Genomic DNA, 54,709 nt, shown 5'->3' with positions numbered 1-54,709 from the left:
TGGTGATGTTCATCGTGCTGGCGCTGGCGCAGGCCTTCGTGCCTGACGTCACCTGGCTCATCGTGATCCGCTTCCTGCTCGGCATCCCGCTCGGCTCGGACATCTCGACCGGCTACACCTACATCATGGAATCCATGGCCAAGGGCGAGCGCGAGGTCATGGGCAATCGCTGGCAATTCATGTTCGCGGTCGGCGAGGTCCTGACCATCGGCGTCATCGTGATCTTCCTCTTGATCGACATGCAGCACGAGATGCTGTGGCGCGTCACGCTCGGCCTAGGCGCGGTGCCGGCGCTGATCATCCTTCTGATGCGCCACGATGTGCCGGAGACGGCGGTGTGGCTGGTGCAGAAGGGCCGTTACCGCGAGGCCAAGCAGGTCGCGCGCGAGATGTTCAACGACAATCTCGACATGCTGCCGAATCATGACGTGGTGGTTCCCAAAACCAGCACCCGTGCGTTCCTCGCCGACCTCAAGAAGGACCCGATTCGCTGGCGCGCCACGCTGTATGGCTGGATCGCCTGTTTCACCCAGGCGAGCGAGTTCTCGACCTTCGCGTTCTATTTGCCGGTGCTGTTCGTGATGGTCGGCGTGTCGAGCGTGCTCGGCATCAACCTGGTGACGATGGCGCTGTTCTCCTTCGCCGCTTTGTCGGGCTGGGTCGGGCCGCTGCTGACGCCGAAGATCGGCCACCGCGGCATCGCGATCGCCGGCTTCTCGATCGTGCTGGCCTCGCTATTGGTCGCGGCCTTCGCGCTCTACACCGATAACAAGATCCTGCTGCCGTTCGCAGCCGCCGCGATGCTGTGGGGCCATTACTGGGACGCGTCGAACTGCATGACGATCCCGACCATGGTCGCCAAGCCGAAATATCGCGGCACCGCCAGCGGCTTCGCCTACATGTTCGTGAAGCTGCCGTCGTTCCTGGCGATTTTCCTGTTCCCGACGGTGTTCGCCGCGATCGGGCAGGCGAATGCCACGCTGATGGTCGCGATCTTCCCGCTGATCGGATTGCTCGCCGCGATCTTCATCCTGCCGGAAGTCTACGGCTACGAGAACGACTGACGATGCGCCACCCGGTCGCGGCGTCGTCGCCGCGATCGGGACTGATTTCGGAACGCTGGGGCCGGCGACTACGGGCTCAGGAAGACCGGATCGATGCCCATTCCATGGCCGAGCAGGCCGAGCGCCTGAAGCTGGGCGGAGTGGAGGTCGACCTCCACGATGACAAACAGTGTGAACAACGCCACTGCGGAGAAGACCAGCAGGGGATGGGCCGTCTCGACACCGCTCTCGCTCGCTGCGGTGAGGCTGCGGATCGCGCGACGCAGAAAGGAGCTCTGCGGCAACGCTTTCGATTGGATCTGCATGATGGTCCTTCCTTGCCGCGCACTATCGATCTGATTTGCGCGACAATGGAATTCTAGCCGCAGCGTCGCTGCCGGCATTGACGCACCGCAAATAGCTTGCGCTTAATTTCGAAGGTCGGAGCCTGCGTTACCTGATGGCCGCCGCCAGTGCCGCGATCAAGGCGGGCGGCGTCACCAGCAGGCCGAGCTTGAGGAACGGCCAGGCGCCGACCTCGATCTTCTCCCGCCGGAGCGCGACCAGCCAGAGAATGGTGGCGAGCGAGCCCGTCACCGACAGATTGGGGCCGAGGTCGACGCCGATCAGGATGGCGCTGACGACCGGCGCGGGCAGATGGTCGCTGGCGGCGACCGAGCCAGCGACGAGGCCCACGGGCAAATTGTTGGCGATGTTGGTCGCGATTGCGGTCGCGATGCCGACGCTCCAGGCGGCTTGCGGGACGGATTGCGCGACTGCTTCATGCAGTAGCGCGCTGAGTCGTCCGATCACGCCGGTCTTCACCAGCGCCTCCACCATGACGAAGAGCCCGCCGACCAGCGGCAGCACGCTCCAGGACACGCCGCGCAGCACGGGCAAGGGCGATTGTCGGCTGAGCAGCAGCACGATCGCGGCTGTCACGCCGCCGCAGATGAAGGTCGGCAGGCCCAGCTGCTTGTCCAGCGCAGACGCCGTGATCAGCACGGCGCCGATCGCGACGATGCCGATCGCCGTCAGCTTGCCGCCTTGGCCGAGCTTGGGATGCGGCACGCGGCGCGCAATCGTCTCCTCCTTCAGGGCCCGGTGCTGGGTCAGGCGCAGCACGATGTAGGTCAGCAGGATCGACGCCACCGAGGGCAGGGCGAACATACGCAGCCATTCCGTCAGGTGCGGCATACGCGCACCGAACACGACGAGATTGGCGGGGTTGGAGATCGGCAGCACGAAGCTCGCGGCATTCGCGATGAAGGCGCAGACGAAGAGATAGGGCAGTGGCTTGGCGCCGGCTGCGCGCGTCGCGGCATAGACGGCGGGCGTCAGCACGATCGCGGTGGCATCGTTGGAGAGCAGCACCGTCACGAGCGTGCCGACGAGATAGATCAGCAGGAACAGCCGCTGCGGCGAGCCGGCCGCGTATTCGACCGCGAGCGCGGCGAGATAGTCGAACAGGCCCTCGAGGCGCGCGAGCTCGGCGATCAGCATCATGCCGATCAGGAAGAGATAGACGTCGAGGCCTTTTTCGATGCCGGCAAGCGCGTCTTGCCACGGCAGCAAGCCTGATAGCACCAGGGCGCTCGCGCCGATCACCGCCCAGACCGCCTCGGGCAGGCGAAAGGGGCGGATGATGACGCCTGCTGTCGCGACTACGATGATGCTCCAGGCCCAGATGGCGTCAGACGGCACGGTCGGCAAGTTGATCTCCGGAAAACCGCTCCTGACTACCGTGCCCCGGATCGATCCGCCAGCCTCAAATCTCGGCTCGCGTCACCGCGCCACCGATAGCTTCTCCGTGATCGCCTTGCGCAGGATGCGTGACAGCGATTCCACCGAATACGGCTTCTGGATCAATTCGAAACCGCGATGGGCGTTTTCGGCGAGCACGTTGCTGTAGCCGGAGGTGAGCACCACGGGCAGGCCCGGATAGCGCTCGCGGATGATGCCGGCGAGCTCGACGCCGTTCATGCCGGGCATGATGACGTCGGAGAACACGAGGTCGACGGCAAATTCGTTCTCGCCGAGGATCGCCAGCGCGGCGTTGGCGTTGGCGACGCGGCGAACGACGTAGCCGAGATCTTCCAGCAGCTCGGTGGAGAAGCGGCCGACCTCGTCGTCGTCCTCGACCACGAGCACGCGATAGCCGCGCCCGGTGGCCGCCGCCTCATGCGTCAGTGCCGCGGCCTCCTTGTCGGTCGCGGGGCTTTGTGCCTGCGGCAGATAGATGGTGAAGGTCGCGCCTTTGCCCTGGGTGCTCGTCACCGCGACGTCGCCCTCGGACTGCTTGGCGAAACCAAAAGCCTGGCTGAGGCCGAGGCCGGTGCCCTTGCCGACCTCCTTGGTGGTGAAAAACGGCTCGAAGATCGAGTCGAGATGTTCCGGCGCGATGCCGCTGCCGGTGTCAGTGACGGAGATCGCGACGTAGTCGCCGCCGCGCGCCGATTGCGCCCGCAGGCTGGGAATCCCGGAGACCTTGCGCACGGCGATGATCAGGCGGCCTTCGCCGTTCATGGCATCTCGGGCGTTGATGGCGAGGTTGATCAGCGCGGCCTCGAACTGGGCGATGTCGGCGACGGTGAAGCAGTCGGCATCGTGAATCTCCACCGCGATGTCGATACGGCCGCCGACCAGCGGCCGGACCAGCTGCGCCACGCCCTCGACCTGGCTGCCGACGTTAAAGATCTGCGGCTTCAGCGGCTGCCGGCGCGCGAACGCCAGAAGCTGAGCGGTCAGTTTGGAGGCGCGCTCGACGGTCTCGGAGATGGCATCGACATAGCGGCGGCGGCGCTCCTCCGGCAGCTCGCGGCGGCGCAGGAAATCGGTGGCCGAGCGGATGATGGTGAGGAGATTGTTGAAGTCGTGGGCGACACCGCCGGTGAGCTGGCCGATCGCCTCCATCTTCTGCGACTGCCGCAGCGCTTCCTCGCCGCGCCGGCGTTCGGTAATGTCGACGGCTTCAGGGACGGCGCCGGTAATGTTGCCGTGACGGTCCAGCACGGGGCGCATGCCGAAGTCGAAATCGCGCTCGCCGATGGGAAGGCGCAGCCGCATCTCCAGCCGCACGGCTTCGCCCTTGAGCACGGTGTGGAAGGCTTCGCGCACCAGCGCGCTCATGCCCTCCGTCGCGCTGAACCAGGGCGTCTCCCACAACGGCTTTCCGATCACATCCGACGAGCTCGCCCCGATGCCGTCGAGTGCGGTGTTGTTGGCGTAAAGCAGCTCGCCCCTGAGATTGACCAGGCCTTGATACTGGTTGCTGGTCTCCAGGATCGCGCGCAGTCGCGCCTCGTTGGATTCGAGCTGGGCGGTGCGCTCGGCGATGCGCTCTTCCAGCGTCTCGTTGAGCCGCCTGAGCTCGATCTCGGCCTGCTTGGCGACGGTGATATCGTGGGCGACGCCGATGAAGCCGATATGCTTGCCGGTCGGGTCCCAGCGCGGCTGCGATTCCGAGCGTAGCCAGCGCCATTCGCCGCTGGCATTCTTGTAGCGCGCTTCCAGCACGAAGGGCTTGAGTGACGCTTCACCCTGGACCGATTGCTGCAGCACGTGCGGCAGGTCGTCGGGGTGCAGCACCTTGCGCCAGTCGAAGTCGATGGCCTGATCGTAGGGCAGGCCGACGAAATCGACATAGGCCTGGTTGGCGAAGGAGCGCTTGCGATCGAGCTTGGTCACCCAGATCGGCACCGGCGCGCTGTCGGCGATCAGCCGAAAGCGCTCCTCGCTCTCGCGCAGCGTCTCGCGCGCGAGCGCCTGGTCGGTCATGTCGATATGGGCGCCGACGAGGCGGATGGCGCGGCCGTCCTTGTCGCGCTCGATCTTGGCGACGACCCGGATCCAGCGGGTTTCGCCGTCATTGGGGCGGACGATGCGGTACTCGGCGCTGTAGTCTTCGCTCGTACCGGCGAGAGCCTCGATGAAGTGCTTGACGGTGGCGTCGCGGTCGTCGGGATGGATGCGATTGACCCAATCCTCGTGCGATTCCTCCGCAGCCTCCGGCGGCAGGCCGTGGATCATGAGGTATTCGGGCGAGCGGCGGTTCTTGAAGCCTTCGCGAAAATCGACCTCGACGCCGCCGACCTTGCCGATGCGCTGGATGCGCGCCAGCTCGGCCTCGCGCTCCTGGAGCGCGCGATAGGCGTTGTCGCGCTCGCGCGCGACGTCTTCGAGGTGTTGGCGCAGCCTTTCGGCAGCGATGGTCTCGGGCAAGGGATCGTTCAAGGCATCGGCCGTTGTCATGCGGGAGCGCACGTGCCGGACCGATATTCACACAGACGGAGCGTGATGGCCATTGTTTAGAGGGATTGGGCTTGGAAAGGCGCCATGAAACGGAGGGCGGTACGTATGAACGAACGCTGGGTCTGGCAATTTGTTCCGGAGACTGGAACGATCGGCCGGCGGAGGCGTCTTCGCGAGGCGTCACGAACGTCTTTGATAAGGCTCTCTTTCCGAAGAGGATAAATCTTGAAGCTCTTTGTCTGCCAGGCCTGCGGCAACATTCTCTATTTCGAGAACCGTGCCTGCGAACGCTGCGGCCATCGGGTCGCCTTCCTGCCGGAGAAGGAGACAATGTCGGCGATCGAGCCCGACGGAGAGGCTTGGCGAATCCTGGCCGACAAGGGCGAAAGCCGGATGCTGTGCCGGAATGCCGAGTACGATGCCTGCAACTGGCTGACGGATACGGGCGAGGGCAACGGCTATTGCCGCGCATGCCGCCACAACGGCATCGTGCCGGATTTGTCCGACCCCGCCCAGCTTGCCGGCTGGCGCGAGCTGGAGGTGGCGAAACACCGTCTGTTCTATTCCCTGATCCGCTGGAAGCTGCCGCTCCAGGCCCGGCAAGACGATCCCGAGCATGGTCTAATCTTCAATTTCCTTGCCGACGATCCGAACAGCGCAGAGAAGGTCATGACCGGCCACGACAACGGCCTGATCACGATCGCGCTCACCGAGACCGACGACATCGAGCGCGAGCGGCGCAGGCTCGAGATGGGAGAACCCTATCGGACGCTGCTCGGGCATTTCCGGCATGAGGTCGGGCACTATTTCTGGGATGTGCTGGTCCGCGATGGCGGCAAGCTCGAGGAATGCCGCGCGGTATTCGGTGACGATTCCACCGATTACGGCCAGGCCCTGCAGCGTCACTATGCCGAAGGCGCGCCGCCGGACTGGCAGCAGAACTACGTCTCGGCCTATGCCACGATGCACCCCTGGGAAGATTTCGCCGAGACCTGGGCGCATTATCTTCACATCGTCGACACCCTGGAGATGGCCGCCGAGTTCGGCATGGAGGTGCGTCCCAAGGTCGACCGCGACGGGGAGTTGACGGCGCGCATCCGTTTCAACCCCTATGAGGCCAGGGACGTCGAGGCGCTGGTCAACGCATGGCTGCCCTTCACCTTCGCCATGAACAGCGTCAACCGCGCCATGGGCCTGCGCGACCTCTATCCCTTCATCCTGTCGCCCGCCGTGGTCGGCAAGCTGGGCTTCATTCATGGCCTGGTCCGGGACGTCGCCAAGTCTGGGAAGGCGCAGGGCGCCGCAGGGCGTCCCTAGGGCTCGCCGAGCCCCTTTCGGTCTTGCGCTGGTACGCCAGATGGCCCGGATTTAGACCGTTGCCTCCGGCCCATTTTGATGTACCACGGGAGCCACACGGCCCGTCCCATAGGCCCCAACGGCCAGGGAAGGGTCCCGCCCAAGGTCGAGACTCAAGAAAAGCATGTTCAAACGCATTCTGATCGCCAATCGCGGCGAAATCGCCTGCCGGGTCATCAAGACTGCCCGCAAGATGGGAATCGAGACGGTCGCCGTCTATTCCGAAGCCGACCGCGACGCCCTTCATGTCGAGATGGCGGACGAGGCCGTGCTGATCGGCCCGCCGGCGGCAGCCGAGAGCTATCTGGTGATCGAGAAGATCGTCGAGGCCTGCCGCAAGACGGGCGCGCAAGCCGTGCATCCCGGTTACGGCTTCCTGTCCGAGCGTGAGGCGTTTCCGCGCGCGCTGGAGGCCGCAGGCATCGTCTTCATCGGCCCGAACCCGGGCGCGATCGCGGCGATGGGCGACAAGATCGAGTCAAAGAAGGCGGCGGCCAAGGCCAAGGTCTCGACCGTGCCGGGCCACCTCGGCGTCATCGAGGATGACAAGCACGCGGTCCGTATCGCCGACGAGATCGGCTACCCCGTGATGATCAAGGCCTCCGCCGGCGGCGGCGGCAAGGGCATGCGCATCGCCCATTCCAAGGCCGAGGTCGCCGAAGGTTTCAACCTCGCCAAGGCCGAGGCCAAGGCCTCGTTCGGCGACGACCGCGTCTTCGTCGAAAAATTCATCGTCGATCCCCGCCACATCGAGATCCAGGTGCTGGGCGACAAGCACGGCAACGTCATCTATCTCGGCGAGCGCGAGTGCTCGATCCAGCGCCGCAACCAGAAGGTCATCGAGGAGGCGCCGTCGCCGCTGCTCGACGAGGCCACCCGCCGCAAGATGGGCGAGCAGGCCGTCGCGCTGGCCAAGGCGGTGAATTACGACTCCGCCGGCACCGTCGAGTTCGTCGCGGGGCAGGACAAGAGCTTCTACTTCCTGGAGATGAACACGCGCCTCCAGGTCGAGCATCCCGTCACCGAGCTCGTCACCGGCATCGACCTCGTCGAGCAGATGATCCGCGTTGCCGCCGGCGAGAAGCTCGCCATCGCGCAGAAGGACGTCACGCTGACGGGCTGGGCGGTGGAATCGCGCCTCTACGCCGAAGACCCGTTCCGCAACTTCCTGCCCTCGATCGGGCGGCTCGTGAAGTATCGTCCGCCGGCGGAAGTGAGCCACGACGGCATCACCATCCGCAACGACACCGGCGTGCAGGAGGGCGGCGAGATCTCGATCCATTACGATCCGATGATCGCAAAACTCGTCACGCATGCGCCCTCGCGCGCGGCCGCGATCGAGGCGCAGGCGACCGCGCTGGATTCGTTCTATGTCGACGGCATCAGGCACAACATCCCGTTCCTGTCGGCGCTGATGCATCATCCGCGCTGGCGCGAGGGACGGCTCTCGACCGGCTTCATCGCCGAGGAATTTCCCAAGGGCTTTGCCGTGCGCGTGCCGGAAGGCGAGGTCGCCCGGCGCATCGCCGCGGTCGGCACCGCCATTGATCACGTGCTCGGCGAACGCAAGCGGCAGATCTCCGGTCAGTTGGGCGGCCGCGTCGTGCAGCGCGAGCGCCGTCGCGCGGTCTGGCTCGACCGCCAGGAGATCCAGCTCGAGGTCGCGCGCGAAGGTGATGCGATCGCGATCCGCTTCGTCGATGCCGAGGGCAAGGCCGGCAATGCGCATCTGTTGCAGTCGCCGTGGAAGCCGGGCGATCCGGTCTGGCAGGGTACCATCGACGGCCACTTCGTCGCGGTGCAGGCGCGGCCTATTCCGAACGGCATTCGCCTCGCGCATCAGGGCGTCGAGGTCCCCGTCTATGTCTGGACCGAAGCGGAAGCGACCTCGGCGCGGCTGATGCCGGTGACGACGGCCTCCGACACCGGCAAGAAGCTGCTGTGCCCGATGCCCGGGCTCGTGGTCTCGATCGCGGTGACCGAAGGGCAGGAGGTCAAGGCCGGCGAGACGCTCGCGGTGGTCGAAGCCATGAAGATGCAGAATGTACTGCGCGCCGAGCAGGACGGCACCGTGAAGAAGGTTCACGCCAGCGCGGGCGCGACGCTGGCGGTGGACGCGCTGATTCTGGAGTTTGCGTAAGGCGCTCCGGAGCACGACAGTCGACCCTCACCCTGAGGAGCCGCGCTTTTGCGCGGCGTCTCGAAGGGCGAGGCCACAGCCGGGCCTGCATCCTTCGAGACGCGCGCAAGAGCGCGCTCCTCAGGATGAGGATTTTGGAGTGAGGCACCATGGCCTTTCGTTCCCGCCGCGAGAAACTGCGCCTCATCCTGTCGGGCTCGGCCTGCATCCATCCGGGCTCGGTCTATGACGCGATCTCGATCCGCATCGCCGAAGACCTCGGCTTTCCGCTCGGCATGTTCGGCGGCTCGGTCGCATCGCTCGCCGTGCTCGGCGACCCCGACGTCACGCTGATCACGCTCACCGAGCTTGCCGAGCAGATGCGGCGGATGTCGCGCGCCGCAGTGCTGCCGGTGCTGGTCGATGCCGATCACGGCTACGGCAATGCGCTCAATGTTCGTCGCACGGTGCAGGAGCTGGAGGCGGCCGGCGCCGCCGGCCTTACCATCGAGGACACGCTGCTGCCGGCCGCCTTCGGTGAGGCGAGGACGCAGCTGATCTCGCTCGAGGAAGGCGTCGGCAAGATGAAGGCCGCGCTCGATGGCCGCAGCGATGCCTCGCTGGTCATCATGGGCCGCACGGGAGCTGCCTCGATCACCTCGATCGAGGACGCGATCCGCCGCGCGCAGGCGTATGAGGCGACCGGGGTCGATGCGCTGTTCTTTACCGGCATCAAGTCGCGCGCGGAGCTCGAGGCCGTCGCGGCCGCCACGCGCCTGCCGATCGTGCTCGGTGGTGCGCCGGAGGAGCTGAGCGCGCCCGACTATCTCGCTAGCCAGCGCGTGCGGATCGCGCTTCAGGGCCACGCGCCGATCGCCGCTGCGACGCAAGCCGTGTATGAAACGCAGAAAGCGCTGCGCGAGGGCGCGGCGCCGAAGGCGCTGAGAGGTCTGGCATCATCGGACCTGACCAACCGCGTCATGCGCGAGGCCGACGCCAAGGCGCGCAGCGCCGACTTTCTCGGGCTGAAAAAATGAGCCGGGCGATCCTTCAGGTGATGATCCGCGGCCGCGTCCAGGGCGTCGGCTACCGGGCCTGGGTCGAGTACCAGGCGACTGCGAGCGGCCTCGAAGGTTGGGTCCGCAACCGCCGCGACGGCTGCGTCGAAGCGCTCTTCGCGGGCGCGCCAAAGCACGTCGCCGACATGGTCGCGCTATGCCGCCATGGCCCGCCGTCCTCGCGCGTCGACAGCGTGACGAGTGAGACGGCCAGCGCGGATGAGCTGAACCTGCGCAGGGCAGGGGAAGCGTTCTCGGTGTTGCCGACAGTGTAGGGCGGTCTCGCCGCGCAGATGATGCGCTCCCTCGCCCCGTTCTTACGGGGAGAGGTGAAGACGAAGCCTCACCTTGGCAGCTTGGCGATTGCTTCGCTCAGCTCGTGGATTTCGTAGGGCTTGCGAAGGATCGGGAAATCGCCGCGCACGCCGGCGGCGACGTCGCTGTAGCCGGTGGCGAGCAGGATCGGCAGGCCAGGGCGGATCTGACGGAGGCGATGGGCGAGGCTGAGCCCGTCCATCTTGCCGGGCATGACGATGTCCGAGAACACGAAGTCGACGCCGTTTTTCTCGATCTCGCGCAAGGCGGCTTCGGCGTCGGCGACCCGGCGGACATGGTAGCCCAGCTGCTCCAGAAGACCGATGCTGACCAGCGCAACGTCGGGATTGTCCTCGACCAGCAGCACCGTGCCGCTGCCTTGGAAGGATGGTCCCCCAGCCATCTCTCGCGACGGCGTGTCTTCTCCGCGCGGCAACAGGATGGTGAACGTCGTGCCCTTGCCGAGCTCGCTTGCGACCTTCACCGTGCCGCCGGCCTGATGGGCGAAGCCGTGCACCTGGGACAGGCCGAGGCCGGTGCCCTTTCCGATCGGCTTGGTGGTGAAGAACGGCTCGAAGATCTTGTCGAGAACGTCGGAGGGAATGCCGAGCCCGGTATCGGTGACGTCGATTGCGACGAAGTCGCCGGCGAGGGGCACCTCGTCCAGCACGACATTGTGCGCGCCGATCGTCACCGTGCCGCCGTCGGGCATCGCGTCGCGGGCATTGATGACGAGGTTGAGCATCGCGGTCTCGAGCTCGGAGGCGTCGGTCTTGACCGGCCAGACATCGTGGCCGATGTCGAAGGCCAGGCGTACGGAACTGCCGACGCCGGCATCGAGCACCTCGCGGATCTCCGCGATGCGTTCGGCGAAATCGATCGCCTGCGGATTGACGCTCTGCCGCCGCGCGAAGGTGAGGAGCTGGTTGGTCAGCGCCGCGCCGCGCTTGGTGGCGGTCTCGATCGCCGAGATCGCGCGCTGAACCTTGGCCGCGTCGTCGGGACCCCGCTTCAGCATGTGCAGGCTGCCGCTGATGATCATCAGGAGGTTGTTGAAGTCGTGGGCGACCCCGCCGGTGAGCTGTCCCAGCGCATCGAACTTCTGGGACTCGGCGAGCTGCCTCTGCATCGCCTCGAGCTTGAGCTGCGTATTGCGTCGTTCTGTGATGTCGCGTGTGATCTTGGCGAAGCCGACCAGCTCGCCGTCCTCGTAGATCGGGTCGATCACGACGCTTGCCCAGAAGAAGGTGCCGTCCTTGCGGACGCGCCAGCCTTCCTCCTCATAGCGGCCCTTTTCCCGCGCGATGCCGAGCGCGCGGGCCGGCTTGCCGTTGGCACGGTCGGTCTCGGTGTAGAAGCGGGAGAAATGCTGGCCGAGGATCTCCCCGGGCGAATAGCCCTTGATGCGCTCGCCGCCGATATTCCAGCTGGTGATGATCCCCCTGGGATCGAGCATGTAGAGCGCGTAGTCCGCAACTCCCTCAACCAACAGCCGGAAACTGCGCTCGCTCTCGAACAAGTCTCGCTGTTGACTGAACTTTCCGATCATTCCGGGACCCTGCCTCGACGGGAGCAAACGCCACAGAAAGCGGATGGTTCCCTGAAGTTGGGACATTTTTAGGCAGATATCCCGCACCCGTATACGGGACGAAGCCCGCTTGACAAGGGGACGTTATCGTCAGATATTTCTGTAATGACAGAAATAACCGGAAAGAAGAAACTCCCAGCCGCCGTCGAGCGCTTCATCCTGCATTGGGGCGACATGGGGGACGAGTGGGGCGTCAATCGCTCGGTCAGCCAGATTCACGGGCTGCTCTATCTCGCCGAGGCGCCGATGACCGCCGAGGACATCGCCGACACGCTTGGCATGGCCCGCTCGAACGTCTCCAACTCGCTCAGGGAGCTGCTCGCCTGGAACCTGATCCGGCGGGTGCCGATCCTCGGTGACCGCCGAGACCATTACGAAGCCGAGACCGACATCTGGGAGGTCGCCGCCAGAATTGCGGCGCGGCGCAAGGAGCGGGAGCTCGATCCGGCGATCGCGGCGCTCAGGGCCTGCGTGTCCGATGCCGCCGGCGATCCCACCATCAATCCGGTCGCAGCCAAGCGGCTGAAGGAGATGCTCGCCTTCACCGAGCTCGCCGACCACTGGTTCATGCAGATGCTGAAGGTGCCGCGGCCGCGGCTGGTCGCCTTGATGCGGCTTGGCGAGAAGATCGTCAGCCTGCTGCCGCTGGGCAAGGCCAAATAGCCGAGGAGGGTGCGATGACGTCGGCTCGATTATCAGGCTCCAACGCATCTCCCTCCGCTCACACCAAACTGCTCGACGACCGCCGCTTCCGCGCGCTGCTGTCGGACGAGGATTGGGGCCGCCTGCCGCTCGCGACCTGGCGGCGTTTCTCCAAACGCGTCGCGGACGGCGAGAGCGTCGTCTATGTCGGCGTGGTCGACGAGGTCTCCTTCAGCGAGATAGGCTGGTGGTTCGCCCAAGCTGCGCGCCTGATTGGTGGCCCGCTGCCGACCGGCCGCGACACCGGTGTGCCGATGATCGTCACGGTCACCGAGGATGCGGCAACGGGCGGCCAGACCTGGACCCGCATCTGCGCGCGCAAGCGCGGCTTTCCGCACGTGATCCATTCCGCCAAGCGTTTTGCCGGTCCGACCGGGCTCGAGGAATATGTCGGCTTCGGCGTCTCGATGGCGCTCCGCACCGCGGTCGAGGACCAGACGCTGACCTTCCGCAGCGCCGGTTATGGGCTCCAGCTCGGACGCCTGTGGATCCCCTTGCCGCGCTGGCTCACGCCGGGCGCTCTCACGGTGACGCACCGCGATCTCGGCGAGGGCGCATTCCGCTTCACCCTCGATGTCATTCATCCACGTTACGGCGCGCTGATCCACCAGTCCGCCACCTTCAGGGAGGCCGTATCATGACGCCGCTGTTGTGGACGCTCATCGCCATCCAGATCGTGATGGGCGTGTTCGACACCTTCTATCACCACGAATTCACCGAGCGCCTGGCCTGGCGGGTGTCGCAGCGCTTCGAACTCAAGCTGCATGGCATCCGCAACATGCTCTATGCGCTCTTATTCCTGCTGCTCGGCTGGCTCGAGGTCTATGGCGTGCTCGCAATGCTGGTCGTCGCGATCCTGGTCGCCGAGATCGTCATCACGCTGATGGATTTCGTCGAGGAGGATCTGAGCCGGAAACTGCCGCCGAGCGAGCGCATCAACCACACGCTGCTCGCGATCAATTACGGCGCTATTCTGGTGCTGCTGCTGCCCGTGCTGATCGACTGGGCAATGCAGCCCTTTGGCGTGATCGTCGTCTATCAGGGTCTGCTCAGCATCGCCGCGACCGCCTGCGCGGTTGGTGCCGCGCTCTGCGGCCTCAGGGATTTTGCCGCAATGCGCCGACTCGGCCGCATGCGCAGCGTTCCCGCCGAGGGACTCGTCGAGAAGCTGCCGGGCCGCAAGACCGTGCTGATCACGGGCGCCACCGGCTTCATCGGCAGTCGCCTCGCGGCGAGCCTCAGCGCCGCAGGGCATCACGTCATCGCGCTGATCCGGAACCCCGCCAAGGCCGAGATGCTGCCGCCGCCGGTCACGCTGATCACCAGCCTCGATCAGCTCGCTTCGGACACGCCGATCGATGCCATCGTCAATCTCGCCGGCGAGCCGATCGGCAACGGTCTGTGGACCGAGGCGAAGCGCGCGAAGATTCTTGGCTCACGCATCGACATGACCGGTGAGGTCGTCAAACTGATCGCACGGCTCGATCGCAAGCCCGAGGTGCTGGTCAGCGGCTCCGCGATCGGCTGGTACGGATTGTGGGCCGACCAGGTACTGACGGAGTCCGCCAAGTCGCACGCCTGTTTCAGCCACGAGCTCTGCGCGGCGTGGGAGAAGGCGGCGCGGCCGGCGGAGGAGCTTGGTGTCCGCGTCGTCTGCTTGCGCATCGGCCTCGTGCTCGGCACCGAAGGCGGCTTCGTCACGCGCATGCTGACGCCGTTCGAGTTCGGCCTCGGTGGTCCCATCGGCACCGGGCGGCAGTGGATGTCCTGGATCGAGCGCGACGATCTGATCCGGCTGATCGCCTATGTGATGGCAACGCCCGATCTGTCGGGCCCCGTCAACGCCACCGCGCCGATCCCCGTCACCAACGCAAAGTTCACCGAGGAGCTCGGCCGCCGCCTGCATCGGCCCGCGATCTTCCGCATTCCCGGCGGCTTGTTGCGCCGGATCGGCGGCGGCTTCGCCGACGAGCTGCTGCTTGGCGGTCAGCGCGTGCTGCCGAACAAGGCGCTGAGCCGGGGCTTTGTGTTCCGGCACGAGACGCTGCGTAGCGCGTTCGAGGCGATCCTGTGAGGCATCAGGTCGCCGCCGCACTCCGGAACGTCGCCGCCACCGCGCGTAGCGCCGCGAGCTTGGCGGGATCGCTGACCTTCGAATGCAGCATCACCTTCGAGCTGCCGAGTTTGGGCAGTTTGTGCGCGGGCCCGATGTCGACCAGCCCGGGAGGTGCGATCCGCCGCGCGAGCGGCGCGATCGCAAGCCCGGCAATCGCCGCCGCGACCACCGCGGTGACGCCGCCGCCGACGAAGCGCTCGCGCCAGGCGAGGCCGGCCTTGTCGAGCGCGCGCACGGCGACGGCGCGGACGCCGCAGGGCGGGGCGAGGGTCGCAAGCGGCAGCGCTTCGCCCTTCGGCAGGGTGAAGCGTCGTGCGGCGAACCAGCCGAACCCGTCCTCCGTCAGCTTCTCGCCGCCGCGGCGGCTGCCTTCCTGGCGCACGATCACAGCATCCAGTTCGCCGGCGTCATAGGCATCCTGCATCTCGCGCGAGAAGCCGATGGTGACGGCGAGGGTGAGATTTGACGACATCGCGTGCAGACGTTCCAGCAGCGGCACCAGTTCGGGGCCTGCCGCGTGATCGGAGATGCCGAGCGAGAGCGACTGTGCGGCCGGGGCCTCGCCGGACAGCGCGCGGTCATGCGCCGCCATCAGCGCGCGGGCGCGATCGAGGAATCTGGCGCCTTCGGCCGTGAGCCGGACCGCGCGCGGCGAGCGCTCGACGAGGCGTTTTGCCAGCAATGTTTCCAGCCGCTGCAGTTTGAGACTGACCGCCGCCTGGGTCGTGCCTAGCGCCTCCGCGGCGCGGGTGAAGCTCTGGAGGTCGGCGACCAGCAGGAAGGCCTTGATCGTGGCGATGTCGAGGGTGGCTGTCATTATGGGTCATTATCACTGGTATCAATAGAGATAAGATATCAAAATGACGAGGGAAGGTCTAGCTTCTCACCAACGCCGCGCAAATCCCGCGCTGCATCTTGAGGAGAGCCACCATGCCGCTGATCACCGTGTCCTACACCTCGTCCCGCCAGTCGCCCTCGCTGAGGGCCGAGATCGCCAACGCAGTGTCCGAGCTCACCGCAAAGATCCTGCACAAGGATCCCAAGGTGACTGCCATCATCGTGAAGTCGGTCGAGGCCAGCGACTGGTTCGCCGGCGGCAAGTCGCTCGCCGAGCAGAAGCTCGCCAGCTACTGGCTCGATATCCACGTCACCGAAGGCACCAACACCAAGGACGAAAAGGCGGCCTATCTCGCCGCCATGTTCAAGCGCATGGCCGAGATTTTGGGCCCGCTGCATCCTGAGACCTATGCGCATGTCGACGAGGTCAAGGGCGATGCCTACGGTTTCGGCGGCCTCACCCAGGAGCGCCGCTACATCGCCGGCAAGCTCGAGCTGAAGACAGCGTGAGGCCACAGGCCGCGGGTGAGCCATTTCACCCGCGGCCCGATCGTCAGCTTGCTGCCCGGAACTGAACTTCGGAATTGTTCAGGAAGCAATGCTAGGCGGCCGCTTCCGGCACCAACGCTTTGGTTGGTCCGAACAGCTCCTCGAACGCCTGCCGAAGCGCGATGTCGACGTCGGCCATGGTCACGAGCTGGCCGAGATCGACCAGAGAGGTGACGCCGTAGCGGGGATCGACCACGCCGCACGGTACGATGCCGGCGAAATGCGACAGGTCCGGCTCGACATTGATGGCGATGCCGTGGAACGAGACCCAGCGCTTCAGCCGTACGCCGATCGCCGCGATCTTGTCCTCGTAACCTTCGCCCTTGTCGGGCCGCCTGACCCAGACGCCGACCCGGTCCTCGCGCCGCTCGCCGCGGACATTGAAGGCGGCGAGCGTGCGCAGAATCAGCTCCTCCAGGCTCGCGACATAGGCCCGGACGTCCGGCCGACGGCGCTTGAGGTCGAGCATGACATAGGCAACCCGCTGGCCCGGCCCGTGATAGGTGAGCTGCCCGCCGCGCCCGGTGGCGAAGATCGGGAATCGGGGATCGCGCAGGTCGCTGTCCTTGCCCGAGGTGCCGGAGGTGTAGAGCGGGGGGTGTTCGAGCAGCCAGACCAGCTCCGGGGCCTCGCCCGCGCCAATGGCCGCGACCCGGGCTTCCATGGCGGCTACCGCCTCCGGATAGGACACCGGCGCGTCCGAGATTCGCCACTCCACGGGCTGGCCCCGGGACGCCGAAAACGACGTCAAATCCAGCTCTTGGCGCGGGTTTTGGGGCAAATTAACCATTGGCTAACCATAACGTGGTGATCATTGCAGGCGCAAATGCCAAGGTCTTGTTCTAAGTCCTTGGTCCTTAGTCCCTGGTTGCGGCGGTCCTGACAGTGCCCACTCTCGATAAAGTCACCGTGGATCTCATGGTCGTCCTCGGGACGACCACGATGCCGATCCATCAAGTATTACGTCTTTCCCGCGGCGCCATCATCGAGCTGGACGCAACCGAGGCCGATGAGGTCAAGGTTTTGGCCAATAATCTGCCGGTCGCCTCCGGCGTCGTGCTGGTCGACCGCAACCGGATCGCGGTCGAGGTCAAGCAGATGCTGCCGCGCACGCCGGGGACCCGATAGGGCCCGGTGCACGCGGTCGCGGCCCGGGCATGCGGTAGGGGCACTGGACCTGCGGTAAGGGCCGATTCGGGGGAAGGCCAGGAACTTTCCTGCAAAGCTGTGGAATTCAGGGCCTTTGCAGGCTTGTACCCCTCTGATGGATTTGTTAGATCGGCGCCGTTGATCCGGCCGGCCTTCAAGCCTCAAGCCGGCATCCCCAAAGCGCTCGTGGCGGAACTGGTAGACGCGCTGCCTTGAGGTGGCAGTGAGTAAAATCGTGGGGGTTCGAGTCCCTCCGAGCGCACCACCTTCATCCCTTGTTATTATTTGGGCTGGATTTCGGCGGCGGCTTCGTGCGCCGCCCATTGATCTGACGGATCATGCGCGCAACCGCCGGCGGGGACGTCCGGCGGGAAGATGCTGTCGTAGATCGCACGCGCCTCGCGGATGAGGCGCTGCCGCTCGAGTTCGGATTTAGAGACGAAGCGGACGACGTTGCTCATTCGCCTTCCACGATTTCGTTCGCGCGCCGCCAGACCGGAAACGGGTCTGCGAGCTTCGCCCATTCCGTGACGTTCATGGCCGGCTTGCCCGGCACAAGGCAGGCATCCAGGCGTGCGCGGAGCGCGCGCTCGTCCATGCCCGCGCCGATGAACACGATTTCCTGGCGACGATCGCCATAGACGTCGTTCCAGTTCGCGCGCAACCGCTTGCGCCAGAACGGGTCGTCCGGCCAGCGTTCCGCAGGCACGCTCGCCCACCAGAATCCAAGGGCCTCCGTGCGCGTGATCGCGCCGGCCTGGCTGATCTCGCCCAGCCATTGCGGCCGCGTTGCCAGCCAGAAATGTCCCTTGGCGCGAATGACGCCGGGCCAGGGCTCTCGCACGAACTTGTCGAACTTTTCGGGATCGAACGGCCGGCGCGCGCGATAGACGAAGCTGCTCGCGCCGTATTCCTCCGTCTCCGGCACGTGATCGGCAAAGCCGTAGAGTTCCTTGAACCAGAGCGGATGCGCTTGCGCCTTTTCGAAGTCGAACCGGCCGGTGTCGAGAATGCGATCGAAGGCGACCCGGCTGTGGTTGGCTTCGATCAGCTCCGCTTCCGGATTGAGCGCGCGGATGATCTTTCGCGCTGCTTCGCGTTGTGCCGGCGAGGCGTCATCGACCTTGTTGAGCACGATCACGTCGGCAAATTCGATCTGCTCGACGAGGAGATCGACCAGCGTGCGCTTGTCGTTCGCCAGCGCTTCGCCGCGCAGCTCCAGGAAATCCGTCGATGAATAATCCCTCAGCAGATTCACCGCGTCGACCACGGTGACCATGGTGTCGAGGCGTGCCACGTCGGAGAGGCTTTCGCCGTCCTCGGCACGGAAGTCGAAGGTCGCTGCAACCGGCAGCGGCTCGGAGATGCCGGTGGATTCGATCAGCAGATAATCGAACCGGTCGTTTTCGGCGAGGGCGCGCACCTCCTTCAGGAGGTCGTCGCGCAGCGTGCAGCAGATGCACCCATTGGTCATCTCGACGAGCTTCTCGTCAGTCCTGGACAGGTTCGCACCGCCACCACGGACCAAATCCGCATCGATGTTCACCTCGCTCATGTCGTTGACGATCACCGCCACTTTCAGGCCGTGCCGGTTGTTCAGGACGTGGTTCAGCAAAGTGGTCTTTCCAGCCCCGAGGAAGCCGGACAAGACGGTGACGGGGAGTTTTCGCATGGAGATCGAACAGTCTTTTCAAGGGGATAGGGTGACGGTTGGGCATCGGGACCGGATATGTAATGTTATAACATTACATTCACTGCTGGGGTCGTCGTCAAGCCGTTTTGCGGCTCAGCTGGAGTTACGAACGTTCAAGTGATTGTTCTTTGCCCTGCACGGAGCGGTCGGGGCAGGCAGAATGCCGGACGGCTCGAAAGACGAGCGGCGGCCCGTTCAGAGGTTGCTCACGACTGCGGCAAGAACACCAGCAGCCAGGCGCCCGCGGCCACACATGCAATCCCTGCAGCGCGCGCGATCCATCGTCCGACCGGCGTAACTTTCTCCAGGAGGACAAGCAGCGCTAAAACCGCGATCCAGAGCACGTTCATCACGCCGCCTACGAACAACAGCGCCATCAAGACCCAGCAGCAACCGACACAATAGCCTCCGTGCCGAAGTCCCAGCAGCAGGCAGCCGCGCAGGTCGCTGCGAAAGCCGCCATGGCGCATCAGGAACAGAAACGGCGACTGGCATTGAGCGAGACAGACGTTCTTCAACGGCGTCCATTGATAGACACCCGCCGCGACCAGCACGATGGCGCCGAGCAGGTTGCTTGCGAGCGCCATCCGGGAATCCAGCAAGGTGGCCCGCTCGACCGCCCATTGGAGAAAGGTGGCTGCCAGCGAAAAGCCGCACCAGGCGAGGAGATAACCGGCGGCAAACCAGCCGGTCGCGGCGAACGGCTTGCCCTGTGCTTTGCCCTGTCGGCCTACGCGGGCGTACATCAGGATCATGGGCGCAGCGGAGGGGGCCATCATTCCGATCATCATCACCGCCCACATCAGGAGCACGTAGGCGAACTCGAACGTTCGCCACGGCTCGCTCGTCGGCAGCATGATTCCGATCCCGGCCGGGATCATGCGGAATCCGGTCATGTCCATGCCGCCCATGTCCATGTCGTTGGCGAGCCAGAGCACATAGCTCCATGCCAGCGCGACAATGAGGCCGATCGCGCCGCCGACGACCCAGCGATCGCGACGCAGCACGGTTTCAAGTGGGCTGTCCTTCATTTGCGATCGAAATTGGCGGCCCTGACGCAGGCCGGTATCGGAAGTTTACATCACGCCTGGTTCGACCAGCGGATCGGCGCATAGAGGCCGTTCCTGCCGGAATTATCCCAGCGCATGCCCTGATCGCTGAAGGTATTGCCGGGCGCGCCGACGGCCATCACCATGGCATCGGGGCTGACCGGATGGCCGATGTTCGCCCACATCTCCCCGCTCGGATGCATGGTTGGCAGGGGATCGACGGACATGTGCAGGATGCCGGGGATTTCCGCCGACCGCGTCTTGCCGTCGGTCCGGAACGTGATCGGGACCTTGCGCACGCCCAGGTTCTTGCTGATCAGCGGTGTGAACGCAGCCATCGGACCGCCGGCACCGCCGGTGAAGATCGCAGCCAGGGCCTCGGTCTGCTCATCGCTGGCGCGCTGGTCTATATAGGCGGCCACCGACCAATCGCCGTCTGCCATGACCCCAGGTGCGTGAAGGATCACAAGGACATTGAGTCCATCAAGCTCGATCTCACCGTAGTGGCCGCTCTCGATGTGGAAGATCAGCGGTACGTTGCAGAAACCTTCGGTCGGTCGCGCGGTCAACGGCGGCGCCGCCGACACCAGACAGGGACACACGATGCTGCAACTGCTATTCTCGAAATAGTCACCGGAAAGGTGCCATGGGACATCCGCCATTGCTCGCTCCCGCTAGGCCGAACCCGATAGGTGCTTTCGAATGAGCTACGTAGAGTTGAAAATTACGCCTCGCGACGAAGTCCCGCAATGGGGCTTGGCCGACCTACGGAAAAGTGCACCGATCAGCTGGAACTGCACCTGAACTCTCAACGCGGCCGCCACTCGAGTGCCCCAAAGTCAATATTCCCTTTGAAATCTCGGATATTTCTGCACTTGATCAGAACGTGGCGCGAACCTACTGCGGTTCGATTCCGGCCGCTTTGATGATTCGTCCCCATTTGCCGATCTCGGCTTTCAGGAAAGCTTCGAGGGCTTCCGGCGTCGCGCGCTCGGGCTCGACCGGCGCCATGCTGAGCTCGGCAAAGCGGCTGATCAGCGCGGGATCCTTCAGCGCCGTCTGCAGTGCGCCCACGAGATGATCGACGACGGGCTTGGGCGTGCCGCGCGGTGCGTAGAGGCCGTACCAGGTCGTGACATTGAACTCGGGAACGCCGGCCTCAGTCGAGGTCGGCACATCAGGCAGCGTCGCGACACGCGTCTTGCTGGTGATGGCATAGCCTTTGATCGTCTTCGACTGGATGTACGGCGTCGGCCCTGTCGCGGGATCGCAATAGACGTCGATATGGCCGGCGATGACGTCGTTCAGCGCGGGTCCGCCGCCCTTGTAGTAGATCGGGGTGAGCTTGGTATCCGTGGCGCTCATGAACATCAGGCCGCAGAGCTGCGAGGCCGAGCCGAGACCGACGTTGCCGAAAGTGACCTTGTCACCGGCATTGCGGATGTGCGTGACCAGCTCGCTGAGATCCTTGGCCGGAAAGTTCGGCCGCGCCACCAGGATCATCGGGACGTCGGTGACCAGCCCGATCGGGGCGAAGTCGCCGACCGGGTCGAACGGCAGCTTGGCATAGAGGGCAGGGGCGGTGGCCTGGCCGACATGCATCAGCAGCAGCGTGTAGCCATCCGCGGCCGCCTTGGCGACGCGGTTGGTGCCGAGCGTGCCGCCGGCGCCGACGACATTCTCGATGACGATGGACTGCTTCAGTGTCGCGCTCATGGCGCTGCCGAGGATACGCGCGATGACGTCGCCGGGACCGCCGGCGGAGAACGGCACGATGACCGTGACCGGGCGGGCGGGGTAATCGTCCGCGATCGCCGCATCGCGAGGGCAGAGCAGGAGGAGCAGGATCAGCGATCGTACGAGAAACTTCATCGAACACTCCCTGGCGGCATTGTTCTAGTCGTCGGAAGGCGCCGCCTCCTTGGCTGCCGACGATTTTTCGATCATGTCGAGCGCGGCCACCGCGGCCGCATTGATGTGGTCGACGCAGCAACGCTCGGCGAGATCCGGATCGCCGTTCTGGATCGCGCGCCAGATCGCGGTGACCTCGCGAAGGCTCTTGTTGATCCGCTTCGGCTGCGACATCGAGGTGATCCGCAGCAGCTGGATGCGATCGTGCAGCGGCTTGAGCATGCGCTCGATGAAGGCATTGCGGCAGCCGCCGATCAGCGCCGCGTAGAAATCGGTCTTGGCTTCGAGGCTGCCGACGAGGTCCTGCTTGGCGGCGGCGGCCTTCAGCCGTGTCAGGGCGTCGCCGATCCGGCGCGCGACCTCGGGGTCGTGAAGCCTGGCGCATTCGCGGCCGGCGAAGCCCTCGAGCACCGCCCGTGCCGCGTAGAGCTGCCGGGCCTCTTCGAGGCTGATCGTGGACACCACGGGGCCGCGGTGCGGAACCGTATTGACCAGCCCGTCGGCTTCGAGCGCACGCAGCGCTTCGCGGATCGAGGGGCGGCTGACGCCCATCATCTCGCAAAGCTCGCGCTCGACCAGGCGCTGGCCCGGCTTCAACGTTCCCGACATGATCGCCTCACGCAGCTTCTGCGCCACCATCGCCCGGACGGTCGGGACGTCCTCGATGCGGAGTGTCGACTGCAATTCGCGGCGTCTTTCCATGTCCGGGTCCTGTTCGGGAAAACTCAGTACCGGTTTACAGGCAGAATCATCATTTCGGCAATTTGAACGTGGGCGGGCTGGTCGAGCGCGAAGACAATGGAGCGGGCGATATCGGCCGGATCGAGCGCCATCCTGAACTGGTCGAAATAGTCCTTTTCCTTCTGCGTATCGCCGCGGTAGCGGGTCAGGATGATATTGGTCCGGGTCAGGCCGGGCTGCAGCTCGGTGACCCGGATCGCGGTTTCCGCCAGCTCGCCCCGGAGGGTCTCGGTGAACATGTGCACGCCCGCCTTGCTGGTGCTGTACGCCGCCATGTCGGGCACGATCCGCACCGCGTTGATGGAGCTGATGTTGACGACATGGCCGGCGTTGCGCTGGACCATGCCGGGAAGGATCGCGCGCGTGACGCGCATCAGGCCGATCAGATTGGTCTGGATGATGTTGGACCAGTCGTCCGCAGAACCGACGTCGAACCGCGTCCGGCCGCCGATGTCGTGGCCGGCATTGTTGATGAGAATTTCGACCGGCTTGAACTGCGCGGGGATGGCGTTCGGCAGGGCATCCACAGCCTTGGCGTCGCTGATGTCGAGTTGGATCGGAAATACCGCGTCGCCGCACGTTGCCGCGAATTCCTGCAGCGCCTTGGCGTCGCGATCGACCAGCACGACGCGGCGGCCGCTGTCGAGCAGCGCCTTAGTGATGGCCCGTCCCATACCGCCGGCGGCACCGGTCAGCACGACGGTTTGTCCCGATTGTTCAGTCATCGCAGCACTCCCATTCCAGTTCTCATGCAACCGACCAACCGCCGTCGATCGGCAGGCTGGCGCCGGTGATGTCGTTTGCGGCCGGACCGCAGAGGAAGACGACCATGGCGGCGACCGCATCCATTTCGATGAAGCGCTGCGTCGGCTGGCGCTCGCCGAGATAGTCGCGGGTGACGTCGTCGACCGGACGATTGCTGCTCGAAGCCATCGTCGCGATCTTGTTGAGGATGGCCGGCGTCGGCAGCGTGCCGGGGCAGAGCGTGTTGCAGGTGATGCCGCTGCGCGCCGTCTCGATGGCCACCGCGCGGGTCATGCCTGCGATCGCTGTCTTGGTGGTGACGTAGTCGATGCGGTCCTCGACCGCGCGGCTTGAATAGATCGAGCCGATATTGATGATCCGGCCCCAGCCGCGCTGCTTCATCGCCGGCAGCGCCAGGCGGATGAGGTGAAACGGCGCCGACAAATTGACGGCGAGGGCCTGGTCCCAGCGCTCGGGCGGAAACTGGTCGATGGCAGAGAAATGCCGCACGACGGCGTTGTTGACGAGGATGTCGATGGCGCCGCAGCGATCGAGCAGGTCCGCCATCATGGGCTCGATCGCCTCGCGCCGGGACAGATCGGCGCCGGCTGCGATGACCTCGACGCCGAAGCGGGCGCGCAGATCATCTGCGACCTGTTTCGGCTGAGCGAGATCGTGCAGGACAATATTGGCGCCCGCGCCGGCAAGGCCCTCCGCGACGGCGAAGCCGAGGCCCGCGGTCGCACCGGTCACGAGTGCCCATTTGCCCTTCATCGCAGCTACGCTCCGCTATGTCTTGTCGAGGTCGGCGAAGACTTCCTTCGCGTTCCGGAACGCATCGACGCCAGCCGGCACGCCGCAATAGATCGCGACCTGCATGAAGACCTCACGGATCTCCTCCTTGGTCGCGCCATTGGCGAGCGCGCCACGGACATGGGTCTTCAGCTCGTGCGGGCGATTGAGCGCGCAGAGCATTGCGAGGTTGAGGAAGCTGCGTGTCTTGCGGGTGAGGCCCTCGCGGCCCCAGACGTAACCCCAGCAATATTCCGTGGTCAGATCCTGCATCGGCCGGTTGAACTCATCGGCGGATGCGATCGCCTTGTCGACGAATTCGTTGCCGAGCACGCTCTTGCGGATTTCGAGGCCGCGGTCGTAGGTCGCCTTGTCCATTGTGGTCTCTCCGTTTCTTGGTTTGGCGTTGTCAGCTCTTAGGTCAGCTCTTGGGCCAGAACGGTTTTGCCAGGGCGAGTTCGGGCGGGAACACCGTGACTGGAATGCCGGCTTGCCACTGCACGATGGTCATGCCCGCGCCAACGCGGCGGCCTTTCTCGTCGAACTTGATCTCGCCCAGCGGGTAATATTTCGAGGGGCCGCCATCCATGGTGCGCAGCGCTTCGCCGACGGCGACGCGATCGGCCTTGCCGGCCTTCTCCAGCGCGTCCTTGATCACCCACATGTCGCCATAGGTGGAGATCGCGTTCTGTGTCATCCACGGCTCCTTGTAGCGGGTCTTCAACTCGGCGATCAGCGCCTCATGGCCCTTGGCGCCCCAGCTGGCAACGCAGGTCAACACGCCCTGGAGCAGCTCGGGGCTAACGGTCTGCAGCATGTCGGGCTCGGCGATCGCGATGCCGAAGGAGATCGTCGGAATCTTGCCCTGGCCGAGGCCGAACTCGTTCATCTTCTCGAGCAGCAGCTTTGCGTCCGAGATCACGGTCGGCAGGAAGAACAACAGATCGGGCTTGGCCGAACGTATCTTCTGCACCAGCGATGTCGCATCCGCCAGCGGCGGGGTGAAGGTCTCGTCGACGATCAGCTGCAACTGGTTCTCCGCCAGCAGGCCGTCGCGCATCGCCTTGGCGGAGGCGATCGAGGCCCCCGTGTTATCGGTGAGGATCGCGACCGTCTTCGGCCGCTTGCCCGAGGCGGTCTCCGCCAGCTTGATGATCTGGGGCAGCGCCTGCCGTGCCTGCGATCCCGCGGTGGCTGCGGTCTGGAACACGTACTTGAATCCGCGCTCGGTGATGAGATCGGAGTAGGAGAGGGTGAGCATCGGCAGGTTGGCGCGCTCGGTCACCTCGGTCACCGCGAGCGTGAACGAGGACAGATAAGCGCCGCTGGCCGCGACCAGATCGGTCTCCTGCGCCACCATGCGCTGCGCTGCGTTCTTGGCCTTCTCAGTGGTGTCGCCGGAATCGAGCACCACGAGCTTCAGCTTGGCGCCGCCGAGCGCCTTGACGCCCCCTTGCGCGTTGATGTGGTCGATCGCCATCTCGGCGCCTTCGCGCATCACCGTTCCCGGACGGGCATAGAGCCCCGAGATCGGCACCAGCAGGCCGACCTTCACTTCAGACGGTTGCTGCGCCCAGCCGGCGCGGGACGCGATCAGCGTGCCGGAGGCGCCGGCCAGCAGCGTTCGCCGCGATATCGTGATCTTGCTCTTGGCAGTCATGACAATTCTCCTCCCTGAAAAATTGCGCGACGTTGTCAGGATTTCTTCGGCCAGAACGGCTGCGCCTGCGCGAGCTCGGGCGGATAAACGGTGACAGGCACGCCCGATTGCCATTGCACGATGACGACGCCGGCGCCGACCCTGCGGCCCTTCTCGTCGAATTTGAGCTGACCGCCCGGATAATATTTCGACGGACCGGCATCCATGGTGCGGAAGGCCTGCGCGACCGCGTTGCGGTCGGCCTTGCCGGCCTTCTCCAGGGCTTCCTTCATCAGCCACATGTCGCCATAGGTCGAGATGACGTTCTGCGTCATCCAGGGCTCCTTGTATTTGGTCTTGAGCTCGGCGATCAGCGCCTCGTGGCCCTTCGAGCCCCAATTGGCGACGATGGTCATGATGCCTTGCACCGTCTCCGGGCTCACGCTCTGCAGCATGTCGGGCTCGGCGATGGTGATGCTGAAGGACACGGTCGGGATCTTGCCCTGGCCGAGGCCGAACTCGCTGATCTTCTCGAGGCCCAGCTTGGCGTCCGACACCGCATTTGGCATGAACAGCAGCAGGTCGGGCTTTGCCGAACGAACCTTCTGGATCAGCGGCGTCGCATCCGACAGCGGCGGGGTCCAGACTTCCTCGACGACGAGCTGGAGGCCCTCCTGCGCGAACAGCCGCTCCTTGAGAGCCTTGGCGGTGGCCACCGACGTCGCGGTGTTGTCCATCAACATCGCCACGGTCTTCGGCTTCTTGCCCGAGGCGTTCTCGGCGAGCTTCATCAGCGTCGGCAGGCCGAGCTCGGACTGGCGGCTCGCGGTCGCGGCGGTCTGGAAGATGTATTTGAAGCCGCGGTCAGTCAGCAGGTCCGAATAGGACAGCGTCAGCACCGGCAGTTCGGCGCGCTCGGTCACCTCGGTGACGGCCAACGTGAAGGAGGACAGATAGGAGCCGGTGGCGGCGACCAGATCGGGCTCCTGCGCCACCATGCGCTGCGCCGCGTTCTTGGCCTTCTCGGTGGTGTCGCCGCAGTCGATCACGACCAGCTTCAGCTTGGCGCCGCCGAGCGCCTTGATGCCGCCCTGCGCGTTGATGTGCTCGATGCCCATCTCGGCGCCCATCTTCATCACCTGGCCGGGGCGGGTGTAGATGCCCGACAGCGGCACGATCAGTCCGACCTTGATCTCTGCCGGCGCCTGCGCGCGCGCTACACCGGCGAGGCCGACGGCCGCGGCGCCGGAGAGCACGGTGCGGCGCGTGAGGCCCGTCGATATTTTACTCTTCGATGTCTTGTCCATTTTGTTTGCTCCCTGGTCCCTGTTTTTTATCGTCGTCACATGCCGAGATAGGCCTTCCGCACGCGGTCGTCGGCGCGCAGCGTGGCGTTGTTGCCTTCGAGCACGACGTGTCCGGCTTCGAGGACATAGCCGTGGTCGGCGGATTCCAGCGCTTCCGCGACGCGCTGCTCGACCAGCAGCATGGTCAGCCCGGACTGGCGCCGGATCTCGATCAGCCGCTCGAAGATGAAGTCCGCGGTCGAAGGCGCCAGCCCCATCGAGGGCTCGTCCAGCATCAGAAGCTTCGGGGAGGAGGCGAGGCCACGGCCGATCGCGAGCATCTGCTGCTGGCCGCCGGACATCGTGCCCGCGAATTGATCGCGGCGCTCCTTCAGCACCGGCAGCCATTCGAAGATGCGCTCGATGTTGGCTTGCCAGTCCCGCCGGCCGCTTTCGGTCATCGCTCCCATTTCCAGATTCTCCATCACGGTCAGTGACGGGAAGACCTGGCGTCCCTCCGGGACGTGGGCGATGCCGAGATGGGCGCGTTGAGGCGGCGGCACTGCGAGCAGGTCGACGCCGTCGAACGTGATCGCGCCGCCGCTCGGCTTGACGATGCCGGAGATCGTCTTGAACAGCGTGGTCTTGCCGGCGCCGTTGGGTCCGACGATCGCGACGAACTGGCCCGCGCCGACATTGATCGAGACGTCGTTCAGGACGGGCTTGGCCGAATAGCCCGCGCTCAATCGCTCAATTCGCAGCATGGCCCACCCATTTCTTGCCGAGATAGGCCTCGATCACGCGGTTGTCGCGCGTCACGACTTCCGGCAGGCCTTCGGTGATGACGGCGCCGTGGTCGAGCACGAGGAAACGATCGACGAGGCGCACCATCGCCTGCATGGTGTGCTCGATGATCGCGATGGTCATGCCGTCGCGCGCGAGCTGCTGGATCACGGCGACGACCTCGTCGGCCTCGCCGTGGCCGAGGCCCGCGAGTGTCTCGTCGAGCAGCAGGATGCGCGGCTGGCCGGCGATCGCGCGGGCCAGCTCCATCAGCCGCAGCTCTTTGGTCGAGAGCTCGCCGGCGACGCGGTCGGCGACCGCAGAGAGTCCGACGCGGGCGACCGCGTCGGCGGCAAGCTTGCGGGCTTCATCGTCGGAGCGGGCGCGCACATAGGCGCCGACCACGACATTGTCGAGGATCGACATGCGCAGGAACGGCCGCATCACCTGGAAGGTGCGGCCGATACCGGCCTCGCAGATCACGTGCGGCCGCTGGCCCGACATGTTGCGGCCGTCGATCAGCACCTCGCCCTGGCTCGGCTTGAGGAAGCCGTTGAGGAGGTTGAACAGCGTGGTCTTGCCGGCGCCGTTGGGGCCGATGATGCCGAGAATCTCGTTCTTGTGCAGCTTGAAGCTGACGTCCTGCACGGCCTTGAGGCCGCCGAAGGACCGCGAGAGGTTCTTCACTTCGAGCACGACCTCGCCGGTGGCGGCGCGCTGTCGCGCAGCCGGCTTCAGGGTCGTCACGTTGGCAGCTGCTGCTTCCGGGGCATCACTGACCGTCGCCTTGGATGCGGTGCGCTTGCGCAGGAGGTCGCGCAGCTTCCAGAACAGCCCCTCCGGCGCGAGCAGGATGACGCAGACGATGGCGATGCCGAAGATGACGCCCTGAATGCCGGGGATGCGCGCGCCGGCTTCGGCGTGCAGGATCTCGGCGAGCGGGATCAGGATCACCGAGCCGATCACCGGGCCCCAGACCGTGCCGACGCCGCCGAACATCGCGACCGTCAGCGCCTGCGCGGACACCAGCATGCCGAACACCGATGCCGGGGTCACGACCAGCAGCACCTGCGCGTAGAACCCGCCGATGGCGGCGGCAATCGCCCCGCTGAGCGTGATCGCGCGCAACTTCCAGGCCAGCGTGTTGATGCCGGCCGCTTCGGCCGCGGCCTCGTTCTGCTTGATCGCGAGCAGCGCCATGCCGAAGCGCGATCGCTCGATCACCTGCGTCAGAACGATGGTGGCGAGCATGAGCGCCAGCCCAAGCAGCGTGTAGAGGTGCGGATCGGCGAACTGCATGTAGGCGATCGGCGCCTCGCGCTTGATCGGAAGCGTCACCTCCTGGAAGCCGAGCCATTCGAACACGTAGAGAATGGCGAGCGGGTAGGCGAGCATCGCCAGCGCGAAGTAGTGGCCCTGCAGGCGGAAGGTCGGAAAACCGATCAGGAGCCCGGCGATGCCGCCGAGCATGGCGGCGACCGGGATCAGCAGCCAGGGCGAGATGTCGAAATAGATCTGGCCGAGCGCGGTCGCGTAAGCGCCGATCCCGAAGAAGGCGGCATGGCCGAACGAGATCAGGCCGGTGTAGCCGCTGAGCAGGTTCCACGACAGTCCGAACACCGCCCACACCGGGACCAGCGTCAGGATGAGCTGATAGTAGGAGTTGGTGACGCCGAGCGACACGACCGCATAGGCGAGCGTGAAGAGCAGGGGAGGCAGAAAGGAGCGCATCCGCAGCATGGTCACGTCCTCTCGACCATGCGCCCGAAGAAGCCCTGCGGACGGAAGAAGATGATGAGGAGGAAGACGGCGAAGATCGCGGCGTTCTGCAACTGCGTCGGCAGGATCAGCGTCGACATCTGCTGCACGAGGCCGATCGTCATGCCGCCCCAGAACGCGCCGATGATGCTGCCCATGCCGCCGAGCACGACGCCGGCATACATGACGATGACGTACTCAAGACCGACGAAGGGGTGGAACGGGTAGTTGGTGGCGAGCAGGCCGCCGGCGATCGCGGTGATGCCGCAGCCGAGCGCGAAGGCGGTGCGATGCGCGCGATCGACGTCGATGCCCATATAGGTCGCAGCCGTCGGATTGTCCGCGGCGGCGCGGAGCGACTTGCCGATCCGCGTGCGCGTGATCAGCAGCGAGAGCAGGATCATGATCGCCAGCGAGACGATCATATCGATGCTGCGAGCCTTGTTGAGGAAGATGCTCATGTCGAAGAAGGGCCCGAGCTCCCAGGCCGAGCTCGACAGCGGCGTGCGGATCGAGGCCAGCACGGAGCCGAACACGATGAGGCCGCCATTCTGCAGGATCAGCGCGATGCCGAGCGTGAGGATGAGCTGGGCGTAATGGCCTTCGCCTTCGAGCGAGGCGGTGCGCGTCCCCGACACGTGCGAGATCAGCGCCCGATGCACGAAATAGCCGAACAGTGCGAGCACCGGTCCGGCCAGCAGGATGGCGACGAACGGCCCTACGGCATTGCCGAACAGTGTCTGGATGCCGGCGGCCGTGAAGAGATAGAAGGCGGTGTACATTCCGAGCATCATGAAATCGCCATGCGCGAAGTTGATGACGCGCATGACGCCGAAGATCAGGCCGAGCCCGACGCACATCAGGCCGTAGACGGCGCCGATCAAAAGCCCCGCGGCGAGCGCTTGCAGGAATCCTTCCATCAGCCCCGCCTCCGCGCCGCTGACAATTCCAAGCTGGTCTCGAGATCGACCATGTTTCCCCCGTACTCTCCGGCACTTCTCATGATGCCGATCGTAAAGCCCGTTCCGTTGCGTTCAGGCGGCACTGCGCGGCGATGTCGCCTGCATTGCCGAGCTGCTCGCAATCGTCGATGAGTTGCTCGAGCCGATGCGCGCGGTCCTCACCGAGGACTCCCGCTGCCGAGCTGCGAAAGCGTGCGCGAATATCCGCAGGTGTCGCGGCAATGACGTCGGGCAGAGCGTGCCGGATGGTCCGGCCGTCGCGCAGCTGCACGGACACTTCCGCACCCTGCTTGCCGGGGAAGGCGGCGGTGAAGCCGGCGTCAGCCTTGAGCTCGGTCACCGAGATCAGGCGGATGACGTCGGCATCGTCGAGCTCGGCGTAATTGTCTTCCTCGATCTCGCCCCGCGCCAGCGTCGCCGCGACGCTGAAGGGAATGCTCATCTTGGCCTGAAGCGCATTGCGGTAGGGACCTATGGAGTCGCAGCCGGGGTAGCGAACGGCGGCATCCGGCGCGCGAATGACGACCCGGTCGATCTCCTCCGCGCTGGCGAGTTCGTGCGAAACGCGTAGCGCCGCTTGCGCGGCGGTCTGCGCGAAATTGCAGGCCGGCACCGGCTTGTTGTAGACGGCCATGATCTCGCACTCGCCATTGGGGAAGAGCGCGATGCTGTCCGGCGCGGCCTGGCGGCGATAAGCGGCGAACAGGCCGGCTTCACCCTCCAGTATGGTTTCCGAGCCGAAGGCGCCGGCTGCGGCCAGGCCAATTGCCTTGATCGCATTGCTGGCTGCAAAGCCCGGATGGAAATACATGTCGGAGCCACCGGCATGCGGCCACTCGTTGAGCCCGCTGGAGGTATTGGCCGCGATCGCGATCGCGCTGGTGGCCTGGTCCTCGGAAAGGCCGCGTGCAAAACTTCCCGCGAGCGCGGCGCCCAAGGGGGCCACGAGGCCGGTCGGGCGATAGAGGCGTGCGAGGTCCGAGGTCAGCAGCGCGCGGCCGATCCTTGCGCCGGTCTCATAGCCGATGATGGCGGCCGTCAGCAGTCTGGCGCCGTGCAGCGGCGCCTGTTCGGACAGCGCGAGAAGGGCCGGCCACATCACCACGCCGTGGTGCGCGATGCTGGCCGCATGCATGTCTTCGCGCACGAGACCGTGCCCCATCACCGCATTGGCGAAAGCTGCATCGGCCGGCGAGGAGAGTTGCGACGTCCCGATGATCGTTGCGCTGTCGCCGGCTTGCGCGATCGCAATCGCCTGGCGGCTCCAGGGATGATGGCCCGCCTCGAAGGCGCAGGACAGGAAGTCGAGCAGGCAGAGTTTTGCCTTGGCGATGATTTCCGGCCCGAAATCTCCGAGATCCCGCGCGAGCACGCTCCGCGCCATCTGGCGCGCGAGCGGCATCTTGCCTGATCTTGACGGGCCCGTCGTCATCGCCGGTCGTTCTCCCCTGGCTTGTGCGATCAGCCGCGCATCTCGACCCCGGCCCACTCTTCGAGCACCTTGGCGATCGAGGTGAAGTCGGATGAGGCGCCGTATTTGGCATTGGTGATCGCCAGCATCTGCCGCACCACCGCGCCGCAGACCATCGGCACGCCCATCGCCTCGGCCTCGTCCACGCAAAGACGGACGTCCTTGTAGGAAAGGCCGGTGGCGAAGCCGAAATCGAAGGTGCCGGGCAGCACCGCGCGGGGGAATTTGTCTTCGGAGGCGCTGTTGCGGCCGCTGCTGGCGTTGATGATGTCGATCAGCACTTTTGCGTTGACGCCGCCCTTGACGCCCATCGCGACGGCTTCCGAGGTGATGACGAGCGCGGCTGCTGCCATCAGATTGTTGGCGAGCTTGGCGGTCTGCGCCACGCCCGGCTTGTCGCCGGTGTAGAACAGCTTGCCGAAGTTCTTCAGGATCGGCTGCACGGTGTCGTAAGTCGCCTGCGGGCATGAGACCATCACTGCGAGCGTGCCGTTGACGGCGCCCTTGATGCCGCCGCTCACGGGCGCATCGACGAGCGTCATCCCCTTGGCCTTCAGGCCTTCGGCAACGAACTTCGCTGCGCCGGGCCCAGACGTCGAGAGATCGATGACGATCTTCGCACGGTTGCCGCTGCTGATGCCGTCCTGGCCGAGCGCAACGGCCTTGACGATGTCGGGCGTCGGCAGGCTGGCGAGCACGATGTCGGATCGTGAGGCGACGTCGGCCGGCGAACTGGCGAGCAGTGCGCCGCGCTTGACCAGCGGCTGAGTCGCCTCGGCCTGTGTGTCATAGACGACGAGCGAATAACCCGCGTCCATCAATCGTCCCGCCATCGGGCCGCCCATGCGGCCCGTGCCGATTACGCCGAGAATCTCTCCCGCCATCGTCTACTCCCTGTCGCGCGATCCCGTGACGGGCGCGCCTTCTTCATCTCGTTGGTCGAACGCGTTCGCCGGCCGGCCGTCTCGGCCGCCGTCGTCGTGGCAGCGGGGATCCCGCGCCAACGGGCCAGATTGTTATGATTGTCAGACAAGCTGTCAAGCATAACATTTAGGGTCGACAGTTTGCCGCGGATCGGCATAAGGTTCGGGAAAACGAGGAAGACGCTCCGCGTGCCGCAAGTCCCAATTCCGAGTGTGAGCAAGACGCTCGCCGATTTCGTCGCTGCTTCGTCCTGGGCGGAGGTGGAGGCGCAGAGCCTTGAGGCGCGTCGATCGATTCTCAATTTCTTCGCGACGGCGCTCGGCTCCGCGCGCGATCCCGTGGTCATCTCGGCGATGCGCACGCTATCGCCGTTCAGCGGGGCCGCGACATCGACGGTCATAGGTCACTCGCAGCCGATGGATGCGTTGTGTGCGTCATTTCTCAATGCCATCTCGGCCAATTTGCTCGACTTCGACGACACCCATCCCGAGACGATCATTCATCCCGCCGCGCCAGTTGCTGCGCCGATATTGGCGCTTTCGGAGATGCGCAAACTGTCGGGCCGGGAGGTGTTGACCGCATTCATTCTCGGCGTGGATGTGGAATGCCGCATCGGCAATTCAGTCTCGCCGCGCCACTACGCGCGCGGCTGGCACATCACCTCGACCTGTGGGATTTTTGGCGCGGCGGCGGCTTGCGCGAAACTACTGGGCTTGCCCGCGGAGGGGATTGCGAATGCAATCGGGCTCGCGGCGAGCCAGTCGGCGGGGAATGTCGAGAACCTGCCCAGTGCAGCCAAGAATGTCAGCGTCGGCAACGCGGCGCGGAACGGATTGTTTGCAGCACTGCTTGCGCAGCAGGGCTATGAAGCGGCGCCCCGCGCCATCGAAGGCCCGCTCGGCTGGGCGCGCACCATGGGAGACGAGCCCGATATTGCTTGCCTGCTCGATGGTCTCGGCAAGACCTGGGAGATCGCGAAGAACACCTACAAGCCTTATCCCGCCGGCATCGTCTTTCACGCGGTGATCGACGCCTGCCTCTCATTGCGCGAGCGCATCGGCGGGCGGGTCGACCAGATCGAGCTGGTGACGGTGCAAGGCTCGGCGCTGCTGCTTGCCCGCGGCGATCGCCCGGTCAACAACGAGCGCGATGCGCGCGTCAGCATCCATCATTGCGTGGCATGCGGATTATTGCTCGGCACGGCCGGGGTCGCCGAGTTCGCGCATGAGGCTGTGGTCCGGCCCGATATCGTGCAGCTGCGGCAGAAGGTGAGGGCGGAGCTGGACGGCGAGATGGGCGATGGCGCCGCGCGCGTGACGTTGCGACTGTCGTCCGGTGAGGTCCTCACCGAGACCGTGATCGCACCGCGTGGCAGTCTCGCCGCACCGCTCACAGATCGCGACATCGAGGCCAAGCTGCGCGATGGCGTGCGGACCGGTCGAAGCGATTGGGATGCGGACCGTGTCATCGACGCCATCTGGCGGCTCGACGCGGTGGATGACGTCGCCACTCTCCTGCAATCGCTGCGACCGGCATCGCGCTAATCAACTTCCAACCAAACTCTCTCAAGACCTGAAAGGGACGATCATGAGCAAGACCGAACTGTTCGAAAAGGGCCTCAAGGTTCGCAAGGAGGTGCTCGGCGAGGACTACGTCAACAAGTCGATTGCCGGCGCCGACGAGTTCACGCGCACCATGGCGGAATGGTCGACCGAATTCTGCTGGGGTGCGCTGTGGACGCGGCCCGGCGTCGACCGTCGCACGCGCTCGATCGTTAATCTGGCGATGCTCGGCGCGCTGAACCGGCCGCATGAGCTGAAGCTGCACGTCAAGGGCGCCCTGAAGAACGGGCTGACCAAGGAGGAGATCAAGGAGATCCTGCTCCAGGTCGCGGTCTATTGCGGCGTTCCCGCCGGCATCGACGCCTTCCGCAATGCGCGCGAGGCCTTCAATGAGGTCGACGCGGCCGGTTCCTGAGCTACTCCCATGGCTGACCCGGACTACGAGCTCTTCGCCATCCGCTACGCAACGCGAGATGCGCAGCGGAGCGAGCACTTCATCGGCGGCGACCCGCATGACGGGCCGATGCCGATGGACTATTTCATGTGGCTGGTGCGGGGAGGCGGGCGCAGCTTCGTCATCGACACCGGCTTCAACGCGGAAGTGGCCAGGCAGCGCAGGCGGAATTTCCTGCGCTGCCCGGTCGAGACGCTTGCCGCGTTCGATATCGACCCTGCCGACGTCGGGGATGTGATCCTCACGCATCTGCACTACGACCATGTCGGTAATTTCGACCGGTTTCCGAACGCGCGATTTCATCTGCAGGAGCGCGAGCTCGCCTACGCCACCGGGCGCTATATGCAATATCCGCGGCTATCGCATTCGTTCGAGGTCGAGGATGTCTGCGGGATCGTGCGGCTGAATTACGCACGCCGGGTGCTGTTCTACGACGGCGATGCCGAGATTGCGCCCGGGCTGACGGTGCATGCGGCCGGCGGCCATTCCGCCGGCCTTCAATTCGTCCGCGTCAACACACGCCGCGGCCATGTCGTGCTCGCCTCCGACGTCAGTCATTTCTACGAGAACATGACCAGCGAGCGTCCGTTCACGACGGCGTTTCATGTCGGCGACATGCTTGTCGGCTTCGACAAGCTGCGCGCCGCGGCACCTGATTCGGACCACATCGTTCCCGGTCATGATCCGCTCGTCATGAAGCTCTACCCGGCGCCAAGCCCGGAGCTGGATGGGATTGCGGTTCGCCTCGACGTGGCGCCGACCGCAACGCCGGCGTAACCGCGCGTAGTGGGTTCCAGGTCTGCCTCTGCACCGCGGCGGTTCGGAACCAAAGCCTTCGCCTTCGCATTCGCAATGGATCGCCGAATGCGCTTGATGGTGGAGGACGATGAGGGACAGCACGTCGGAAGTGGCCGAGGTCAGGGAGGCCGTTCATCTCTGCATCGACATGCAGAACATTTTCGCCCCCGGAGGTCTGTGGGCGACGCCGTGGATGGAGCGGGTCCTGCCGGCGATCGTCTCGATCGTCGCGCGCCACCAGGCCAGAACCGTCTTCACGCGCTTCATCACGCCGCAGGATCCGGAAGATCGTCCCGGCCAGTGGCAGAGCTATTTTCATCGCTGGAGCCAGGCAACGCGCAAGCATCTGCCGCCATCCGCGCTCGAGCTGGTGCCCGCGCTGAGCAAGTTTGTTCCGCCGGCTGCCATGATCGACAAGCCGGCCTATTCGGCGTTCAGCAATCCCGCCCTCGCGGGCCGGCTGATCGACAAGAATGTCGGCACGGTCGTGATCTCGGGCGCTGAGACGGATGTCTGCGTGCTCTCGACGGTCCTGAGCGCGGTCGATCTCGGCTTCAGGGTCGTCATCGTCGAGGACGCCTTGTGCAGCTCGTCCGACGTCGGGCATGACGCGCTCATGACGATGTATCGCACCCGCTTTCACGGCCAGGTTGACCTGGTGACGACGGAAGAACTGGCCGAGTTCTGGCGGGAGTAGGGGGCGATCCGCTCAATTGACGTTGTCGGCGAGCATGTTGCGGACGGCCGTGGCGACCGCCGAAATGCCGCTCGCATCGTGCATCAGCGCGATCTCGCCCTGCTGGGCGTGGCGAATGGCATGCGCCATGATGCGGAGGCGCGGGTCTCCGCTACTCCGCCACATCCGGTCGGCCATCCTGACCGCGCCCATGTGATGCCTGCTCATGGTCTCGACGAACACCGCGTCGAACCGGTCCGCCGGCGCGGCCTTGACCTGTCGCATCTCGGCCTGAGTCAGGAAGCCCGGCATGGCGGCACGCTCTTCGGTGCTGCAGTCGGGCATCTCCGTGTCGAACCAGCTCAGCCACCAGTTCTCGAAGATCCGGCTCTCGCCGGCCTGGCTCGCGACCATCAGCATCGCGAGCTTGCGCAGATGCGGGTCCTGGGCGCGCTCCACGGCGATCCGGGCCAGCTCGATGCCCTGGGCATGATGCGCCGTCATGTGACGGATATAGGTCTGGTCCGCATCCCTGTCGCGGCCTATCCACGGCGGCTCGTAGCCGTGGCTGCCGAATAGCGCGATCACGCCGAGCAGGGCCATCACAGCCAGCGCACCGGTGATCCAGGCATTGGTGAAACGGATATCGCGCTCCGCTGCAGCGCCGCGTTTCCAGCGCAACCGGGCGAACAGGGGATACATCAGGGCCGAGGTGCCATGAACGAGCAGGCCGATCCAATAGGGCTGCTGCAGCGTGAACAGCGGCTGCCAGAACGGAAACAGCGGCACCAGCACGAACCATTCCGTGGCCGACGAGAATGCGGCCCAGGGCAGCGCGAGCAGCAGGATGGTCGCCGGCCGCAAATCGGCGGTCCAGCGTCCGAGCACACCGAAGAACACCAGCGCCCAGGAAAAATCCGCCCATTGATGAAAGGCGATCCCGGTCAGGACCGCACTCCATGACGGCTCCGCGCTGATCGCCCAGTCGCGCGCGGGAATGGCGGCGACCGTCATCCAGTCGACCGCGGCATCGCGGCCGATCCGCGCGGCGAACAGTTGGCTGACGATGGTCGAGAAGGTGCTGCTGATCAGGCCGAGCTCGGCGGCGGCAATCCAGCGCGAACGTCGTCGTCTCCCCGTGACCCGCGACGAGCCTTTGTCAGTGCGCCGCGCTGCATTGGCGAGTGCTGGTCGCGGCTCTGCGTTCACGTCAGCTGCTTGAGCTTCTTCAGCGGGTTGAGCTCACTCGGCTTGTCCCGTTCGTCGCGGCCGCGCTCGGCCTCGGCCTTGCCGTCATCGTGCAGATCCTGGTCGCCGATGATCTCGCCGACGGCTTGCCTGGTCTTGCCGACGATGCGTTGCTGAAGTCCCTTTGTCTTGCCCATGGCTGTCTCCCAAGGTGACCTGCCTCCCAGACCCACGCCGCTAACCCCGGCGCCTGAAGGGGCGGTGAGCGCCGGGGTTGCGGTTTCGTGCTGTCTGCCTCCGGCAGGGGGGGACGTCGGAGGCGTTGATCAGACTCTCTGACGCGCGGATGGTTCCTCGCGGCCTTCAGCGCGGATCGAGCGCGATGATCACGCCTTCATTGCCCCGGAGCAGGATGGCGGCATCCGGCAGCGGCTCCGGCGGCCGGTCCAGATGCGTCGACATCAGCAGGCGGCCGCGGCCCAGCCAGTGCCATTTGCGCGGCTCGGCGGCGATGTTGAGCGCGACTAGAAATTCGTTGCGGCCGTCGGTCCGCTTGTAGGCGAGAACGTCGTTCTGCGCGCGCAGCGGCTCGTGTCCGCCGTGATGCAGGCCCGCATGCTCGCGCCGCAGCGTGATCAGCGCGCGAAACAGCGCCAGGATCGAATGCTCGTCGCGCCGCTGCCCGGCAACATTGGCCGCGCCGTCGGAAGGCTCCAGCGGCAGCCACGGACGGCCCGTGGTGAAGCCGCCGTCGGGGCTGTCGTCCCATCGCATCGGTGCGCGCTCGGGATCGCGGCAGAGGCCATATCCCGGCACCAGCCTCTCGAAAGGATCATGGACGCGGTCGGGTGGAATGGGCACGCGCTTGCGGCCGATCTCGTCGCCCATGAAGAGGAACGGCGTTCCCCGCAGCGTCATCAGCAGCATCGCCAGCACGCGCATTTGCGCTTCGCCGATCCTGCTGGCGACCCGCTGCTTGTCGTGGCCGCCGATCACCCAGACCGGCCAGGCATGCGCGGGCAGGGCGTTGAAATAGGCGTCGATCGCCGCTTGCAGCGACAGCGCGCTCCACGGCGTATCCAGCAGCGCGAAATTGAGCGGAAGATGCAGGCGCGGCTTGTCGTTGCCGTAGAAGTGGCCGACGCGATCGGTCTTGCCCTGGACTTCGCCGCAGAGCATGCGCCCCCGATAGCCGTCGATCACCTCGCGGATGAATTCGATGCAATCCATCGTCTCCGGCCGGTCGTCGGTGAAGACGGGCGTCTGGCGCTGCGGCGGCGGCTTGCTCCCGGCCGCCGGATTGGGCGGGTTGTCGCGCAGCAATTCGTCCTTGATCAGGACCGCGCTGGCATCGACGCGAAAGCCGTCGACGCCGCGGTCGAGCCAGAAACGCATCACGCCCGCGATCGCGCCGCGCACCTGCGGATTGCGCCAGTTGAGGTCGGGCTGCTCCACCAGGAAGGAATGATAATAGTATTGCCGCCGCGCCTCGCACCATTCCCAGCCGCTGCCGCCGAAGCGGCTACGCCAGTTGTTGGGCGGCCCGCCGTTCTCGGCCGCATCGGCCCAGATGTACCAGTCGGCCTTGGCGCTGGCGGGCGAGCTGGAGCTCTCGACGAACCATTCGTGATCATCGGCGGTGTGATTGGGAACGAGGTCGAGGATGAGTCGGATGCCTTGGGCGTGCAGAGCTTCGCGCAGCCGGTCGAAATCCTCGAGGCTGCCGAAGGCAGGATCGATCGCGCAATAGTCGGAGATGTCGTAGCCGAGGTCGCGGAACGGGCTTTTGTAGATCGGCGTCAGCCAGACTGCGTCGACGCCGAGCCATTTCAGGTAGTCGATGCGCGACAGCAAGCCGGCGAGATCGCCCTTGCCGTCGCCGTTGGAGTCCTGGAAGGAGATCGGTGCGATCTCGTAGATGACGGCGGATTCCCACCACGCAGCTTTATCACGGGACTCGACGCTCATCGCCTTGCTTCACCTCATTATCGGCGGGCGCTGCGATCTGCCTGGCCGCCGTTCTGACGCTCTCGATGCCCTTGGGGAAGCCGCTGCGGTTCGGATACAGCTTGCGCCGTGCCTCGCGCGGCGGCCGCCTCGGCCTGGTGTCCTGCGCGGCGCGGTAGTCGAGCATGGCGATGCCGCCGACCATCAAGAGCGCCAGCGCGATGTTGCCCTTCTTGGGATTGTCGGCTGTCAGCCCCGACAGCAGCGCGGCGGCATCGAGACCGTCGCCGCCGACGCGGGCCCACAGGCCGGCGTTCTTGTCGACCGACAGCGACATGATCCCGGCCAGGATCTCGCGCACGCCGAAGGCGCGGACCATGGTCTCATGGCCTTCCATGCCCAGCGTTTCCGTGACGCGTCTCGGCGCGAAGAATTCGACGACGCCAAGGCCGATGCTGAACCAGCCGAGCGCGCGGGCGAGCTGATCTTCAGGCCGCTTCAGGCTCGGCCCGCCCTCGACGATTTTCGGATCGCCCTTGGTGCGGACGATGTTGGAGAAATGAAACATGGCTTGCTCCTTCAGGGCCTCAGCACGACCTTGACGCAGGAATCGCGCTTGTCGCGAAACACCTGGTACATCTCCGGTCCTTGTTCGAGCGGGACGGTGTGGGTGATGACGAAGGAGGGATCGATCTCGCCCTCCTCGATGCGGCGGAGCAGGTCGTCGGTCCAGCGGTTGACGTGGGTCTGGCCGGTCCGCATCGTCAGGCCCTTGTTCATGAACGCGCCCATCGGCAGCATGTCGGACAGGCCGCTGTACACGCCCGGCACCGAGATGATGCCGCCGGGTCGGCAGACATAGATCATCTCGCGCAGCACGTGGGGCCGGTCGCTTTCCGCCATCACCATCTGCTTGGCGCGGTCGAGCAGCGTGTCGGGCAGGGAGGCCATCACATGCGATTCCATGCCGACGCAGTCGATGCACTTTTCCGGTCCCCTGCCGTCGGTGAGCTCGTTCAGCCGCTCCACCACGCTCTCGGTCTCGAAGTTGATGGTGGTGGCGCCGCCGGCCTCCGCCATGCTGAGCCGTTCGGGCAGGCAGTCGATCGCGATGACTTGATTGGCGCCGAGCAGGATGGCGCTGCGGATCGCCATCTGCCCCACGGGACCGCAGCCCCAGATCGCGACGGTATCGGTCGGCTCGATGTCGCATTGCACGGCGGCCTGCCAGCCGGTCGGGAAGATGTCGCTGAGGAACAGCAGCTGCTCGTCTGGAATGCCTGGCGGCACCTTGATGTGGGTGGCATCGGCATAGGGCACGCGGAGATATTCGGCCTGGCCGCCGGGATAGCCGCCGGTCAGATGGGTGTAGCCGAACAGGCCGGCCGTCGTGTGTCCGAACACCTTGTCGGCCAGATGGCGCTTGCGGTTGGTGGTCTCGCATACGGAAAAATTGCCGCGCTTGCACTGGTCGCATTCGCCGCAGATGATCGTGAAGGGCACGACGATGCGGTCGCCCTTCTTCAGCTTGCCGTCGACGCCGGAGCCGACCTCGACCACTTCGCCCATGGTCTCGTGGCCCATGATGTCACCGGGCAGCATGCCGGGAATGAAATTGTGGAAGAGGTGCAGGTCGGAGCCGCAGATCGCGCAGCTCGTGACCTTGATGATGGCATCGCGCGGGTCCTGGATCTCCGGGTCGGTGACGGTGTCGCAGCGGATGTCCTCCTTGCCGTGCCAAACCAGCGCCTTCATCCTTCCGTCCTCCCGACTGAACCAGTTGGCCATCTAAGTCGAGGGGTGAACGATGGTTGCTAACGCCGCGCGCAAATTCTTCGCACTGCACCGGCTGGCGCAAATCGCGACGCGGATAGGAACGAGGGCGCAGGGCAGTGATTGGGCGTGATCAACCTCAAGCGAGGACACGCTCATGCCTGCCAATCAACTCGCAATCGTCACCGGCGCTTCCACCGGTATCGGCCTGGAACTCGCAAGGTGCTGCGCCCAGGCGGGATTCAACCTCGTCATCGCGGCTGACGAGCCGATGATCGAGCGGGTGGCGGTCGATCTGCGCAGGCTCGGCGTCAGCGTGGAGGCCGTTGAAGCCGATCTCGCCACCACCGAGGGCGTCGACAAGCTCTGCGCCGCGGTCGGCGACCGGCCGATCGATGCGCTCTTGGCCAATGCCGGAATCGGCCTCGGTAGGGCGTTCCTCGATCAGGACTTCGCCAGGATCAAGCATCTCGTCGACACCAACATCACCGGCACGCTCTATCTGATCCATCGCTTCGGTAACGAGATGCTGCGGCGCAAGTCCGGACGCATCCTGATCACGGGCTCGATCGCCGGCTTCACGCCCGGCAGTTTCCAGGCGGCCTATAACGCCAGCAAGGCGTTCCTGGACTCATTCTCGTTCGCGCTGCGCGAGGAATTGCGTGACAGCGGCGTCACCGTCACCTGCCTGATGCCGGGCGCCACCGAGACCGAGTTTTTCCGCCGTGCCGACATGATGGACACCAAGGTCGGCACCGAGCAGAAGGACGGCGCCTACGACGTCGCCAAGGCCGGCTTCGATGCGATGTTGCGCGGCGAGTCCGATGTCGTCACCGGCCTGAAGAACAAGATCCAGAGCACGGTCGCCAACGTCACGCCGAACGAGATGCTGGCCCGGCAGCATCGCAAGATGGCCGAGCCGGGCACGGCGAAGTCGTAGGGCGATGTCGCCGCAATTTCCGCGGCGCTGCGCGGCTGAACAAGCGGGCCGACAAAAGGAGGAAAGCCGATTCACATAGCCTAATGCGCGGCGGCCCCGAAGCGGTCAGATTGTGTGGGCTGGAACGGGGCTGAGATAGCGATGGATCGCATCGAACAGGCTTTTGTCGCGACCGCAATCACGGGTTTTCTCGTAATGTTGGCGGCATTTGCCTGGATGATGATGAGCTGACGCGGAAAGGCTTGCCGTCTTGCGCGTCGCGCTACCTTACGCCGCCGTTGTCTTGTGCCTGGCGGTGACCGCCTGGCTCGCCTTCGCGCATCTGTTCTGATCGTCTGCGAACCTGTAAATCAGCGGTCGCGCCCGCCGGCGGGGTGCGGCGGGTGCGGCGTTCCTGCTCGAGCTCGTCGCGTAGTCGCAGCGCACTCACGAGATGGTCACTGCTGCGCAGCAGCGCCATGGCCTCGCGAACCAGCTCGTGCGAATGGCTGAGCAGTTGCTTGTCGATGTTGGTATCGGGTGCGTAGATCATCGAACGTCACTCTCGTTTGCGAGAGGCGGTGGTGATGCTGCATCGCATCATCCCGGTTGACCACCGACGAGGCTTGCAAGGTTGTCCGCCATGGCCGTGATGTCGATCGGCTTCTCCCAGAGCGGCACGTCCTGGAATTCCGCCCCGATGCTGATCCTGTCATAGCCCGTCGTGAACACGAAGGGAACATGGCGCGCCCTGAGCTCCCGGGCGATCGGAAAGATCGGCGCGGCGCGGATGTTCACGTCGAGCACCGCGGCATCGAGAACGCCGCCATCGTGCAGCATCTCGACCGCATCCTCGATGTGGCCGACCGGACCCGCGATTTCCGCGCCCAGCGTGCGCAGCGCGTTGCCGATGTCGTCGGCGAGAAAATATTCGTCCTCAACCACGAGGATACGGCGACCCATCAGCGGCGCGCGTTGACGTGACGGTATGGGCGACACGGACATGATCCCTCCGGCGTTCCCTCCTCGATATTTGGAACATAAGGCCGGAGGGCGCCTTGGTGCAAACGATACAACCGAAGGCGGGTTCCATGAGCAACCGCGATATCATCGTCATCGGGGGCTCGGCCGGAGCGACCGCGCCACTGAAGCAGATCCTGGGTCATCTTCCCGCGGATTTGCCGGCTGCCGTCTTCGTCGTTCTGCACATTCCGGCGCAGGGCATCGGCATACTCTCGACGGTCGCCAGCAGTGCCGGGCCGCTTCCGGTGCGTCAGGCCGAGAACGGCATGAAAATCGAGCCCGGCCACGTCTATCTGGGGGCGCCGGACCATCATCTGCTGTTGGCGGAGGATCGCATCTTCCTCGGGCGCGGACCGCGCGAGAACATGGTCCGCCCCGCGATCGACGCCCTGTTCCGCTCGGCGGCTCTCCATCACGGGCCTCGCGTGATCGGCGTGCTCCTCAGCGGCCTGTTGTCCGACGGGGCGGCGGGCCTCAACGCCATCAAACGCTGCGGCGGAATGGCGGTGGTCCAGGACCCCGCGGACGCCATTTCCGACGAAATGCCCAGGCGCGCGATGGAGGCAACCACCATCGATCTCTGCGTGCCCGGCGCCGGTATGGGCGACGTCCTGTCCGATCTCGTCAGGGAGAAGGCCGGAGCGGTTTTGCCGATTCCGCCCGAGATCAGGCTTGAGGTCGAGATCGCAGCCGGCGACCGGATCGGCAGCGATAATCTCTCTGCGATGGCCGACCCCGTTGCCCTGACTTGCCCGGCCTGCGGCGGCGTCATGTCTGAGATCAAGGAAGCGCGTCCGCTGCGTTTCCGCTGCCAGGTCGGCCACGCCTATACGGCCGATGCGCTCGCGAGGGAGCAGGAGGGGCGGGTGGACGAGGCCCTGCGTGTCGCACTACGCATCATCGAGGAGCGCGCGGAACTGGTGCACCGTATGGCCTCCGATGGCCGCCGCAGCGGCCGGCTTGCGGTCGCCGAGATGTACGAGGCGCGCGCGGCCGAGTACCGCGAATATGCCGACATGATTCGCCGCGTCGTGCTACAGTCGCTCGAGCCTGCTGTAGGCAAACGGGAGACATGAAGTCTCACCATGACCATCCCCCTGACCGAACGCACTGCGCAGCTCGATGCCGAGCAGCGCCTTCTGGTAAAGGCCGATAAGGACATCGAGGAGGGCTGGCAGCGCATCCGCGATCAGGAAGATCGCGTGCGGGAGCTGATGGCCGACGGTCACGATACACGCCAGGCGGAGCGGCTCGTCGGCCTGCTCAAGCAGACCCTGATCGAATGGGAGCGCCACCGCGTGCTGATCGTGCAACGCGTCAATTATCTCCGGCAGCAGGTCGAGACGGGGTAGCCGGAAGGCGGCTGGAAGCCGGCCTTCTGAACTCTGCGCCGAGCTCGAACAAACAATCGAGCTGCCGCTCTGCGCGGCGGCGATAGCGGCCGTTCTCGTCGAGGAGCCGGCGGGCCGTCGCAACAGCGTCCTCGGCGCGCCTGATCAGGACCGCGAGTTCCGGCGAGAGTTCCTGGGAGATCGGTATCGCGCGGTCCTGCGCTACCGACGGAGTATGGGCTTTCCGGCCCGGGCTGGCAACGCTGGGGCCGGGAATCGGAAAAGCATCGGGACATTTTGGCCTTTGATCTGTTGGGGTAATATCGATTTCTGCTATTTGCATGGGCCGGGCGCCCTTTGGTCCCGGCAAGCGAAAGAGAGCTACCAGAGCCATGAATGAAGTCGGCGGCCAGCCGGTCGATGGAGAGCGCCAGATCAAAGCCCCGCTGATTATCGGCGTCGGCGCTTCCCCTGGTGCACTGGACAGCATTGAGCGCTTCTTCGCCAAGCTGACCGTCGGGGCGGATCAGGCCATCGTGCTGGCGCTTCAGCATCACGAGGCCTTCGACGGGCCGCGGCTGCACGAGGCCGTGCGAAATTCCAACGGCGGCAAGATCGCCGAGATTGTCGACGGCCATGCGGTCGAGGGCGGCACCATTTATCTCTGCCCGCCGGCGATGATCACCACCATTCAGGGCGACCGGTTCGCAATCCGCAAGGCTGAGCAGGCCCCGGGCGAGCGCGCCACGATCGACAGCTTCCTGGTGTCGCTCGCGGAGGAACGCGCCGAACAATCCATCGGCGTTCTGCTCGCCGGCACCGGCGGCGACGGCACGCTCGGCACCGCAACGCTGAAGGATCATGGTGGTCTGGCCATCGCCGAAAGGGTCGCGAGCCAGAAAGAAGCCGAGCATCTGATCGACGGCAACACGCCCGCGTCCATCGCCGACTACGTGCTGCCGCCGGAGGAGATCCCAGAGCACATCCAGGTCTACGCCCGCCATCTCAGGCGCCTGGAGGAGAAGCAAGGCTTCGACGAGGTTCTGGCCGCGGCCGCGACCTCGCTGTCACGCATCGCCGACATCCTGCGCACCAAGACCGGTAACGATTTCCACGGCTACAAGCAGAATACATTCCTGCGCCGCGTGCAGCGGCGCATGCAGGTGGTCCAGATCGACGAGATTGCCGCCTATGTCGATTTTCTGCGCAACGACAAGGACGAGGCGCAGAACCTCTTCAACGACCTCCTGATCGGCGTCACCGAATTCTTCCGCGACAAGCGCGAATTCGAGGTGCTGGAAAGCCAGATCGTCCCGAAGATATTCGACGGCAAGAGCGCGGGCCAGCAGGTGCGGGTCTGGGTGCTCGGCTGCGCCACCGGGGAAGAGGCCTATTCGATCGGCATCCTCCTCCGCGAGCACATGGCGCGAATGGATTCCGCGCCGCAAGTGCAGATCTTCGCCACCGACATCGACGGACGTGCGCTGGCGGCCGCTCGCGTCGGCCGCTATCGCACCAATATCGAGGCCGACATGACCAGCGAGCGTCTGGCGCGCTGGTTCGTGCGCGAGGGCGATACTTACTGCGTGGTCAAGGAGCTGCGCGAAATGTGCATCTTCTCGCAGCACAACGTCATCAAGGACGCGCCGTTCTCCAAGCTCGACCTGGTCTCCTGCCGCAATCTGCTGATCTATCTTAATGCCGAACTGCAGAACCGGGTGATCCCGCTGTTCCACTTCGCGCTGCTGCCCGAGCGCTATCTCTTCCTCGGCAATTCCGAGAATGTGACGCGGCATCCCAAGTTGTTCGTTCCCATCGATCGCCGCGCCCGCATCTTCAGGAAGCTGGAGACCGGAACGCGGCTGCCGCCGGAATTTCCGATCACGACGTCGGCGGGGAGGGTGCCGGTCGAATTGCAGCCTGTGCGCTCATTCGGCCCCGATGTCGGCCTGGAACGCCGCGCCCAGCGCATCGCGGAGCGCTATGCGCCGGCCTATGTCATCACCGACGACAATTTCCAGATCCTGCACTTCTCCGGCCGTACCGGCCGCTACATCGAGCCGACGGCAGGCGCGGCCACGCTCGACCTGCTTCAGCTCGTGCACCGCGATCTCCGGCTTGAATTGCGCTCCGCGCTCAGCCGTGCGGCGGAAGCCAGCGAGCCGGCTCACGCCGAGCAGGTGCAACTCGGGGTCAACGGCCACCGAGTCCTCGTCGACATCACCGTCGAGCCGATCCAGGACGGCGCCGGCGGCCATCGCAACTTCGTGGTGCTGTTCAAGGACGGTCCGGTCCGCACTATCAAGGCCGACCAGGGCAATCCCGGCGCCTTGGTGCGCACCGAGCACGTCGAGCGCCTCGAAAGCGAGTTGCGCGCCACGCGCGAGCGCCTCCAGGCAACCATCGAGGAGCTGGAGAGCACCAACGAAGAGCTGAAATCCTCCAACGAGGAATATCAGTCCCTCAACGAAGAGCTGCAGTCGGCCAACGAGGAGCTCGAGACCTCGCGCGAGGAGTTGCAGTCGGTCAACGAGGAACTGACCACGGTCAACGGCGAGCTGGCCCATCGCGTCCAGGAATTGACGCGAGCCACCAGCGATCTCAAGAACTTCCTTGAAAGCACCCAGATCGCCACCGTCTTCCTCGACAACGATCTGCGCGTAATGAACTTCACCCCGGCGATTACCCAGATCCTGCATCTGGTCGAAACCGATACCGGCCGCCCCATTGCTCACATCAAGGCCCGCGTTCCCATCGAAGAGCTCTATGAGGACGTCCGCCGCGTGCTGCGCACACTCGCGAGCGTCGAGCGCGAGTTGAGCGCGCCCGACAGCGGCACACGCTATATCGTGCGCATCCTGCCTTACCGCAGCATCGACAATTTCATCGCCGGGGTCGTCATCACCTTCATCGACGTCACCGCGATCACCCGGGCCGAGGAGAGGCAGCGCCTGCTGCTGGCCGAGCTCCAGCATCGGGTCCGCAACACGCTCAGCGTGGTGCGGTCGATCGCCCGCCGCTCGGCGGAATCGAGCAAAACCGTCGAGGAATACGCCGCCCATCTCGACGGACGGCTGAACGCGTTTGCCCGCACCCAGGCCCTGGTGACACGCGATCCGGAGGGCGGTGTCGACCTCGAATATCTCGTGGTCGAGGAGCTCATGGCCTACAACGCCAGGGAAGGCGAGCAGATGCGGGTCTCCGGCCCCAGGGTGCGTTTCCAGCCCAAAGCCGCGGAAACATTTGCGCTCGCGATCCACGAGCTTGCGACCAACGCGCTGAAATACGGCGCCTTGAGCCAGCCGAGCGGGCGTATTGAAATCGGCTGGCGCATCGACGAAAGCACGGAGCCCGCGGAGCTGGTGTTCGAATGGCGCGAGCGCAGCGGGCCACAGGTCAAGCCGCCGCCGCGAAAGGGCTTTGGCACGGAGCTTCTGGAGCGCACGCTGGCGTTCGAGTTCAAGGGGCAGACCTCCCTGGCATTCGCCCCCCCGGGGCTGCAATGCACGATCGCTATTCCGCTGAGCAAGCGCACGTTCCACACACCGGCGATGGCTGACTGATGTCCTTGTCGACCTCCGATCGCAGCCTGGTGGAGCTGGTCATTCGCCGGCTGAACGTGATGCGGCCGTTGTCGTCGGAGGCCCGTGCGTCGCTTGAATATGCGTTGCTCGAAGGTCTCGAGCGCGCCGGGGCGAGTGAGGACTTGATCTCGGAGGGCGATCCCGTCGACAGCGTCCGTGTGGTGCTATCAGGCTGGCTCTGCCGCTACAAGACGCTCGAGGACGGCCGGCGCCAGATCGTCAATTTCATCTTTCCGGGCGAGAGCTGTGACGCGCACGCGTTCTTGCTCCCCGTGATGGACCATTCCATCGCGACAATGACCCCGGTGGTCTACGCCGAGATCAAGCGCGCGCGTTTCGAAAGTCTGACGATGAGCGATCGCTCGCTCGCCGAGGCGTTCTGGTGCGAGACCCTCGTCAACAACGCCATCCAGCGCGAATGGGCCATTAACCTTGGTCGCCGCACCGCCCTGGAGCGCGTGGCGCATCTGTTCTGCGAGATATTCGAACGGCTTCGTCCCGTCGGGATGCTCGACGGCAATTCCTGCGTCATGCCGGTCACGCAGATGGACCTCGCCGACGCCACCGGGTTGTCGGTGGTGCATCTTAACCGGACGGTGCAGGAGCTGCGTGCGACCGGTCTGATCGTGCTGCGCGACCGCACGCTGACCATCAACGATCTCGACGCGCTCAAGGACGCGGCGTTGTTCTCGCCGAACTACCTGCAGCTCTATCGGCGCGATTGATCAGGCCGGGACAGCTGGCTTAATCGAGATCTTCGGTGCGTCCGGGATTGGCCGGCTCGCCCCCCCGAAGCGCCGTGCATTCGGCTCGCTTGCGATACTCCTCCGCCATTTCCAGCAGCGCAGTCCGCGTTGCGGGGGAGGAGCTAAGAGCGGCTTGGCTCTCGCAGGTTTTCTGCAGTCGGCGATAGTCGTCCATTTGCACCAATCCAAGCCGGTCACTCGATGCTCCCAGATTAGCAAATTTTGTCACCGACTAATTTAACCTAGGTTATGCCGCGACCATGGGTGCGCCTGGCCTGCAACCGCTGTGGTTCTGGAACGTTCTAGAACCATCGCTATGCGCGATGACCTCAATCGGTAAGAACGCAACGGAGCGCTCCGACCCAGTGATCAGGGAGAACGCCCATGTTGACGCGGCGTCGAGTGAAGCAAACGGATCTGTTGGAGATGCGTCTGACCGCCGAAGCGGAGCGGCTGCGCGAAGAAGCCAAGTCGCTTCCGCCCGGAGCGGCGCGCGACGAGATGCTGCGCAAGGCGCGCCAGGCGGAGACCGGGTCCCAGATGAGCGAGTGGCTGCGCTCGCCGGGCTTGCAGCCGCCGGTTTGACGCCGGCTTGGCCTGACGTGTGAACCGAGCGAAGCGTGCAGCAGTTCAGGCGGCACGCGCCGGGAACGGGTTAGATGTCGGCGCGTACCGATGCGCTGATGTCGTGGGCAGAAACCGGAAAAATGAGCGCCACGTCCATCGTCCCCGTTGTGTCCGGTTGTCACCCGGCGGTGCCTTCCGTCAACGCCGCTTCGCGGTTTTGGTTCGCCGGTTGTAGGGCGAGCGGTTGGCCGGCCTCAGCGAAATCCCTTCGCGCTGCGCCTTGCTGCGAATGGCCGCGATCGGGCGCTGCAGCTTGATGCTCATCACGCCAGTGGGCGTGTTTCCCTTCGCGAGCTGCTTCAGCTTGCTCACATCCGCAGGCGTCCAGGGTTGGCGCGCACGGCGCTTGTACGCGGGATTGGCCTTGCGCGGTCCCTTGCGGCCGATCGGTGAGCCCGGCCGTTTCCATGCTGTCTTCGCCATGATGTTTCTCCTTCAAGTCGTTCTTGAACATGCGAATCAGCATTTCGGTTCCGGCGCAGTCGATTATCGTGACGAACGGCACGCGAGCACGAGGGACGATGCCGTGCAGCCGTCCTCGCGCAAAATCGCGCAGCTTTAACTTTTTGAAATGCCGGAACCCGCCGTTGCGACGGAAGCTACAAATGTTGCCGGTCTGGGTCGCCCCAACCGGCAAGCCAGTTGAATGACAAGAGAACCTCGACCCCGGCGTCCGATCGCCCGCCGGGGCCGATTTCCGTCCAACCGAAATCACCGTGAAGAACAATGACCGCCAAACGCAACCGCAGGAAACAGACCCGATCGCTCCAGGAGCGATTGGCCGCATTTGCCGAAAACGCCCGCGAACGCGCGCACAGCCTGCCGCCTGGCAGGGAGCGCGAGATGCTGCTGCGGCGCGCCAAGCAGAACGAAGTGACCTCGAACCTGACGGACTGGCTGAGCGCACCGGTCTGCACGAGACGAGGAGAGTGACGATGCGCAGCTTCAAGCACTACCGCGCGTTCCAGATCGATCCGGACGGGCATGTGTTCGGATGCATCAATCTCGTCTGCGATAATGACGAGCAGGCCAAGCGCGAGGCCGCCTCGCTCGTGCTGGCCCATCGCATCGAGCTGTGGCGACTGGACCATCGTATCGCGAAATTCGATACGCCGCAGGACGTGGCGCGCCAGTAGCGGCAAGGAACCGGTTGCTGCCCCCCGGGTTGGTCGGATGATACCGACTTCGCCGGGAGCCAGCATGACGGATGCCGAAATTCGCAAGGGGATGCCGCCCGTCAAGCTGTCGCGCGAGGAGTTCGAACGGCGCTACAAGCGTCAGTTCATCGATCCCGCCTTTGCCCCGCTGCAGCGCGAGTTCGATGCCGTCGTCGGTGCCGCCTGGGACGCCTATAGCCATTCGCGCAAGGCGCCGTTGACGCGGAAGGCGGGCGCGGGTTTCTCCGACCCCGACTACGACATTGCTATCGACTGGCTCGACGCGCGCGCGAAGATCCTGGCGGCGCAGCGCCGGCATGACGATGCGCAGGAGACGCCGCGCATTCTCATCATTAATGGCTCGGCCCGGAGCGAGCACACCTGTCCCGGCGAGATGTCCAAGACCTGGCGTCTGGTCAAGTTGGCCGAACCTGTTTTCGTCGAGATGGGGTTTGCTGTCGACATTCTCGATCTGCCGCGCCTCGCCTCGGAATTCGGCAAGAATATTCATCCCTGCAAATCCTGCGTCGGCACGGCCATGCCGCTCTGTCACTGGCCGTGCAGCTGCTATCCGAACTATTCGCTGGGGCAGACCGGCGACTGGATGAACGAGATCTATCCGCTATGGGTCGCGGCCCACGGCATCCTGATCGTGACGCCGGTGAATTGGTACCACGTGCCGTCCGGGCTGAAGGCGATGATGGACCGCATGGTCTGCGCCGACGGCGGTAATCCCGATCCCACCTCGACGCATGGCAAGAAGGCCGATGAGGCCAAGGCGATGGAGCTGAAGGGCTGGCCCTATCCGCGCCATCTCGCCGGCCGTCATTTCGGCGTGGTCGTTCATGGCGACGCCGTCGGTGCCGAGGGCGTGCGCCGCGCTTTGTCGGACTGGCTGACCGACATGCAGCTGATCTCGGCGGGGCGCTTTGCCGAGCTCGACGGCTATGTCGGCTACATGGAGCCATATGCCACCTCGCATCGCGAGCTCGACGACGACGGGGAATTCCAGCAGGAGGTCCGGAACGCGGCGCGCGCGCTCGGCAATGCCGTCCGCCTAGCGCGGAGTGGGCAGCTGCAGGAGCCTGGCGCCGGTCTTGCGGATCCGAATCCCAAATGACCGGCGCGCGGTTCGATTGCCTGGTCGTCGGCGGCGGCCCTGCCGGGCTGATGGCCGCGATCTATCTGGCACGCTTCCGCCGCAGCGTTTGCGTCGTCGACCTTGGCGCCAGCCGGGCCGCGCTGATCCCGCGCAGCCACAACATTCCCGGCTTCGTCCACGGACTATCAGGCGCGGACCTGATCGCACGCATGTCGGCGCAGTCAGGCGAGCTCGCTGTCGAGCGCGTGGAAGCCGAGGTTGCCGCCTTGCAGCGGCGCGACGACGGCTTTCAGGCGATCTGGAACGGCGGCGCGCTCGAGGCCACCACCGTCATCCTCGCCAGCGGCATCGTCGACAGCCATCCGCCATTCGAGCAATGGCGCGCCGCGGTCGCGGACGGGCTGCTGCGCTATTGTCCCGTCTGCGACGCTTTCGAGGCGACCGGCCGCCGCATCGGCGTCGTCGGCCCGCTTGGCCGGGCCGCCGGCAAGGCACTGTTCCTGCGCGGCTACTCGCGCGAGGTGACGCTGCTCGCGACCGGACAGAACGACGAGGAGAGCGTGACATCGGAGCTGGTCGAGGCCGGCGTCGACATCGTGTTCGCGCCCGACCTGCGCTTGCGGCGGAGGGTGGGGGGCCTCGAGGCCGTTTTCGCCGATGGCCGGACGATGCAATTCGACACGGTCTATCCGGCGATGGGGGCCGAGGTGCGTTCGCAGCTCGCGGTCTCGCTGGGCGCCGATCATACCGGGGAGGGCTATCTCAAGGTCGACGACCATCAGCGCACCTCGGTTGACGGCCTTTACGGCATCGGCGACGTCGTCACCGACCTGCACCAGATCTCGGTCGCATTCGGCCACGCCGCGGTTGCCGCCTGCACGATCCACCACAGCCTGCCGCGGCGCCTGGCATGAGGAGCGCGCCACCAGACATCGAAGACGTCGCGGCCGGATCTTCGACGAAGACCTCTGTTTACGCAGCGCTGCTCGGCAATGTCCTCGTCGCGGTCACCAAGATCGGCGCCGCTGCGTGGACGGGAAGCTCGGCGATGACGAGCGAGGCCGTGCATTCGCTCGTCGACACCACCAACGAGATCCTGCTGCTCTACGGCTACCGGCGCGCGAGCCGTCCGCCCGACGAATGCCATCCGCTCGGCTATGGGCGCGAGCTGTATTTCTGGAGCTTCATCGTTGCATTGCTCATCTTCGCGCTGGGCGCCGGTGTCTCGCTGTATCAGGGCATTCTGCACGTCGCCGCACCCGAGCCGATCGAAGATCCCATGGTCAGCTTCGTGGTGCTCGGCCTGTCGTTTCTGTTCGAAGGCGGCTCCTGGCTGGTCGCCCTGCGGCACTTCAGCGCCGATGGCCGGCGCTTCGGATACTACCAGGCGTTCGTTCGCAGCAAGGATCCGCCGGCATTCATGGTGCTGCTCGAGGACAGCGCGGCGCTGGTCGGCATCGCCATCGCTGCCGCGGCCACAGCGGCTGCCGTATGGCTGGAGCAACCGGTCTGGGACGGCATCGGCTCGATCCTGATCGGCATATTGCTGGCGATCACGTCCGTCGGCCTCGCGCGCGAGAGCAAGAGCCTGCTGATCGGCGAGCCTGCCGATCCGGAGCTGGCGCGGTCCGTTCTGGATATCGCACGGCGCTCGCCCGGCGTGCTCAGGGCCAACGGCCTTCTGACGGTACAGCTGTCGCCGGCTGAGATCGTCGCCGCCCTGAGCGTCGAGTTTGCGGATGACAAGCGCGCGGACGACATCGAGCAATGTGTCATTGCGATCGAGGCGGAGACTCGCAAGCGGCATCCGGGCGTGAAGGCGCTGTTCATCAAGCCGCAGACCAATGTCCGCTACCGCGCGCTGCGCGAGAGGCGCTTCGGCTAGCGCTGCATCGGACGGTTCCGCGGACGTCACAATCGGCCGGAACCAGGAACGAAGGGCGTTGCCTTGCCTTGGTGGAGCGGGGGATACCGATGCGCAACGGAGAGAACCGGATGGCTCAATCAGAAGACATGACCCGCTGCATCTCGCTCTGCATGAGCTGCTACCAGACCTGCCTCGGCACGGCGATGAACCATTGCCTCGAGACCGGCGGCAAGCACGTCGAGCCGAAACACTTCCGCCTGATGATGGCCTGCGCCGAAATGTGCCGGACGGCTGCGCATTTCATGCTGATCAACACGCCGCACCATCGGCATACCTGCGGCGAATGCGCCGAGATCTGCACCGAATGCGCTGCCGATTGCGAGCGGGTCGGCGGCATGGACGAATGCGTCTCGGCGTGCCGCTCCTGCGCACAATCCTGCCGCGCGATGGCAGCCTGAAGGACGAAGCCCCATGCTGGAAGAGAAGCTCAAGGACGCCATCATCGGCGAGTTGCAGCGGCAGGCCGCCGACCGGCCGCAATCGCTCAAGGTCCAGGGCGAGGTGAAGAGCTCGGAGGAGCTGACCGTCAACGGCAAGATCGACCTTGGCGCCCTCGTCATGGTGATCGCGGGATCAGTCGCCGGCGGGCCTTGAGGTCGATCGGCCGCTTCTCATGCGCTTCGTGCCGCGCGTCGCAGCGACTGCGGCGGCTGACCGAATGCGCGGATGAAGGCCCTGCGCATCCGCTCGGGGTCGCGAAAGCCGGTGGATTGGGCGACGCGCTCGATGGCCTCTCCGGAGGACTGCACCCGCTCGCGCGCCACCTCGACCCGCAGGCGCTCGACCGCCTTGGTCGGCGTGGATCCGGTCTCAGCGGTGAAGGAGCGGACGAAATGCCGTGCGCTCAACCCGGCGCGTTCGGCCAGCGCCTCGACCGTGAGATGCGCATCCAGATTCTCGCGCACCCATGACAACAGGCTGCCGAAGCGGCCGTTCGGCGTCTTGAGCTCGAGCAAGCTCGAGAACTGCGATTGTCCGCCGCTGCGGCGATGATAGAGCACCAGCTGCCGTGCGGTCGCCTGCGAGACCTCCTCGCCATGGTCCTGCGCGATCATGGCG

At 65.2% G+C, this 54,709-nt stretch carries 59 protein-coding genes and 1 tRNA gene (2 of these 60 cut by a window edge); 28 read left to right on the top strand and 32 right to left on the bottom strand.

Features of this window, described 5'->3' with window-relative positions:
• Positions 1-1,064, top strand: the 3' portion of a protein-coding gene (locus GGD65_RS05190; protein ID WP_183234568.1) for an MFS transporter. It extends 301 nt beyond the left edge of the window; the window shows 1,064 of its 1,365 coding nt (coding positions 302-1,365); its start codon lies beyond the left edge, outside the window; it ends in the stop codon at positions 1,062-1,064.
• 68 nt (positions 1,065-1,132) lie between these two features.
• On the opposite strand, the gene GGD65_RS05185 is transcribed toward GGD65_RS05190, so the two are convergent.
• The 3 genes from GGD65_RS05185 to GGD65_RS05175 form a co-directional block, all read right to left on the bottom strand.
• On the bottom strand, positions 1,133-1,369 hold the full coding sequence (locus GGD65_RS05185; RefSeq protein ID WP_026202394.1) for a hypothetical protein: 237 nt from the start codon (positions 1,367-1,369) through the stop codon (positions 1,133-1,135).
• A gap of 127 nt (positions 1,370-1,496) precedes the next feature.
• On the bottom strand, positions 1,497-2,747 hold the full coding sequence (locus GGD65_RS05180; RefSeq protein WP_183234956.1) for an arsenic transporter: 1,251 nt from the start codon (positions 2,745-2,747) through the stop codon (positions 1,497-1,499).
• An 81-nt stretch (positions 2,748-2,828) separates the two neighbouring features.
• Positions 2,829-5,306: a PAS domain-containing sensor histidine kinase gene (locus GGD65_RS05175; RefSeq protein WP_183234567.1), complete on the bottom strand. Its 2,478-nt coding sequence runs from the start codon at positions 5,304-5,306 to the stop codon at positions 2,829-2,831.
• 213 nt (positions 5,307-5,519) lie between these two features.
• Between GGD65_RS05175 and GGD65_RS05170 the strand changes: the two genes are divergently transcribed.
• The 4 genes from GGD65_RS05170 to GGD65_RS05155 all read left to right on the top strand — a co-directional run bounded on the left by GGD65_RS05170 (position 5,520) and on the right by GGD65_RS05155 (position 10,102).
• Positions 5,520-6,611 carry a putative zinc-binding metallopeptidase gene (locus GGD65_RS05170; RefSeq protein WP_183234566.1) on the top strand — a complete coding sequence of 364 codons (1,092 nt, stop codon included), beginning with the start codon at positions 5,520-5,522 and terminating at the stop codon, positions 6,609-6,611.
• A 163-nt stretch (positions 6,612-6,774) separates the two neighbouring features.
• Entirely contained in the window at positions 6,775-8,790 is a 2,016-nt protein-coding gene (locus tag GGD65_RS05165; RefSeq protein WP_018320641.1) for an acetyl/propionyl/methylcrotonyl-CoA carboxylase subunit alpha, read from the top strand.
• Between the two features lie 149 nt (positions 8,791-8,939).
• Positions 8,940-9,806 (top strand): oxaloacetate decarboxylase, encoded by an 867-nt coding sequence (locus tag GGD65_RS05160; protein ID WP_183234565.1) that lies wholly within the window; start codon positions 8,940-8,942, stop codon positions 9,804-9,806.
• On the top strand, positions 9,803-10,102 hold the full coding sequence (locus GGD65_RS05155) for an acylphosphatase (protein ID WP_018320639.1): 300 nt from the start codon (positions 9,803-9,805) through the stop codon (positions 10,100-10,102). Before GGD65_RS05160 ends, GGD65_RS05155 begins: the two co-directional genes overlap by 4 nt.
• Before the next feature lie 68 nt (positions 10,103-10,170).
• Here the strand turns inward: GGD65_RS05155 and GGD65_RS05150 are convergent, their stop codons facing one another.
• Positions 10,171-11,691: a PAS domain-containing sensor histidine kinase gene (locus GGD65_RS05150; RefSeq protein WP_183234564.1), complete on the bottom strand. Its 1,521-nt coding sequence runs from the start codon at positions 11,689-11,691 to the stop codon at positions 10,171-10,173.
• A 144-nt stretch (positions 11,692-11,835) separates the two neighbouring features.
• On the opposite strand from GGD65_RS05150, the gene GGD65_RS05145 reads away from it, so the two are divergent.
• The 3 genes from GGD65_RS05145 to GGD65_RS05135 are packed head-to-tail and all read left to right on the top strand — an operon-like array spanning position 11,836 to position 14,506.
• Positions 11,836-12,393 (top strand): GbsR/MarR family transcriptional regulator, encoded by a 558-nt coding sequence (locus tag GGD65_RS05145; protein WP_183234563.1) that lies wholly within the window; start codon positions 11,836-11,838, stop codon positions 12,391-12,393.
• A 14-nt stretch (positions 12,394-12,407) separates the two neighbouring features.
• Positions 12,408-13,073: a DUF4166 domain-containing protein gene (locus GGD65_RS05140; RefSeq protein WP_183234562.1), complete on the top strand. Its 666-nt coding sequence runs from the start codon at positions 12,408-12,410 to the stop codon at positions 13,071-13,073.
• Positions 13,070-14,506, top strand: a complete 1,437-nt coding sequence (locus GGD65_RS05135) for a TIGR01777 family oxidoreductase (RefSeq protein WP_179738514.1) — start codon at positions 13,070-13,072, stop codon at positions 14,504-14,506. Before GGD65_RS05140 ends, GGD65_RS05135 begins: the two co-directional genes overlap by 4 nt.
• 4 nt (positions 14,507-14,510) lie before the next feature.
• Here GGD65_RS05135 and GGD65_RS05130 read toward each other — a convergent pair whose 3' ends face one another.
• Complete coding sequence (locus GGD65_RS05130; protein ID WP_183234561.1) at positions 14,511-15,365, bottom strand: LysR family transcriptional regulator; 855 nt, start codon at positions 15,363-15,365, stop codon at positions 14,511-14,513.
• Positions 15,366-15,478: 113 nt separating this feature from the next.
• Between GGD65_RS05130 and GGD65_RS05125 the strand changes: the two genes are divergently transcribed.
• Positions 15,479-15,895, top strand: coding sequence for a 4-oxalocrotonate tautomerase family protein (locus GGD65_RS05125; RefSeq protein WP_183234560.1), 417 nt, complete (start codon positions 15,479-15,481; stop codon positions 15,893-15,895).
• A 91-nt stretch (positions 15,896-15,986) separates the two neighbouring features.
• On the opposite strand, the gene lipB is transcribed toward GGD65_RS05125, so the two are convergent.
• Positions 15,987-16,724, bottom strand: coding sequence for a lipoyl(octanoyl) transferase LipB (lipB, locus tag GGD65_RS05120; RefSeq protein ID WP_183234559.1), 738 nt, complete (start codon positions 16,722-16,724; stop codon positions 15,987-15,989).
• A gap of 95 nt (positions 16,725-16,819) precedes the next feature.
• Here lipB and GGD65_RS05115 point away from each other — a divergent pair, with 95 nt between their 5' ends.
• Both GGD65_RS05115 and GGD65_RS05110 read left to right on the top strand, forming a co-directional pair.
• Positions 16,820-17,062, top strand: a complete 243-nt coding sequence (locus tag GGD65_RS05115; RefSeq protein WP_011088012.1) for a FliM/FliN family flagellar motor switch protein — start codon at positions 16,820-16,822, stop codon at positions 17,060-17,062.
• A gap of 201 nt (positions 17,063-17,263) precedes the next feature.
• Positions 17,264-17,348, top strand: a tRNA-Leu gene (locus GGD65_RS05110).
• 16 nt (positions 17,349-17,364) lie between these two features.
• Here the strand turns inward: GGD65_RS05110 and GGD65_RS05105 are convergent.
• The 16 genes from GGD65_RS05105 to GGD65_RS05030 all read right to left on the bottom strand — a co-directional run bounded on the left by GGD65_RS05105 (position 17,365) and on the right by GGD65_RS05030 (position 32,796).
• Positions 17,365-17,544, bottom strand: coding sequence for a hypothetical protein (locus GGD65_RS05105; RefSeq protein ID WP_183235002.1), 180 nt, complete (start codon positions 17,542-17,544; stop codon positions 17,365-17,367).
• Positions 17,541-18,755, bottom strand: coding sequence for a zinc metallochaperone GTPase ZigA (zigA, locus tag GGD65_RS05100; RefSeq protein WP_183234558.1), 1,215 nt, complete (start codon positions 18,753-18,755; stop codon positions 17,541-17,543). The genes GGD65_RS05105 and zigA overlap by 4 nt, the downstream gene beginning before the upstream one ends.
• A 227-nt stretch (positions 18,756-18,982) precedes the next feature.
• Complete coding sequence (locus GGD65_RS05095) at positions 18,983-19,807, bottom strand: DUF2182 domain-containing protein (protein WP_183234557.1); 825 nt, start codon at positions 19,805-19,807, stop codon at positions 18,983-18,985.
• Between the two features lie 50 nt (positions 19,808-19,857).
• On the bottom strand, positions 19,858-20,487 hold the full coding sequence (locus GGD65_RS05090) for a DUF1326 domain-containing protein (RefSeq protein ID WP_183234556.1): 630 nt from the start codon (positions 20,485-20,487) through the stop codon (positions 19,858-19,860).
• 235 nt (positions 20,488-20,722) lie between these two features.
• On the bottom strand, positions 20,723-21,697 hold the full coding sequence (locus tag GGD65_RS05085) for a tripartite tricarboxylate transporter substrate-binding protein (protein ID WP_183234555.1): 975 nt from the start codon (positions 21,695-21,697) through the stop codon (positions 20,723-20,725).
• 24 nt (positions 21,698-21,721) lie between these two features.
• A complete protein-coding gene (locus GGD65_RS05080) occupies positions 21,722-22,438 on the bottom strand; it encodes a GntR family transcriptional regulator (RefSeq protein WP_018320628.1) in 717 nt (238 codons plus the stop codon).
• Positions 22,439-22,461: 23 nt separating this feature from the next.
• Entirely contained in the window at positions 22,462-23,202 is a 741-nt protein-coding gene (locus GGD65_RS05075; RefSeq protein ID WP_183234554.1) for an SDR family oxidoreductase, read from the bottom strand.
• Between the two features lie 22 nt (positions 23,203-23,224).
• Complete coding sequence (locus GGD65_RS05070) at positions 23,225-23,995, bottom strand: SDR family oxidoreductase (protein ID WP_183234553.1); 771 nt, start codon at positions 23,993-23,995, stop codon at positions 23,225-23,227.
• Between the two features lie 15 nt (positions 23,996-24,010).
• On the bottom strand, positions 24,011-24,391 hold the full coding sequence (locus GGD65_RS05065) for a carboxymuconolactone decarboxylase family protein (protein ID WP_183234552.1): 381 nt from the start codon (positions 24,389-24,391) through the stop codon (positions 24,011-24,013).
• A gap of 43 nt (positions 24,392-24,434) precedes the next feature.
• Complete coding sequence (locus GGD65_RS05060; protein WP_183234551.1) at positions 24,435-25,673, bottom strand: ABC transporter substrate-binding protein; 1,239 nt, start codon at positions 25,671-25,673, stop codon at positions 24,435-24,437.
• Between the two features lie 35 nt (positions 25,674-25,708).
• On the bottom strand, positions 25,709-26,959 hold the full coding sequence (locus GGD65_RS05055) for an ABC transporter substrate-binding protein (RefSeq protein ID WP_183234550.1): 1,251 nt from the start codon (positions 26,957-26,959) through the stop codon (positions 25,709-25,711).
• Positions 26,960-26,994: 35 nt separating this feature from the next.
• Entirely contained in the window at positions 26,995-27,702 is a 708-nt protein-coding gene (locus GGD65_RS05050; protein ID WP_018320622.1) for an ABC transporter ATP-binding protein, read from the bottom strand.
• Positions 27,689-29,461: an ABC transporter permease subunit gene (locus GGD65_RS05045; RefSeq protein ID WP_183234549.1), complete on the bottom strand. Its 1,773-nt coding sequence runs from the start codon at positions 29,459-29,461 to the stop codon at positions 27,689-27,691. The genes GGD65_RS05050 and GGD65_RS05045 overlap by 14 nt, the downstream gene beginning before the upstream one ends.
• Positions 29,462-29,463: 2 nt before the next feature.
• Positions 29,464-30,399, bottom strand: a complete 936-nt coding sequence (locus GGD65_RS05040; protein ID WP_183234548.1) for a branched-chain amino acid ABC transporter permease — start codon at positions 30,397-30,399, stop codon at positions 29,464-29,466.
• Positions 30,400-30,478: 79 nt separating this feature from the next.
• Complete coding sequence (locus GGD65_RS05035; RefSeq protein WP_183234547.1) at positions 30,479-31,873, bottom strand: MmgE/PrpD family protein; 1,395 nt, start codon at positions 31,871-31,873, stop codon at positions 30,479-30,481.
• 29 nt (positions 31,874-31,902) lie between these two features.
• Positions 31,903-32,796, bottom strand: coding sequence for an NAD(P)-dependent oxidoreductase (locus GGD65_RS05030; RefSeq protein ID WP_183234546.1), 894 nt, complete (start codon positions 32,794-32,796; stop codon positions 31,903-31,905).
• Positions 32,797-33,024: 228 nt separating this feature from the next.
• On the opposite strand from GGD65_RS05030, the gene GGD65_RS05025 reads away from it, so the two are divergent.
• The 4 genes from GGD65_RS05025 (at position 33,025) to GGD65_RS05010 (ending at position 36,347) form a co-directional block, all read left to right on the top strand.
• Entirely contained in the window at positions 33,025-34,380 is a 1,356-nt protein-coding gene (locus GGD65_RS05025; protein ID WP_183234545.1) for an MmgE/PrpD family protein, read from the top strand.
• A 43-nt stretch (positions 34,381-34,423) separates the two neighbouring features.
• Positions 34,424-34,813, top strand: coding sequence for a carboxymuconolactone decarboxylase family protein (locus tag GGD65_RS05020; RefSeq protein ID WP_008557256.1), 390 nt, complete (start codon positions 34,424-34,426; stop codon positions 34,811-34,813).
• Between the two features lie 9 nt (positions 34,814-34,822).
• Positions 34,823-35,629 carry an N-acyl homoserine lactonase family protein gene (locus tag GGD65_RS05015; protein ID WP_183234544.1) on the top strand — a complete coding sequence of 269 codons (807 nt, stop codon included), beginning with the start codon at positions 34,823-34,825 and terminating at the stop codon, positions 35,627-35,629.
• 109 nt (positions 35,630-35,738) lie between these two features.
• On the top strand, positions 35,739-36,347 hold the full coding sequence (locus tag GGD65_RS05010) for a cysteine hydrolase family protein (RefSeq protein WP_183234543.1): 609 nt from the start codon (positions 35,739-35,741) through the stop codon (positions 36,345-36,347).
• A gap of 12 nt (positions 36,348-36,359) precedes the next feature.
• On the opposite strand, the gene GGD65_RS05005 is transcribed toward GGD65_RS05010, so the two are convergent.
• From GGD65_RS05005 to GGD65_RS04985, 5 genes are all read right to left on the bottom strand, one after another.
• Complete coding sequence (locus GGD65_RS05005) at positions 36,360-37,535, bottom strand: DUF305 domain-containing protein (RefSeq protein WP_183234542.1); 1,176 nt, start codon at positions 37,533-37,535, stop codon at positions 36,360-36,362.
• Positions 37,532-37,711: a hypothetical protein gene (locus GGD65_RS05000; protein ID WP_018320614.1), complete on the bottom strand. Its 180-nt coding sequence runs from the start codon at positions 37,709-37,711 to the stop codon at positions 37,532-37,534. The genes GGD65_RS05005 and GGD65_RS05000 overlap by 4 nt, the downstream gene beginning before the upstream one ends.
• Positions 37,712-37,877: 166 nt before the next feature.
• Entirely contained in the window at positions 37,878-39,482 is a 1,605-nt protein-coding gene (locus GGD65_RS04995; RefSeq protein ID WP_183234541.1) for an alpha-amylase family glycosyl hydrolase, read from the bottom strand.
• Positions 39,463-40,029 carry a hypothetical protein gene (locus GGD65_RS04990; protein ID WP_018320612.1) on the bottom strand — a complete coding sequence of 189 codons (567 nt, stop codon included), beginning with the start codon at positions 40,027-40,029 and terminating at the stop codon, positions 39,463-39,465. The genes GGD65_RS04995 and GGD65_RS04990 overlap by 20 nt, the downstream gene beginning before the upstream one ends.
• 11 nt (positions 40,030-40,040) lie before the next feature.
• Positions 40,041-41,216, bottom strand: a complete 1,176-nt coding sequence (locus tag GGD65_RS04985) for a zinc-dependent alcohol dehydrogenase (protein ID WP_183234540.1) — start codon at positions 41,214-41,216, stop codon at positions 40,041-40,043.
• Positions 41,217-41,391: 175 nt separating this feature from the next.
• Between GGD65_RS04985 and GGD65_RS04980 the strand changes: the two genes are divergently transcribed.
• On the top strand, positions 41,392-42,174 hold the full coding sequence (locus GGD65_RS04980) for an SDR family oxidoreductase (protein ID WP_183234539.1): 783 nt from the start codon (positions 41,392-41,394) through the stop codon (positions 42,172-42,174).
• 262 nt (positions 42,175-42,436) lie between these two features.
• Here the strand turns inward: GGD65_RS04980 and GGD65_RS04975 are convergent, their stop codons facing one another.
• The gene (locus GGD65_RS04975) at positions 42,437-42,706 is read right to left on the bottom strand and encodes a hypothetical protein (protein WP_183234538.1); all 270 of its coding nucleotides are present in this window, start codon (positions 42,704-42,706) and stop codon (positions 42,437-42,439) included.
• Positions 42,707-42,753: 47 nt separating this feature from the next.
• The gene (locus GGD65_RS04970; protein WP_183234537.1) at positions 42,754-43,158 is read right to left on the bottom strand and encodes a response regulator; all 405 of its coding nucleotides are present in this window, start codon (positions 43,156-43,158) and stop codon (positions 42,754-42,756) included.
• Positions 43,159-43,244: 86 nt separating this feature from the next.
• Between GGD65_RS04970 and GGD65_RS04965 the strand changes: the two genes are divergently transcribed.
• The 4 genes from GGD65_RS04965 to GGD65_RS04950 all read left to right on the top strand — a co-directional run bounded on the left by GGD65_RS04965 (position 43,245) and on the right by GGD65_RS04950 (position 48,816).
• On the top strand, positions 43,245-44,252 hold the full coding sequence (locus GGD65_RS04965; protein WP_183234536.1) for a chemotaxis protein CheB: 1,008 nt from the start codon (positions 43,245-43,247) through the stop codon (positions 44,250-44,252).
• A gap of 9 nt (positions 44,253-44,261) precedes the next feature.
• Positions 44,262-44,528, top strand: coding sequence for a hypothetical protein (locus tag GGD65_RS04960; RefSeq protein WP_183234535.1), 267 nt, complete (start codon positions 44,262-44,264; stop codon positions 44,526-44,528).
• A gap of 371 nt (positions 44,529-44,899) precedes the next feature.
• Positions 44,900-48,070, top strand: coding sequence for a CheR family methyltransferase (locus GGD65_RS04955; protein ID WP_183234534.1), 3,171 nt, complete (start codon positions 44,900-44,902; stop codon positions 48,068-48,070).
• Positions 48,070-48,816: a Crp/Fnr family transcriptional regulator gene (locus GGD65_RS04950; protein WP_183234533.1), complete on the top strand. Its 747-nt coding sequence runs from the start codon at positions 48,070-48,072 to the stop codon at positions 48,814-48,816. The genes GGD65_RS04955 and GGD65_RS04950 overlap by 1 nt, the downstream gene beginning before the upstream one ends.
• A 19-nt stretch (positions 48,817-48,835) precedes the next feature.
• Here the strand turns inward: GGD65_RS04950 and GGD65_RS04945 are convergent, their stop codons facing one another.
• Positions 48,836-49,012, bottom strand: coding sequence for a hypothetical protein (locus tag GGD65_RS04945; protein WP_183234532.1), 177 nt, complete (start codon positions 49,010-49,012; stop codon positions 48,836-48,838).
• 209 nt (positions 49,013-49,221) lie between these two features.
• Here GGD65_RS04945 and GGD65_RS04940 point away from each other — a divergent pair, with 209 nt between their 5' ends.
• Positions 49,222-49,422: a hypothetical protein gene (locus GGD65_RS04940; RefSeq protein WP_018320604.1), complete on the top strand. Its 201-nt coding sequence runs from the start codon at positions 49,222-49,224 to the stop codon at positions 49,420-49,422.
• Positions 49,423-49,602: 180 nt separating this feature from the next.
• Here the strand turns inward: GGD65_RS04940 and GGD65_RS04935 are convergent, their stop codons facing one another.
• Positions 49,603-49,887 carry a hypothetical protein gene (locus tag GGD65_RS04935; RefSeq protein ID WP_183234531.1) on the bottom strand — a complete coding sequence of 95 codons (285 nt, stop codon included), beginning with the start codon at positions 49,885-49,887 and terminating at the stop codon, positions 49,603-49,605.
• A 303-nt stretch (positions 49,888-50,190) separates the two neighbouring features.
• On the opposite strand from GGD65_RS04935, the gene GGD65_RS04930 reads away from it, so the two are divergent.
• From GGD65_RS04930 to GGD65_RS04900, 7 genes are all read left to right on the top strand, one after another.
• Positions 50,191-50,397, top strand: a complete 207-nt coding sequence (locus tag GGD65_RS04930) for a hypothetical protein (RefSeq protein ID WP_183234530.1) — start codon at positions 50,191-50,193, stop codon at positions 50,395-50,397.
• Between the two features lie 2 nt (positions 50,398-50,399).
• Positions 50,400-50,600, top strand: coding sequence for a hypothetical protein (locus GGD65_RS04925; RefSeq protein ID WP_183234529.1), 201 nt, complete (start codon positions 50,400-50,402; stop codon positions 50,598-50,600).
• A 64-nt stretch (positions 50,601-50,664) separates the two neighbouring features.
• The gene (locus tag GGD65_RS04920; RefSeq protein ID WP_183234528.1) at positions 50,665-51,741 is read left to right on the top strand and encodes a flavodoxin family protein; all 1,077 of its coding nucleotides are present in this window, start codon (positions 50,665-50,667) and stop codon (positions 51,739-51,741) included.
• Entirely contained in the window at positions 51,738-52,637 is a 900-nt protein-coding gene (locus tag GGD65_RS04915; protein ID WP_183234527.1) for an NAD(P)/FAD-dependent oxidoreductase, read from the top strand. Before GGD65_RS04920 ends, GGD65_RS04915 begins: the two co-directional genes overlap by 4 nt.
• Positions 52,634-53,608, top strand: coding sequence for a cation diffusion facilitator family transporter (locus GGD65_RS04910; protein WP_183234526.1), 975 nt, complete (start codon positions 52,634-52,636; stop codon positions 53,606-53,608). The genes GGD65_RS04915 and GGD65_RS04910 overlap by 4 nt, the downstream gene beginning before the upstream one ends.
• 110 nt (positions 53,609-53,718) lie before the next feature.
• A complete protein-coding gene (locus GGD65_RS04905; RefSeq protein WP_092260383.1) occupies positions 53,719-54,048 on the top strand; it encodes a four-helix bundle copper-binding protein in 330 nt (109 codons plus the stop codon).
• Between the two features lie 13 nt (positions 54,049-54,061).
• Positions 54,062-54,244, top strand: a complete 183-nt coding sequence (locus GGD65_RS04900) for a hypothetical protein (protein ID WP_179738581.1) — start codon at positions 54,062-54,064, stop codon at positions 54,242-54,244.
• A 17-nt stretch (positions 54,245-54,261) separates the two neighbouring features.
• Here the strand turns inward: GGD65_RS04900 and GGD65_RS04895 are convergent, their stop codons facing one another.
• Positions 54,262-54,709 carry the final stretch of a GlxA family transcriptional regulator gene (locus tag GGD65_RS04895; RefSeq protein WP_183234525.1) on the bottom strand. It continues 491 nt past the right edge of the window, so the window shows 448 of its 939 coding nt (coding positions 492-939); its start codon lies beyond the right edge, outside the window; its stop codon occupies positions 54,262-54,264.

This window comes from Bradyrhizobium sp. CIR18 (assembly GCF_014198295.1).
GTDB lineage: Bacteria > Pseudomonadota > Alphaproteobacteria > Rhizobiales > Xanthobacteraceae > Bradyrhizobium.
This window is presented reverse-complemented; position numbering and strand designations above follow the sequence as displayed.

What these genes read in the sequence shown, in the direction of transcription:
- GGD65_RS05185 (WP_026202394.1), bottom strand. Translation starts at nt 1,369, where the DNA reads ATGCAGATCCAATCGAAAGCGTTGCCGCAGAGCTCCTTTCTGCGTCGC.
- GGD65_RS05165 (WP_018320641.1), top strand. Translation starts at nt 6,775, where the DNA reads ATGTTCAAACGCATTCTGATCGCCAATCGCGGCGAAATCGCCTGCCGG.
- GGD65_RS05160 (WP_183234565.1), top strand. Translation starts at nt 8,940, where the DNA reads ATGGCCTTTCGTTCCCGCCGCGAGAAACTGCGCCTCATCCTGTCGGGC.
- GGD65_RS05155 (WP_018320639.1), top strand. Translation starts at nt 9,803, where the DNA reads ATGAGCCGGGCGATCCTTCAGGTGATGATCCGCGGCCGCGTCCAGGGC.
- GGD65_RS05150 (WP_183234564.1), bottom strand. Translation starts at nt 11,691, where the DNA reads ATGATCGGAAAGTTCAGTCAACAGCGAGACTTGTTCGAGAGCGAGCGC.
- GGD65_RS05145 (WP_183234563.1), top strand. Translation starts at nt 11,836, where the DNA reads ATGACAGAAATAACCGGAAAGAAGAAACTCCCAGCCGCCGTCGAGCGC.
- GGD65_RS05140 (WP_183234562.1), top strand. Translation starts at nt 12,408, where the DNA reads ATGACGTCGGCTCGATTATCAGGCTCCAACGCATCTCCCTCCGCTCAC.
- GGD65_RS05135 (WP_179738514.1), top strand. Translation starts at nt 13,070, where the DNA reads ATGACGCCGCTGTTGTGGACGCTCATCGCCATCCAGATCGTGATGGGC.
- GGD65_RS05130 (WP_183234561.1), bottom strand. Translation starts at nt 15,365, where the DNA reads ATGACAGCCACCCTCGACATCGCCACGATCAAGGCCTTCCTGCTGGTC.
- GGD65_RS05125 (WP_183234560.1), top strand. Translation starts at nt 15,479, where the DNA reads ATGCCGCTGATCACCGTGTCCTACACCTCGTCCCGCCAGTCGCCCTCG.
- lipB (WP_183234559.1), bottom strand. Translation starts at nt 16,724, where the DNA reads ATGGTTAATTTGCCCCAAAACCCGCGCCAAGAGCTGGATTTGACGTCG.
- GGD65_RS05105 (WP_183235002.1), bottom strand. Translation starts at nt 17,544, where the DNA reads ATGAGCAACGTCGTCCGCTTCGTCTCTAAATCCGAACTCGAGCGGCAG.
- zigA (WP_183234558.1), bottom strand. Translation starts at nt 18,755, where the DNA reads ATGCGAAAACTCCCCGTCACCGTCTTGTCCGGCTTCCTCGGGGCTGGA.
- GGD65_RS05095 (WP_183234557.1), bottom strand. Translation starts at nt 19,807, where the DNA reads ATGAAGGACAGCCCACTTGAAACCGTGCTGCGTCGCGATCGCTGGGTC.
- GGD65_RS05090 (WP_183234556.1), bottom strand. Translation starts at nt 20,487, where the DNA reads ATGGCGGATGTCCCATGGCACCTTTCCGGTGACTATTTCGAGAATAGC.
- GGD65_RS05085 (WP_183234555.1), bottom strand. Translation starts at nt 21,697, where the DNA reads ATGAAGTTTCTCGTACGATCGCTGATCCTGCTCCTCCTGCTCTGCCCT.
- GGD65_RS05080 (WP_018320628.1), bottom strand. Translation starts at nt 22,438, where the DNA reads ATGGAAAGACGCCGCGAATTGCAGTCGACACTCCGCATCGAGGACGTC.
- GGD65_RS05075 (WP_183234554.1), bottom strand. Translation starts at nt 23,202, where the DNA reads ATGACTGAACAATCGGGACAAACCGTCGTGCTGACCGGTGCCGCCGGC.
- GGD65_RS05070 (WP_183234553.1), bottom strand. Translation starts at nt 23,995, where the DNA reads ATGAAGGGCAAATGGGCACTCGTGACCGGTGCGACCGCGGGCCTCGGC.
- GGD65_RS05065 (WP_183234552.1), bottom strand. Translation starts at nt 24,391, where the DNA reads ATGGACAAGGCGACCTACGACCGCGGCCTCGAAATCCGCAAGAGCGTG.
- GGD65_RS05060 (WP_183234551.1), bottom strand. Translation starts at nt 25,673, where the DNA reads ATGACTGCCAAGAGCAAGATCACGATATCGCGGCGAACGCTGCTGGCC.
- GGD65_RS05055 (WP_183234550.1), bottom strand. Translation starts at nt 26,959, where the DNA reads ATGGACAAGACATCGAAGAGTAAAATATCGACGGGCCTCACGCGCCGC.
- GGD65_RS05050 (WP_018320622.1), bottom strand. Translation starts at nt 27,702, where the DNA reads ATGCTGCGAATTGAGCGATTGAGCGCGGGCTATTCGGCCAAGCCCGTC.
- GGD65_RS05045 (WP_183234549.1), bottom strand. Translation starts at nt 29,461, where the DNA reads ATGCTGCGGATGCGCTCCTTTCTGCCTCCCCTGCTCTTCACGCTCGCC.
- GGD65_RS05040 (WP_183234548.1), bottom strand. Translation starts at nt 30,399, where the DNA reads ATGGAAGGATTCCTGCAAGCGCTCGCCGCGGGGCTTTTGATCGGCGCC.
- GGD65_RS05035 (WP_183234547.1), bottom strand. Translation starts at nt 31,873, where the DNA reads ATGACGACGGGCCCGTCAAGATCAGGCAAGATGCCGCTCGCGCGCCAG.
- GGD65_RS05030 (WP_183234546.1), bottom strand. Translation starts at nt 32,796, where the DNA reads ATGGCGGGAGAGATTCTCGGCGTAATCGGCACGGGCCGCATGGGCGGC.
- GGD65_RS05020 (WP_008557256.1), top strand. Translation starts at nt 34,424, where the DNA reads ATGAGCAAGACCGAACTGTTCGAAAAGGGCCTCAAGGTTCGCAAGGAG.
- GGD65_RS05015 (WP_183234544.1), top strand. Translation starts at nt 34,823, where the DNA reads ATGGCTGACCCGGACTACGAGCTCTTCGCCATCCGCTACGCAACGCGA.
- GGD65_RS05010 (WP_183234543.1), top strand. Translation starts at nt 35,739, where the DNA reads ATGAGGGACAGCACGTCGGAAGTGGCCGAGGTCAGGGAGGCCGTTCAT.
- GGD65_RS05000 (WP_018320614.1), bottom strand. Translation starts at nt 37,711, where the DNA reads ATGGGCAAGACAAAGGGACTTCAGCAACGCATCGTCGGCAAGACCAGG.
- GGD65_RS04995 (WP_183234541.1), bottom strand. Translation starts at nt 39,482, where the DNA reads ATGAGCGTCGAGTCCCGTGATAAAGCTGCGTGGTGGGAATCCGCCGTC.
- GGD65_RS04990 (WP_018320612.1), bottom strand. Translation starts at nt 40,029, where the DNA reads ATGTTTCATTTCTCCAACATCGTCCGCACCAAGGGCGATCCGAAAATC.
- GGD65_RS04985 (WP_183234540.1), bottom strand. Translation starts at nt 41,216, where the DNA reads ATGAAGGCGCTGGTTTGGCACGGCAAGGAGGACATCCGCTGCGACACC.
- GGD65_RS04980 (WP_183234539.1), top strand. Translation starts at nt 41,392, where the DNA reads ATGCCTGCCAATCAACTCGCAATCGTCACCGGCGCTTCCACCGGTATC.
- GGD65_RS04975 (WP_183234538.1), bottom strand. Translation starts at nt 42,706, where the DNA reads ATGATCTACGCACCCGATACCAACATCGACAAGCAACTGCTCAGCCAT.
- GGD65_RS04970 (WP_183234537.1), bottom strand. Translation starts at nt 43,158, where the DNA reads ATGTCCGTGTCGCCCATACCGTCACGTCAACGCGCGCCGCTGATGGGT.
- GGD65_RS04965 (WP_183234536.1), top strand. Translation starts at nt 43,245, where the DNA reads ATGAGCAACCGCGATATCATCGTCATCGGGGGCTCGGCCGGAGCGACC.
- GGD65_RS04960 (WP_183234535.1), top strand. Translation starts at nt 44,262, where the DNA reads ATGACCATCCCCCTGACCGAACGCACTGCGCAGCTCGATGCCGAGCAG.
- GGD65_RS04955 (WP_183234534.1), top strand. Translation starts at nt 44,900, where the DNA reads ATGAATGAAGTCGGCGGCCAGCCGGTCGATGGAGAGCGCCAGATCAAA.
- GGD65_RS04950 (WP_183234533.1), top strand. Translation starts at nt 48,070, where the DNA reads ATGTCCTTGTCGACCTCCGATCGCAGCCTGGTGGAGCTGGTCATTCGC.
- GGD65_RS04945 (WP_183234532.1), bottom strand. Translation starts at nt 49,012, where the DNA reads ATGGACGACTATCGCCGACTGCAGAAAACCTGCGAGAGCCAAGCCGCT.
- GGD65_RS04940 (WP_018320604.1), top strand. Translation starts at nt 49,222, where the DNA reads ATGTTGACGCGGCGTCGAGTGAAGCAAACGGATCTGTTGGAGATGCGT.
- GGD65_RS04935 (WP_183234531.1), bottom strand. Translation starts at nt 49,887, where the DNA reads ATGGCGAAGACAGCATGGAAACGGCCGGGCTCACCGATCGGCCGCAAG.
- GGD65_RS04930 (WP_183234530.1), top strand. Translation starts at nt 50,191, where the DNA reads ATGACCGCCAAACGCAACCGCAGGAAACAGACCCGATCGCTCCAGGAG.
- GGD65_RS04925 (WP_183234529.1), top strand. Translation starts at nt 50,400, where the DNA reads ATGCGCAGCTTCAAGCACTACCGCGCGTTCCAGATCGATCCGGACGGG.
- GGD65_RS04920 (WP_183234528.1), top strand. Translation starts at nt 50,665, where the DNA reads ATGACGGATGCCGAAATTCGCAAGGGGATGCCGCCCGTCAAGCTGTCG.
- GGD65_RS04915 (WP_183234527.1), top strand. Translation starts at nt 51,738, where the DNA reads ATGACCGGCGCGCGGTTCGATTGCCTGGTCGTCGGCGGCGGCCCTGCC.
- GGD65_RS04910 (WP_183234526.1), top strand. Translation starts at nt 52,634, where the DNA reads ATGAGGAGCGCGCCACCAGACATCGAAGACGTCGCGGCCGGATCTTCG.
- GGD65_RS04905 (WP_092260383.1), top strand. Translation starts at nt 53,719, where the DNA reads ATGGCTCAATCAGAAGACATGACCCGCTGCATCTCGCTCTGCATGAGC.
- GGD65_RS04900 (WP_179738581.1), top strand. Translation starts at nt 54,062, where the DNA reads ATGCTGGAAGAGAAGCTCAAGGACGCCATCATCGGCGAGTTGCAGCGG.